The organism is Streptomyces phytophilus (assembly GCF_013870535.1).
GTDB lineage: Bacteria > Actinomycetota > Actinomycetes > Streptomycetales > Streptomycetaceae > Streptomyces > Streptomyces phytophilus.
The window spans coordinates 1-40,714 of record NZ_JACBXC010000002.1 but is presented as its reverse complement, the minus strand read 5'-3'; the positions used below and the strand labels follow the sequence as shown (position 1 = coordinate 40,714).

The following is a 40,714-nucleotide window of genomic DNA, read 5'->3' as shown; positions in this document are numbered from 1 at the left end:
CTGACGCTGGCGACCGGTACGAACCTGGCGGGCGAGCCCCGCGACGACCTCCGCGCGGACCTGTCCGGGGTCCGCGGCACGCCCGTACTCCCGGACGTGGCCGAGGAGTTCCTGCTCCGCGGCGCCCTGGCCCGCGCCCTGCAGATGACCGGCGCCATGGACGCCATCCTGGACCTGTGCCTCGACCACGTCCGGACCCGCACCCAGTTCGGCCGCCCCCTGGCCCGCTTCCAGGCGGTGCAGACCCTTGTCGCCGACCTGGCCGCGGAAGCCGCCCTGGCGAGAGCCGCCGCCACCGCCTGCACGCGGGGCACGCCCGGCCCGTTCGACATCGCCGTGGCCCGCTCCTGCACCGGCCACGCCGCCACGGTCGCGGTCCGCAACGCACACCAGATCCACGGCGCGATCGGCACCACGGCGGAACACACCCTGCACACCCTGACGCTGCCGCTCCTGGCCTGGCGCACCGAATACGGCACCCTCCACGACTGGGACAACCACCTCACCACCACAGCCACCACCACCCCCCTCTGGCCGACCCTCACCGGCGGCTGACGGCGCGATGTCACCTATCCGCCAGGAGGCGGAGGAGACTCAGGTGGTATTCCTCCACCTGGGGCTGAGGGGTGTGGCCAGGGCCGTGAGCATGTCGCGGTGCGTTGCGGGCAGTGCTCTGTGCAGCTCCGGCGGCAGGGCCGTCAGCGTGTGCGACGCCGGCAGCCGCGTGCCAGGGCGCCGGATCGCCAGGACCACCGCATCCGGGACGCGGTGCTCGAAGGGCGTGTTGAGACCGGCGCCGATCTCAGCCACCGTGCCGCCCGGATACGCGGTGAGGTAGTCCCGTACCCACACGGCGAACAGCGCCGTGTGCAGCACCGAGCCGGGTTCTGGCTCACCTTCCGGGAAGCCGGCACGGTGAGTGACGGCTGACGTTGGATCGGGCCTCGGAAGGTTGCCCGTCAGGCGCGCCGCCCTGACGTTACCTGCGTTGTTCCTGCCGGCCGGTTCGTCCCGAGGAGCCCCCAGAAATCCAGTTGGTCCTCGGTCATCGTGGCGCGGATCGCCGCCAGCGAAGACGCGAGCCAGCCGTGATCGGCGACGCAGATGAGCAGCAGCTCCCTTCACCCGGTGTGGACGAGGTACCGGCCCCCGCCTTCGAGTCACCGAGCACGGTTCGCCTGCTACTCGTCGTTGGCACAGTAGACAAGGACTCGCTGCCCTCCTCGACCAGGGTCCCCGGGGACGGGGACGTGGTATCGACGATGACTTTGCCTGCGGGGAGCGTGCACTGGATGCTCGGGTCGAGGCCCGCGTCCAGGAGCGTCTGTTCCGCGTCCTGGTACCAGGGCTTGCCGTCCACATTCGGCACCCGCACCTGCTCCGGCTCCCTGGTCTGCGAGACGAACACATCGATCTCCGTGCCGGGCGGCACCTGGTCGAGTCCCCCCCCGGCGACTGGTTGAAGACGTGGCCGTAGGGGGTGTCCTGGCTGGCGGCGTTGTCCGCGTTGAGGCGCCGGACCTCCAGGCCGGCGGCTTCCAGCCGCTGGCGGGCTTGGCTGAACGGCATGCTGACGACGTCCGGCACACTCACGCTGCCCGTCCCGTCCGACTCCCCCGCATCGGGGGTCCCGGCATCGCCCCGCCCCGCGGGCTCCGCAGCGACGGTCGCCGTGACGGTGTCACCCGGCCTGGCCTCCGTGCCGCCGGCCGGGTCGTGGCGCAGTACCGTGCCCGGCTCCTGCTCGGTGCTCTCCTCCGACTCCTGGGACACCTCCAGGCCCGCGTCCTGCAACTGCGCGAGGGCGTTCTCGAACGGGTCGCCGGTGACGTCGGGGACACGGACCGGCTCGGAGCCCGCGGACATGATCAGAGCGACGGTGTCGCCGCGGTCGATCTCCTCACCGGCCGGCGGGCTGGTCGCACAGACGGTGCCCTTCTCCTCGGCGCACGGGCGGCTGCCGCCCTCGGAGACCTCCAGACCGTCGCGGGCCGCCCGGTCCCGGGCGGCTGCCGTCGCCAGCCCGGCCATGTCGGGCACGGTCGTGACCTCGACAGCCGCGGTGCCGGCGAGCCGGGCCGAGCCCAGGCGGGCCAGGTTGGCGTCGTGCCGGTGTTCGTCGAGGATCACGGTGCCGTCGGCGCCGCGGCAGACGAGACGCGCGCCCGGCCGGCCGCTGACCGGATCGGTGAGGTCACTGCCCGCAAACGGTGCGATACCGCGCTGTGCGAGGGCTCCGAGGTGCCAGTCGACGCGGGTGTCCGGCAGTGCCGCGCGCAGGCCCGCAAGCGGCGAGGCGGCCCGGTCGGGCTCGACGGTGGCGCTGCCGCCGCCCTGGGTTCGGGGCTGGAAGGCGAGGTGTCCGATGACGGCCAGTGAGCGCAAACCGTCCGCGGACCAGGGCAGTTCGCCGCTGTCGCGTACGAGCACGGTGCCCGCGGCTGCCACCTCCCGGGCAAGCGCGGGCCCGTCCTCGGCGGCCGGCGGCTCGGGGACGGCCGGCGCGAAGTCCTCCAGTGCACCGACCCGGGCCGCGAGGCGCAGAATCCGCAGCACCTTGTCGTCGACGGTCTCCACGGGGCACCCGCCCCTCCCGCACCGCCGCGGTCAGCTTGTCGCCCCACGGGCCCTCGGGGCCGGGCATCACCAGGTCCTGGTGGGCCAGGGCCGCGGGCTCGGTGCTGCGGACGGCCCACCAGTCGGAGACCACGACGCCGTCGAAGCCCCACGCGCCGCACAGCGGCTCGGCGAGCAGCGGATGATCAGTCCACTTGGTGCCCTTGACGGAGTTGTAGGCGGACATCACCATCCAGGGGCGCTCGTCGACCACGGTGTCTTCGAAGGCGGCGAGTTACAGCTCGCGCAGGGCGCGTTCGCCGATGCGGATATCGACGGTGAGGCGGTCGGTCTCCGCGTCGTTGGCGACGAAGTGCTTGGGTGTGGCGCCGACACCCCCGTCCTGCACCCCGCGTACGAACGCGGCGGCGAGCCGTGAGGTGAGCAGCGCAACCAGCGTGGTGGCCAGGCAGTAGTTGGGCTCAAACCCAAGACAGCACAAAGCCGAACTGGTCATCGCATTCGTCGAGATCACCGGCGCCCCGCCGCGCGTTATCTGGCAGCTGCTACCGGAGTCGTCTGCACCACCCTCACATCCATTTGCTCCAGTGCTGTGCAGGTGGTGGTGTCCGACAGTGGATTTGTCACGACCACATCTAAGTCTTGGGGGCCGCAGACTTTCGCCATGCCGGTCCCGGGGAACTTGCTCGCATCGGCGACCAGTGCCACCTTGTCGCTGGCGGCGATCATGGCACGCTTGGCAGGTATCTCGACAACCGTGGTGTCCATCACCTGACCACCGGGGCGAACGCCGGCAGCGCTCATGAAGAGCCAGTCGGCGTGCACCTGCCGGAGGTTGTCCTCGGTCATGAAACCGTCCAGCGCGTGGCATTGTCGTATGACCATGCCGCCGAGCAGCATCAGTGCGATGTTCTCGTCATGGGCGAGTTCCTCGTACACCGCAAGACTGTTTGTGATCACGGTGAGTCGGCGCCCATGCAGGTGCCGCGCCAGATGGTGAACGGTGGTGCCGGCGTCGAGGATGATCGACTGACCGTCTTCGACCATCGCGGCAGCCTCAGCAGCGATGGTGTCCTTCTCGGACACCCGGACTTCGGCGGCCTCAGCGAAAGGTGGTCGCTGGTCCCCGGTGACTGCTCCTCCGTAGATACGCGTGAGTAACCCGTCGTCCTCGAGCTTGACGAGATCACGGCGGACGGTCGCCACGCTGGCACCCAGTTGACCCGCGAGGTCGCCTACGGTGGCGTACCCGTCGGACTGTAGTACCTGCAAGATGAGTTGATGTCGTTGCCCAGCCAACACGCAACGAGATTCTACATGTGACGAGCCACACAACCCATGCAGCACCTCAGGTCGAGTACCTGCCTGGGGGTGGCCAAGCCCTCTGTGCCGGCCCACCGCTCGGGGAGGTACCGCCAATCAAGACATCGTCAAGCTGCCCCCATGCTGCTGGAGGCGAGCCAGGTGGCACCGCTCAACATCCTGGGGCGAGGAGAGCGTGCTGCCCGCAGAGAACTTGGCAGACCCGGCCGTCTCACCGCGCCCACAACGGCGCGATCATTGCACCCCCCGTTATGTTCTTCGCGGTCCTGCATGAGGGCCGCTGGCCTCCGGGTCCGGTATGACTGGTCCCCCCCTGGGGGGTGGTGTCACCGGGCCCGGCAGGCGTCGTTGGAGACGCTGATGAGTGCCTCTGTGTGTCAAGCGGCGGCTGCACGACCTGTGTGGTGGTCGCGTTTGAGGGTGCGGTAGACCACGTTCGACAGGCGTCGTTTGAGGGCCCGGCGGGCTTCTGCTGGCGTCTTGCCCTCGTCGATCTTCCGCAGGTAGTACTCCCGCCCGCGGCCGCCGTCGCGGATCTGGCAGACGGCGATGATGTGCAGCGCCGAGTTCAGTGCCCGGTTGCCTCCGGTGTTGAGGCGGTGACGGGTGTTGTTGCCGCTGGAGGCGTCCAGGGGCGCCGTGCCGGTGTAGCTGGCGAAGTGGTGCTCGCTGGGGAAGCGCGTAACGTCGCCGACGTGTCCGAGCAGCTTGGCGGCGAGCACGGTGCCCAGCCCGGGCAGCGTGGTCAGCGCGGTGCGTGCGGCGGCCAGAGCGTCACGCATCTGGGCCTCGTTCTCCCGGATCTGGCGGTCGATGCGCCGCAGGTCGGCGAGGAGATCGCGAGCAAGGTCGCGACGGCAGTTGTCGGTGGCGGTGACCGGGCGGAGGCCCTTCATCAGGGCGGCGGCCTTCTCTGCGGACAGACGGGTGGGGGCACCGCCGGGCAGCAGGTCCCGCAGGAGTGCGTGGAGACGGTTGATGATGCGTGTGCGCTCGTGGACCAGGTCGTCGTGCCGCTCGGTCAGCAGCCGCAGGATCGTGGACTGGCCTTCGGGCTCGACCTCGCGCAGGTCGTGCCGGAAGAGAGCGACCTGGGCAACGTGCAGGGCATCGGCCTCGTCGGTCTTGCGGTCCCCACCGGTTGCCAGCAACCGGGCTCGGGCGGCGAGTGTGGAGGGCACGTCCACCACCTGCTCGCCGGCAGCGGCCACTTGCTGGGCGAGGCTGCGGCCCAGGCCGCGGGCGCCTTCGACGGCGAAGCGCCGCTCGGGCCACCTCTCGCACCAGCGCATCAGCTGCCGGACGGTGCCGGCGTTGACGACGAAGCGCCGCTGGGCCAGCTGGTGGCCGGCGGCGACGGCGACGGCGGCGTGGGAGGACTTATGGGGATCGATACCGATGGTGATCACGTGCACCCTGACCAGCTCGAACGGGAAGGTTATGGGTGCGGTGGGCACTCTGACTTGAAGTCTCAGCGTCTATTGGTCACGCCTCTGTCGAGCCACACCGCGCAGGTGCCGACCGGCGGCGGCAAACTCATCATGAGCCAGCCCGAGTGAGGCAGCATGAGGTCACGCGAGCCCGTGCCGGTCGGCACCCTGGACGCTACGGCTGCAGACCGCGCGTCTGGGTCCGATTCAACAAGTCAGAGGTCCGACTACTGTCGGCCGACCCACGAGACGACCGAGGCAGCCGACCAGTCGGACTTCCCGTGAGTGACGACCGCACCCAGTTAAGGCAGCCCGTCGCTCAGTTCGGTGCGGGCCTTGGTCCATGTCTCGTCGTCTATTCGGATCGGTAGCCCAACCTGATCAACTGTGCATCGAGTTGGCTGACGAAGGTGACCTCCGTGCCGGAGATACACGAGGGCGGCCTGGTGTCGATCGACGAAGACCAGCCGGTGCTTCGCACCATCGCTCACGGCACGCTTCTGTGGCCTGGACGTGAGCTTGGCGTCGTGTCGTTCGTGCCACAACGGGCCCAACTCGGCGCCACCGCTTCAGCGATCACGTCACCCGACATGCCCGTGATCCTTCGGTCGCTGATGATCACTGCACAAGATGCGTTCCCCACCACACGACGGTTGGCAGCACCTGGCTGCTTCCCGCCCGTGATCGGCCTACGCGAGTTGCTCCAGCGTCTCAGCGCAGGCCTACGGGAGCCGCGGCGGTGGAGTTCGACACGGAGTGATCGGTGCGTCGTCGTCAGCTTGTGGCCGCCGTCCTGGCGTCCGCAGAGCCGTGCTCCGGGGCGAAGGGCTGATCCGTCGCCGCAGCCTGGGGGTGAGAGTCGGCGCCCGGCACGTCGTCCGCCGAGACCCGGCCTCCGGGGAGGACCAGGGCGACCAGTGCGGCGAGTACGTAGAGTCCGATCACGGTGAGGACGCCGCCGATGGCCGCGTCGGTCGGTGGTTCGCCTCCCTCGAGCATGGCGAAGTAGACGGTGGCGACGATCGCGATGCCGGTGGCGACGCCGACCTGGATGGAGGTGTTGATCATCGAAGAGGCCGCGCCCGAGGCCGACTTCGGGACCTTGGCAAGCACGATGGTCATGAGCGTGCCGGCGACCATCGCCAGGCCCAGCCCTGCGACGACCATGCCGGGTGCCAGGTGCCACCACTCCAGCGAACCGGCGTAGCGGTCCACGGCCGCTGCGGTGAGTGCCATGCCTACGGTGATCACCGTGCAGCCGAGCAGCACGACCAGGCGGCCGAGGACCATCAGCTTCGGCGCCACGGCCGAACCGATGCCGACGCCGACGGTGAACGTCGCCAGGGCGACCGCGGTGCGCAGAGGTGAGTACCCCTCGCTCTGCTGCAGGTGGACGGTGAGGACGAGTTGGTAGGCCATGCCGGAGAAGAACAGTACGGCCACGAGGAGTCCGCCGACCGCGCCACGGTGCCGGAACAGCTCGGGGTCGATGACCGGCGAGCCACCACGCCGCTTAACCCGGCTCTCGTAACGGACGAACAGCCACAGAACCGGCGGCGAGGCGGCCATCAGGACGAAGACCCACCACGGCCAGTCCAGCTCGCGCCCCTGCACCAGGGGGAACAGCAGCAAGAGCAGGCCAAGGGTGGCGATCAGGCTGCCGGGTACGTCGAAGCTCTCACGCTGCGCGCCGCGCGACTCACGGGTCAGGAACGCCGCCGCCACGAAGGCGGCGATTCCCAGCGGCACGTTGATGAAGAAGATGGGCCGCCAGTCCAGCCCGAGCAGGTCGGCCTCCAGCAGCACCCCGCCGAGTACCGGGCCGCCGATGCCGCCGACGGCGAAGGTCATCCCGTAGACCGACATGGCCTTCGGCTGCTCCGCTCGCGGAAAGTCGACCTGCAGCATGGCCAGGACCTGGGGCACCATCATGGCGGCCGCGGCACCCTGGAAGACGCGTGACGCGATCAGCATCTCGGAATTGACGGACAGTCCCGCGAAGGTGGAGGTGACCACGAAGCCGGCCAGTCCGGTCAGGTAAAGCCGCCGCCTGCCGAACCGGTCCCCCAGCCGGGCTCCGGTGATCATGGCCGCCGCGAACGCGAGGGTGTAGCCAGCGACCGCCCACTCCAACTCGGTCGACGTCGCGTCGAGATCTGCCTGCACCGAGGGCAGAGCCACGTTGAGCACGGTGCTGTCGACCATGTCGATGAGCACGGCGACCAACGTCACCAGGAGGGCGGCCCAGCGCCGTCTGCTGTAGCCGTCCAGGTCACCATCGTCTGCTTCGCTGCCAACCGTCACGAGGACACCCCTTTCCACACCGCCTTTGAAACCAAAATAGCTTTGACTGCAAAGCTATTTTGGGTTCGCGGGTATGTCAATGTCCGTCTGGGGCGAGGTCGTTGCGGTCGTCGTAGCAGGGTGGTTCACGGCACGGGCCGCCAGTGGAGCAAGGCCGGAACCGGCCCGCCCGCGAGTGCTTCAGATCGGATGCCGAGGACGGCCTTGGTCAGTCCCGGACGGCACGCACCGACACCTGCGGTGGATCACCACAGGCGCTCCGGTCCACCCTGGGACCGTCGGCCCGGTGCCGCCGTGCATCCGGCGGGAGCGAACGAGCGCTGCTCACCGCTCGGCCGGGTGGACGTCGACACCGTCCCCCGCGGCGATCAGCCCCGCGTAGCCGTTGACTTGCTGCGGAGCGATACCTGGCGCGTTGCCGAGGACCCGACCGGTGCGGGCGTCCCGCACCACCAGCCCCTCCCCCGCCTTGAGGTACAGGCGGTCCTCGTACGAGGCCGAGACCCTGCCCTCCCATCCCCCTGGCGGGAGCCGCCACAGAACCTTTCCGCTGGTGGCGTCCAGGCCGATCGCCCCGCCTCGCGCCTTGTCTCCTTCGTCCCCCTCGCCGTTGGAAGCGAGAGCCACCGTCGTACCGCCTTCGCCCTCCCAGCAGGACATGCCGCTGACCAGGCCGTCGTCACGGGTGTGGGTGACGTCGCCGCTGTCCATGTCGATCAGGAGCGGACCCCGGTCGTCGTCGAAGTCCTCGACGGCCAGCCACGGGCCGCAGGGGGCGATCGAGGCGTACTTCGAGATGTCCTCGCCCCACGTGTGCCCGCCGTCAAACAGCACCGCCCCCAGCAGGCGTATCCCGCCGCCGTCCGGAAAGGACATGCCTGCCAGGTCGTCGCCGGAGCCCGCCATGGCTAGGAGTTCCTCCTCCTCCCAGACGAGTTCCGGCCGGTCGAGGTCGATGCCCAGCGAGCCCAGCATGCGATCCGCCTTCGCCACCTGGACGACCGCCATGCCGTCATGGGCATGGAGCACCGGAGCAGAGAGGCCCTCGGCGTTCTCTCCCGCCAGGACGCCTGGCTCGACGAGAAGGCCCCACAACCGCTCGCCCGTCTCGGCGTTCGCCGCCAGGATCTCCACCGCAAGGTCCTGCCGCTTCCCCTTGACCGGGACCGCGGCCACGACCGCCGGAGTACCGCCTATGCGGGTGAGCAGCGGTCGCGGGAGCCTGCGCTGGGCACCCTGCTTCTCCAGTTCTGCGGCCCGGTCCTCATCCCGCCGCCCGGCCGACTCCTGCCACGCCTCGTGCAGCGGCTGGCGCCGAGGCTCCAGGTGCGTGGTTTCCTCCCCGGTGGCCAGGTCGACCATGGTCAGGCCCGTCTCGCCCGCGACCCAGGCGTTCTGCCGGTGCAGCGCGACGGGCGGGTGCCGCACCGGTCCGGTTTCAAGGGAGAAGGCGGCCTCGGTCGCGAAGGCCGTGGCGGGGGGCGGCTCCTCGGCTTCGCCGGGGGTACCGGACGACTGCGGGGGGTTGCGGCGCTCGTGGCCGTCCCCGTCGCCACCACCGCATCCGGCAGCTATCAGGGACAACAGCGCGACAGCGGCCAGGGCACGGAAGGAGATTGCCGTACGTGTGCTCATGGGGGTTCGTCTCTCCCTCATACGTGCTCGTGCCACGGCGCCGAGACGGCTGGTCGGCCACGGCCAAGGCCGGCAAGCGTAGTAAGCATCGCCGGACAGAACCTTGATGAAATCTGACACCGCCGATGAGCGGCCCATCGGCGGTGGTGGCCTTCTCGTTTCCGGTTGCCGGATAGCCGCCCCCGTACGGAACCTGGGGGCACGCAGAGCGAACGAGGAGGTCAGGATCGGACTCGTACTCTTCCCCGGGGACGGCGACATGACCGGCCCGGACGTCTCCTGGTCCTACACGGGCTTCAACATGTTCCGGAGATGACTGGCCCAGGTGGAGGGATTCGCCCTCGCCGGGATGGACGGCTTCGGTGGCGATCGGCCGTGGAACAGCGTCACCACCACGCTGGCACCGCTGCTCCACCATCCGGACGACGCCGACCCCGACCTCGCCCCCGCCGATTGCGACGCCATGCCCCGCGGCTGGAGGAGATCATCGCGCAGCAGCACGAGGGCGGCGATCCCGTTCTCCAACGCCACCTGACGACCTCCGACGCTTGGCCGGCGTCATGAGGTACTGCGTGAGCGCGCAAGTCGGTCTCGTCTTCGGCTGAACGCTCCGCCCGTGCTACAGCTCACCGTGAACGACCGGACCGACAGAAGTTGGTGTTGCCGCCGAATGCCGAGCAACGTTCATTACTTCTGGATCAATGATCTCGCCTACGTCATGAGGTCTCTCATGCCTGCTGGGCTCTGATTGAGCCGGTCTTCGCTGCCTGGAGGACACAGCGGACCACTCCCGGTCCACGGAATCATGAGCGTCCACTCGGAGACACGAACTGACCCTGCTCCGGCGGGGACGGCATGCTCGCCGTCCCGGATGCCGAAGCGCCGACGACGGACTGGTCCCGACGTAATTTACCTGTACTTGATCCGCTGAGAGTGGCGCCCCGGAGCAGCACTACCTGAGCGTCGGACCCAATGCCGCGCCCCGTTGAGCGGCGCCGGGTCCGAGAAGCTGACGGTGTTGGATCGGTGAGGGGTAAGTCGGCTGGTTGAGGCAGGACTCCGAGGTCCCGTCGTTGGACAGCTTGTCGTTGCGGATCCACCCGTACGAGCTCTTCAGATCCAGCTCGGCGGCGGTGAACCGCACGTGGGAAGGGTGGGTCTACTGCGCGGCGATCCTGGATGCGTTCAGCCGCAGGATCGTGGGCTGGTCCTTCGACTCACGGCAGGACTCCACCCGCGTGGTCAACGCGCTGGACATGGCCATCGGCAACCGCCGCCCCGAGCCGGGCGGGATCGTTCACGCCGATCACGGCATCCAGCTCACCTCCTGGGTCTTCGGGGCACGGATCCGCTCCGCCGACCTCCTGCCGTCGTTCGGCACCATCGGGGATGACCTGGACAACGCGATGATGGAATCGTTCTGGTCCTCGATGCAGATCGAGCTGCTTCAACCGCAAGCGCTGGAAGACCCGGGTTGAACTGGCCAACGTGATCTTCGAGTTCATCGAGATCTTCTACAACCGCCAGAGACGACATTCAGCACTGGGCTACCGCACCCCCGTCGAGTACGAACTACTCTCCCCACAAGACACCCTCCACGCCACCAGTTAGCCACCGCAGCTGGAACCCAAACCGTGGGGCAGGTCAAGATGTCACCCGATCACGCAGCAGTCCCTTTGGACAGCCCACCTCATGAAAGCCCGAGGCTAGGTCAAGCGCAAGGTCCAGCGAGATGGACTCGCCGGCTTGGCCGGCGGCCGCTACCAGGTCGGGTTCGCCCTGGCGGGCCGCACCATCACGCTCCGCCTGACGGACACCTCATGCACGCCATCGCCGACAACGCTCTGATGGGGACATGGACCTGCCCCGTTCCGGCCGACCGTCTGGGACAGATCCACGCAAGCGGCCGTTTCAGCTCAACGGCCAGTTCATCAAACTCGGCCCGCGACATGCCGGAAAGATCGTCACCGTCGTCATCGAGGACACCCACTTCCGGATCCTGCACGACGAGGACGAACTCGTTGTCAGACCCCGCAAGAACCCCGGACCGATCACCAGGCTCTACGTCAAAGGCATGGGCAAACAGAGAGACCGTCAAGGAATCTCCTGACGACCAACCGTCAAGGAAGTCCTGAGACCTCACACCGACAGGGGCGATCACGCTGGGTGATCCCGACATGTGGATCAGAGCCCACTACTACAAGTCCGTTGACACTCGAAGCCCTGCCGTGGGCCCGACAAGTCGGAACAGACAGGAGGGCGTACTGGGTGCTTGTCCTTGAGGCCTCATCGTTCAGGGCGAGAAGAGAATCATCGCTGGCGCCCTGCGGACTGGCAGAACTATGCCGATGTGGTCAGGGGCAAGGTTTCCACAAGGTCGATGCAAGCAATACACCGGAGCCACCGGGGAGCCCTTTGTCGGAGGCAGGAGTAGCCGACGTTCGGGGGAAGTCATGGTACTGATCGATGGGCGTCTTGTCCCTGCGCGGGTTATGCGGGGGCCTCTGGAGGGCCGGTTTCCCGCACTGGCTTGCGTGAGTGGGGGCCGTTGATGGCAGGGGGCGTGTGGCTGAACGGGCCGGTGGGTTTGGGCGCGGACAGTCGGGTGCTGCATACGGGGTGCCGCACCGTGCTGGTCGTTGTTCCGTTCCTGGTCGCCGGTATCCGGTTGATGGACGTTCTGGCGCTGCTGGAGTCCGATCACCGTGTGGTGGTGATGTTCACCGTGGCTCCGGCAAGAAACGGTTCGGTGTGTCACGGTGCGGACGAGTTCGTTCGGTCTCAGGGCGGTCTACTGCTGCCGTGGGAGCAGGCCGTGCAGTGTGAGTTCGATCTGGTGCTGGCTGCCAGTGAGACGGCGGTGGAGCAGCTTCACGGGAAGGTGATGCTGTTGCCGCACGGAGCGGGGATGCTGGCGTCTCGGTCACGGGCCAGGAGCGCAGGTCCTGATGCGCATCCGGTACATGGTCTGGATCGGGGGGCGTTGGTTCATCGTGGGCGGTTGGTGCCGGCCGCGTTGGGGCTGACGCATGAGGATGAGCTCGGGGTGTTGCGGGAGTCGTGTCCGGAGGCGTTGTCGGTAGCGGTCGTGGCGGGTGATGTCTGCTTCGATCGGTTGGTGACAAGTGTGCCGCGGCGGGAGCATTACCGGCGGGCGTTGGGTGTGGCTGAGGGGCAGCCGTTGGTGGTGGTGACCTCGACGTGGCAGCCGGAGTCCGCTCTGGGAAGTCATCCGGATCTGCTGGAGCGAATGTTGGATGAGCTGCCGTCGGAGGAGTACCGGGTGGCTGCGGTCTTGCACCCGAACATCTGGGGTGTTCTTGGTGCCTGGCAGGTGCAGGCGTGGCTGGCGGATTGTCTGCGTGCGGGTTTGCTGCTGCTTCCGCCCGAGGAGGGGTGGCGGGCTGCACTGGTGGCTGCTGATGCGGTGGTGGGTGATCACGGGTCAGTCACCAGTTACGCGGCCGCGATCGGAACGCCGGTGCTGTTAGCGCCTTCTCCTCCGGAGCGTTTTCTGCGTCCGGGAAGTCTGGCGGAGGTGGTGTCCCAGGGGGCTGGTCGTCTCCGGTTGGACGGGTCGCTGCCGGGGCAGTTGCGGGGGATCATGGGGCGGCACAGTCCGCGTTGGCAAGCTCGGGTAGCTGGGGCGATCACCTCCCGGCCAGGGCAGGCTGCCGGGGCTTTGCGGCGTGCGATGTACCGCTTGCTGGATCTGTCCGAACCGTGCAGGGCCGTGCCCAATGCTCCGGTGCCGCTGCCTGCTCCATGGGGCGCCTGGCCTCGCCCTGTGTGCGGAGAGGAGGCGGAGTGAGTTCCTCACCTTGTCAGCACTCGCCGCTGGGCAGTTCAGCGAGGCGGCGGGAGGTGTCGAAGGTCAGTCGCTGTCCTCGCCACAGTCGGGATGCGGAGGGCGTGCGGGTGTGGGTCTGGGGCGACGTCGGGTCACACGTCGGGTGTCCGTGTGCGGTTGCTGACCGATTCCTCGTGGTGGATGAAGCGGCTCCCGTGCGGTGGAGGCAGAGTGCCGATGTGATGGTGGGCCGTCCTCGGCCGACGGTCAGTGACGCGCTGAGGGCTGCCGATGCCTGGTGGGCGAGCGCCCCGGGGTGCGGTCTGGTAACGGTGCCTGTGGGCGAGACGGGGACGGTGTTTCGGACTCGCGCTGAACAGGTGTTCGTGCGCCGCGGGCCGCAGCAGGTGTGCGGGGTGTGTGCCTATCCGTGGCTTGTCGCCGGGTATCGGTTCACCGACCTTGTGGAGCAGTCGTCGGTAGCCGGGGTGTTGTCACAGGGAGGAGGGGTGAGAAGGGTCGTTCAGCTGTGCTTGCACTCTCTCGATTGCGCGGTTGACCCGTTCCAGGTTGGAGGCGCCGACGTCCAGGTAAGAGGCGCGTGATCGGATCAGAAGGTTGTGGGCGGTCGCCGGTTCCTTGAGCGCTTCGGCGGCTTCACCCCACACCATCAGTGCTTGGGCCTGGTATTGGCTGGAGCCCGATTCAGCGAGGAGCGACCAGGCATCCCGGGCAACGGCGGCTGCCTTGTCGGCGCGGCCACTGCGCGTGAGCGCGTCGGCGAGCCAGACCATGGTCATCGCTTTGACCTTGTGGTCGGACAGTGACTCCGCCAGGTCGCGGCCTCGGGTGAGCTGATCGACCGCTTCATCCAGCCGACCTGCGGTACTGAGCGCTTGGCCGAGCCGCCGCCGGGCGAGCGCTTCTCCTCGTGCTCGTCCGGCCCGGTGCTCCAGTGCCACTGCTTGTTGCTGCATGTCGATGGCGTCGTCGAGGTGGCCGAGCGAGCGGTGTGCCATGCCGAGGAGCCCCACTGCTTCTGCCTCGGTCTCGTCGTGGCCGGCTTCGCGTGCCGCGGCCAGGGAGCGTTTTCCTTGCACGAGGGCTTCTTTGGCGCGGTTGAGGTTGTGGAAGGCGAAGCCGAGGTGGTGGTGCATGCGTGCGCGGGCGGCGGAGTCGTTGCAGCGGGTCGTGGCGTCGATACCGAGCTGGTAGGTGGCCATCCAGTCGGGGAAGTGCTTGTGGTGAAGGAACAGCGGCCACAGCGCCTCGGCCAGTTGCCATACGAGGGTGTCGAGTCTGTGTTCGTAGCCGGTCCGCATTGCTGCCATAAGGTTGGGTAGTTCGGTCTCCAGTGCCTTGAGTGCTTCCTGGCTGGTGGCGAAGACCGGTGAGGTCTGGGTGGGTTGGCGGTCAGGACCGAGGTGCCGCTCTTGGGGTGTCACCGTCTGGGCGGCGGCCGCGGCGAAAGCGAGGTAGTGCTCCAGGAGACGTCGGATGACGGCGTTGCGGGTGTGGGGGCTGTCTTCCTTTTGGGCGCGGTGGCGGGCGTGGAGGCGGACAAGGTCGTGGAAGTGGTAGCGGTCGGGGCCGGTGGCTTCCAGGATGCTGGCGTCTATCAGGTTCTCCAGTAGTGCCGTGGTGTCCTCGAGGGAGTGCTGCAGTGCTGCTGCGGCGGCGTTGAGGGAGAGATCCGGTCCGGGGTGGAGGCCTAGCCACCGGTAGGCGCGGGCTGTTTGCGGTGGCAGTCCGTCGTAGGAGAGGTCGAAGACGCTCAGAACGGTGATCTCCTCCATGGCCAGGGCTTTGAGCCGTCGTTGTTCGTCGGCCAGTTCCTGCACGATCCGGGCGATGGGCCACTGAGGGCGTGTCACCAGCCGTGCTGCTGCGATGGACAGGGCGATGGGGAGTCCGGCGCATAAGCCCACCAGGCCAGCCACGGCGTCGGTTTCTGCTGCTGTGCGGCGTTCGCCCACGGTCCGGGTCAGCAGTTCTGTGCCGGCTTGCTGCTGCAACGGGGTGACGGGGATGAAGTCGGCACCGTCCATGCTCAGACCGCCCAGGCGCCACCGTGTGGTCACCACGACGGTGCTTGATGATGAGGAGGGCAGCAGTGCGCGCACCTGGCCGGCGGTGGCAGCGTTGTCCAGCAGGATGGCGATGCGGCTGTTGACGGTGAGGGAACGGAAGAGGGCGGCGGTCTCTTCCGCTTCGGCAGGGATGTGTTCTCCTGCTACTCCCAGGGCTCGGAGGAACCCTCCCAGGACCGAGTTGGGTGCTGCCGGTTCTCCCGCGGGGGCTGGGGTGAGGTCGGCGTAGAGCTGGCCGTCGGGATAGTGATCGGCCGTCTCGTGCAGCCACCGCAGTGCCAGTGCGGTCTTGCCCACTCCGCCGGGGCCGAAGACGACTGCCAGCGCGGGGCCTTCCTGGACTTTTCGGGAGTCGGCGATGCGGTGCAGGTCATGCAGCTCTTTGGTGCGGTTGGTGAAGTGGGCGGGTGAGGGTCTGAGTTGACGGGGCACCAACTGTTGCGTGGGGATGGGGGTTGGGTCTGTGTGGTGGAAGTGCACGTTGCCGTGGATGGACCCGGCTTGGATGGTGGGACCGTGCAGGTGAGCTGAGCCGTCGATGCGGTTGGCTGTTGCCTGAGGCTCGGGTGGGTGGTGATGCAGCCAGTTCTCGAGCCCGGTTCTCCATGCGGCATCGGTGGTGGCGTGGCGTGCCAGGGAGTTCGACAGCTGCAGGAGCGCGGGATGGGGTGCCTCGGTCCGGCAGGCTTCTTCCCACTGCCGGAGAAGTTGCCCGTGGGGTTCGGAGTGGGTGTGGACCAGCCGGTGCAGGACCTGTCCGGCCGGTGATCTCTCCAGCGGAGTGCTGGAAATCATGGCCGATAACAGTGCCGCTGCCATCTCTGTTTCGCGCACGGTGCTCCTCCCAGGGGTCAGCCTTACCCATCACCTCACGCGTGGGCACATGCAGCGGCGTTTCGACGGCCGCCTGCTTTCCTGATGCCCTCTACCCGAGGCGCCTGTACATGGAACGAAGGGGCGTCCGCTGGGAGGGTTTCGGACCTCCTGTGAGCGGGACGTGGCCAGGGTGTATGGCTCGTGTCATCCTCGACCCACGGACGTGCCGTACCGGCGGGAGGGTCGCTGGTGGAACTCCGCATACTGCTGCTTGGCGCAGTCGAGTTACGGGCCGGAGAAGAACGCGCCGTGCTCAAGGCACCGAAGGAACGGCTCACCTTGGCCGCCTTGGCGTGGGATGCCGGCCGGACGGTGAGCGTGGACACTCTCGTCCACCGGGTCTGGGACGATCACCCACCTGCGAAGCCACGCGAGGCGCTATATGTGCACCTCCACCACATTCGCAAAATGCTGTCGGCCCTGGCCGGCCCACACGGGCCCACCATCACCAACAACTCGCACACCTACACGCTGCAGGCCGATCCGGATACAGTCGATCTGCGCAGGTACCTGACTCTTCTCGACCAGGCTCGCTGGCTGGCTGATGGCGGCAGCGACAGGGAAGCTCTCGCTGCGGTGCAGGAGGCCTCCCGATTATGGGGCGGTGAACCTCTGGCGGGGCTGCCCGGAACCTGGGCCGCACAGCTGCGCAGCTTCGTCGAGGAGAGAAACCTGACCACCGCCCGGCTTCAGGCGGATGTCGCCGTGCGCCTGGGGCACTACGCAGAAGCCGTCACCGGCCTACAGCCTCTTGCGGAGCGTGAGCCAGCGGATGAATCTGTTGCCAGTCAACTCGCCCTCGCCCTCCACGGATGCGGACGGACTGAGGCAGCCAGCCGCTTACTGCAGCGCACGCGGCAACACATCCTGCGGGAATCGGGCGCCGAGCCCGGCGCCGAGTTCCAGCACATTCACCGCGGCATTCTGGCCCGGACACCGGTCGCTGCGCTGCTGCCCTCAGCCTCCTCCCCCGCCTGTCCCGCACTCGTGCCTGAGACTCTGCCCCCTGATGTGCCGTGGGTGGGCCGCCAGGCTGAACTGGAGCGGCTGACTGGGATGCTGGCCAGCACAGTGGAGGAGCCCGGCAGCACAGGTGTCACTGCGGCCGCAGTGACCGGCATGCCCGGTTCGGGGAAGACCGCGCTAGCCGTCCACGCAGCCCACCAACTGCGCGAGCACTTCCCCGACGGGCGGCTCTTCCTCGAGTTGCGCGGTCACGCTCCCCACCAGGCCCCCATGAGCTCAGCCGAGGCCCTCGGTGAACTGCTGCGTCTCCTCGGCATTCCGCCGGCAGCCCTCCCCCAGGACCTCAACGGCCTCATCGCTCTGTGGCGAACCACGGTACGAGGGCGCCGGTTCGTCGCCGTCCTCGACGATGCCGCCAGCGCAGAGCAGGTCACCCCACTACTGCCCGGGGACTCCTCCCCTTTCATCCTCATCACAAGCCGTCATCGGCTGACAGGTCTCCCCGGCGTTCAGCACCTCGCGTTGGATATCCTGCCCCGCACGGATGCCGTCGCTCTTCTTCAACGCCTACTCGATAACGAAGAACGGAACCCCGGCACAGAGGAAGCGGCGACCTTGGCCCGACTGTGCGGCGACCTCCCTCTCGCATTGACTCTCATCGCCAGACGTCTGCTCTCCCGACCAGCGTGGCGGGTCTCCGACCTGATGGACAGCTTCAACCGGGCACGTCGGCGTCTACCCGAAATCCGTGACCACAACGATGCGATGGCGTCCGCGCTTGAGGTCTCCTACCGGGCACTCACCCCCACGCAGCAGAAGGTCTTCCGCCGACTCGGCCTGCACATAGGTTCTGAGTTCAGTCCCGAAGCCGCAGCCGCACTGACCGGCCTCCCTTGGGAAGAGGCCGAGCATGTGCTGGAGGAACTGCTGGCCTGCTGCCTGATCTTCGAACCCGCTCCCCACCGATACCGCCTGCACGACCTGCTACGCGAGTACGCCTCGACCCTCGCCGAAGAGGATGCAGCATCCGAGAACCAGCACGCGCTTGCCCGGCTGATTCACCACTATCTGCACACCGCTGACCGGGCCGACCGGCGTGCCTATCCCCACCGCCTGCGCATCGCCCTGCCCGCCCACGCCACAACGCCGCCGGTCCGGCACAACCCTCAGCAGTGGTTCACCGCCGAAGGGCCCAGCCTGCTGGCCGCACTCGAATACGCCCGCGCTCACGGCTCCCCGCGGCAGTCGGCTCTGCTCACCCACACGCTGGCCGGCTTCATGAGCGGCGAGGGCTACCTCAGCACCGCAACTCCCCTTCTCCGAGCGGCCGTTGCCTACTGGCAGACCACAAGGGAGAGCGCAGCTCACGGTCGCGCTCTGATCGATCTCGCGGGTGTCTGTGCTGGCGCCGGCCACTACGACGAAGCGCTCGATAGCGCCAGGAAAGCCCTGGAACTTGCCCAGGCGGCCGGTGACGAAGAACTGGAAGCCGAAGCCCTTCACCAGCAGTCCATCACCTGCTGGCATACCGCCCGGCACACCGATGCCCTGAACCTCCAACAACGCGCACTGCGGCTGCGGCTGGCCGGAACGGATCGCCTCCAACAAGGCAGGAGTTACAATCTCCTGGGAATGATCTGCCTTCGTCTCGAGCGCCACAAAGATGCCTTGAAATACTTCCTCGAAGGCCGCGCGCGCTTCCGCGATATCGGTGACCAACGCGGACAGTTCATCGCCGTCCACAACCTGGCGGAACTGCACAAGGAAGCAGGCAATCTGGACAGCGCCATCGGTTCCTACCGGCAGGCGATCAGCCTTTCTCAGGCCCCGGTCGGCACCGGGCAGTACGCCATCCTCCAGATGAACCTCGCCGACACACTGTGCAGGCATGGAAGACCGGAGGAGGCGCTGGGACTGTACGACAAGGTGCTTCCGGCGTTACGCAGCGCCGGCGACCGCCGCAGTGAGGCCATCGCACACATCGGGATCGGCCAAGCACTCCATGCTGCGGGCCGCAGCGAGCAGGCGCTCCCTCACCACACCGCTGCGCTGACCATCGCCCGCACCATCCGTGCCGCGCTGGAGGAGTGCCAGGCCCTTCGCGCCTTGAGTGAGGCGGAAGCGGCCACCGGACGTCTCGCCCAGGCCCGGGGGCACCTCAGGGCCGGCCTTGCTCTGAGTCGCAAGATCAACTCTGGGGCAGAAGAGACCGAGATGCTGCAGGCGCTAAGTCTCCTCCAGCGAAACGGAACCCTCCCCCTCTCCAGTACGCAGGGCGATGACATGAACGCCTAGCGCGGGTGCTACTGCGTGATGATCTACAGAACCCGCAGGTCAGCCCAGGGCTCCGTCGTTCTCGCGTGATGTCCGGCTTGCCGATGGTTGGGGTGGTGGGGGGCTGAACGAGTGCAGGCAAGACCATCCGTGATCATGTGAGTGTCTACGTCCCGTGATCGCTACGGAAGTCCATGCCTGCAGACGCATCCTCTCAAGTAGGCACTGCCCTTGGCCAGTTACGTGACCAGCCGCCGGTCACGCCCGATGAGCGGGCCGGACTCCTTCAGCGGCTGGCTCAGGTACCCGACCCGCGCGCGGCGCGCGGACTGCGGCATGCCGCCGTGTACGTGCTCGCCCTGAGTGCGGCGGCCGTGCTGGCCGGTGCGCGATCACTGCTGGCCATCGCGGAGTGGGCGGCCGACACCCCCGCCCCCGTGCGGACCGCGCTGGGCGGTGTGCGTGATCCGTTCACCGGCGAATGCCCGTCCCCTCGGAAGCGTCGATCCGCCGCCTGCTGGCGCGCATCGACGCCGACGCCCTCGACCGCGCGGTGGGTGCCTGGCTCGCCGACCACTGTCCCGCTGCGGGCACCGGGCTGCAGGCCGCGGCGGTGGACGGCAAGAGCCTGCGTGGTGCAGCCAAGCCGCACGACCGCCGGATCCACCTGCTGGCCGCCGTCGAACATGCCGCCTCAGTGGTTCTGGCCCAGCTTGATGTCGGTGAGAAGCAAAGCGAAGTGGCCCTGTTCCAACCGCTGTTGGACGACATCGATCTGACCGGGACGGTCGTCACCTCCGACGCCCTGCACACCCAACGCGAGCACGCCGAATACCTGGTCAGCCGCCACAGAGCCCACTACATCGTGATCGTGAAGGGCAACCAGAAGAAGCTCCACGCGCAATTGGGCGCGCTGCCCTGGGCCGAGATCCCGCTCCAGGACCGCACCCGCGACACCGGACACGGACGCCGCGAGATCCGCCGGCTCAAGGTCGTCACGGTGAACGGCCTGCTCTTTCCACACGCCGCCCAGGCCCTGCAGCTCAAACGCCGCCGCACCCACCCCAAGACCGGGAAGACCACGGTGAAAACCGTCTACGCGGTCACCAACCTCGCCGCCCACCAGGCCGCTCCTGCCCAGCTCGCGGCCCTGATCCGCGGCCACTGGAAGATCGAAGCTCTCCACCACATGCGAGACACGACTTCGCCGAGGACGCCTCCCAACTCCGCACCGGCAACGCACGTCGCGTGATGGCGACCTGGCGCAACCTCGCCATCGGCGCCCTGAAGCTCAACGGCGTCACCAACATCGCCGCCGCCCTACGCCACAACAGCCGAGACGCCACACGCGCCGTGACCACATTCGGCCTCACCTAAACACAGACCTGCCTCGTACCGCCCGCTATTGCCGGATACCGGGCGGCCGGACACAGTGCCTCCATCCGGCGGTCAGGGACACTCCTCGCCGAGCACCTACGACATCGACAAACCAGCGACGGCCTCCGCTGCCCGGAGCGTGTCCCTGCCGAGAGGCTGAAGATGAATCTGCGTGCAGAGCAGTCCCGTCGACACCCGCTCGATCACGCCCCATTCCCAGGTGGCCACGGGATCAAGACCCGTCCGGGCGGCCAGCCAACGGGCCCGCTCGAAGGGGTCACCAGCGAGCAGCTCGACCGGGTCTCCACGCATCAGGACACCCAGGTCGTACTCGGCCTCCGCAAGGAGACCGTCCGGATCGACCAGCTTAAAGCCGCCATCGCTCTGAAGCGCGTTCAGTTGGTGCACATCGCCGTGGACCAATACGGCTCTCTCGTCGCGGTGCGCTCGCTCCCGCCGTCGGGCCGAGACGAGGGCCTGCTCGACCGCCTTCTCGGAACAGGGGTGATCGAGTTCCTCCCACAACCTCGCAATGAAGTCGGCGAGCCACCGGGCCTTCTCGGCACCGGTGGGCAGCCCACAGTCCAGCGCCGGACGCCAGATGCGCGCTGCGGTATCACAGAGAATCTCAAGACGACGCGAGAGCGGTAGGCCGAGCTCGAACATCGGCCGCCCCAGTCGTTCCATGAGCAGGGCACCCCGGTCGGCGTCATATCGGTAAAGCGCCGGGCATCCTTCTCCTCCAACAATGCGGAGCACCATCGCCTCGTTGGAGGAGCCGTTCCCCACGCCTGGCACCAGCACCTTGAGAATCGCTGAGGCTCCGTCCGCCCGGGTCGCTTCGGCCACGAATGCCTCGGACCCGCCCGTGTACGGGCGCCCCACGATGATCGACCAGTCAGCCTCAAGGCTCGTGACAAGCGCGGGCAGGCGCTCAAGCCAGTCTTCGACACCGGCAGCGCGAACCTTGTTCCGCACGGCGTCCGGTACTTCGATCACTCCCGCAGTCTCACATCAAACACCAGTCATGACACGTGATTTAGCTCACAGCATGATCACGAACCGGACATCACGCGAGAACGACGAAGCCCTGCAGGTCAGCCCACCACTCATACGGGCTGCTGATCACTACTGAACTTGATTGGGTGATGTCGGTTCGTCGGCCTGGCAGTTGAGGGGTGGATCCGGTAGGTCTGTGCGGGTGAGATACGCGCAGGGCGGCGGACTGTCCGACGCTGGGAGGGCCGCGCGGGAGCGGGTACGGCTGCAGGCCGTGGAGCGCTTCGAACGCGGAGAGAAGAACAAGGGCATCGCTGCCGCGTTACGCGTGTCGGAGCGGTCGGTGGAGCGCTGGCGGAAGTCGTGGCGGGAGAGGGGTGAGGCCGGGGTCCTGTCGAAGGGGTCGCCGGGCCGCCCACGGCTGGGGCCGGGCCAGATGGAACGTCTGGAGCGGGAGCTTGAGCGTGGACCGCTGGCCCATGGCTGGCCGGATCAGCGGTGGACACTGGCGAGGATCAAGACGGTGATCGGGCGGCTGTTCCACGTCTCGTACACGGTCGAGGGCACGTGGCTGCTGCTGAAGAGGCATGGCTGGTCCTGGCAGCAGCCCGCTCGGCGGGCGATCGAGCGGGACGATGAGGCGGTCGAGCTGTGGAAGAAGGAGGTCTGGCCCCGGGTAAAAGAGAGGCCGCGGCCCGGGGCGCGTGGATCGCCTTCGAGGACGAGGCGGGTCAGTCGATGACACCGCCGAGGGTCAGGACCTGGGGCAGGGTCGGCCGCACGCCGGTGGTCAGGGTCCGCAGCCGGGGCAGCGGCCGTCTGTCCATGATGGGCATGTGCTGTTTTAGGCCCGGATCCAGGTCGCGGCTGATCTACGGGTTGCGCGAGTACCGGGGCCGCAAGGACGAACCCAAGGGCTTCGGCTGGAAAGACGTCTGCCGCCTGCTCGTGAGGGCCAGGATCCAGCTCGGCGGCCCGATCGTCCTGGTCTGGGACAACGTCCGCCTCCACCTCACCCGTGGCATGCGGGACTTCATCGAGGCAAATGCCGACTGGCTCACCGTCTTCCACCTGCCCACCTACACACCCGACCTCAACCCCCAGGAAGGCATCTGGTCGTTGGTCAAGCGCGAGATAGGCAACCTCGCGGCTGCCGACCTCTCCCAAGTAACCCGCGCAGTCAGGCGCAAGCTGAAGCAGATTCAGTACCGCCCCGACGTAGTCGACGGCTGCCTCGCCGGCACCGGCCTGACCATCAACGGCTAACCGACATCACAGATTCAAGTTCAGTAGCAACCGAGACGGAACATGATCAGGACGTAGGCGGCAAGCTGGCCTCATACGAAAGGCCCATAAGTGCATCATCTCGTTGGGTCCCGGTTCAGGTATGAACGCAAAGTCGGCAGGCAGTGACCGATGGCTGTCCCCAGGTTGGAAATTGCCTCCTCCATTATTTCGATCTCACGCTGTCTTCCTTCAGAAATCGGACGCATTGAATTTTCCAACGCATACCTAAGTCGCCCATTAATCGCATCCAGCTCCTCAATCGCCGCGTTGAGCTCGTCGGGGCCTTCGAGTCTGACCTCGTCAATTGCAAGCCCGAAGGACACACAAGCTTCCTGCATTGCAGTGGCCTTGCGTACCAGGTCCTCCACCGCAGAATCGTGGTGACGCTCAGGGGCGTCTTCAGGGGGCCATCTCTCCATGCGAAGTAAGCAGCTCGCTGCTACTGACTTCAGGTCTCGGCCGCTGCTGAAGACGTCACGCCACGCGTTCCGTTGGTGTTCTTGGCGTACGCGCACGTGCTCAGCTCTCGCCGAAGTCCTGGCAGCAAGATGGGCTGCTCGCGCCTGTAGGTAGATTGCGGGTACACCTACGAAGGTGACGGCCGCACTAGCAAATTGAGCTATGGACTCTGCTTCCACGCCGTGATTGTACTGAGTCGTTCGTCTCGGGGGGCGTGCCCCCGGCACCATCTTGACGCCGCCCGGGACGCAACCATCAGCACCCACCCCATCCGGTCTCACAGGGGCGGAGTGGCCAGTAGAGCAGTACCGACATACCTGAGTCGGCTGGGTGCGGTCCAGCGCCTGGATCTGTCCCTCTCGCCACCGACCAGCGCAAGCCCTGGGAGAAGACCGCCCGCCGCATCCAATCCGTCACAGAGGAGGCTCAGACTCTCCGTGACTTTGGGCGCGCCGAGCGTGACGTGGGGCAATTGTCGGAAGCTGCCGAACACCTTGAGGCGAGCCTGAACCTCACCCGCCACCTCCAAGACCCCGCGGAACAATCGGCGAGCCTTCTCGCATTCGCCGATATACAACACCACCGCGGTCTCCTCGAATGGGCAGCGCAACTCAGTCGGGAAGCGCAGGCTATCGTGAGACATCCCGAAGAAGGGGAAAACGGGTCGGGAACTCAATTATTGGTCTGCGTGCGCGCTCGACCGCGAGATCCGCACGCGAGTTCCGTACACACGAGAGTGTCGCACATATGCGCGACACAACGTTGGCCATCGCTCCTTGATCCAACCTGACTTGCCCTGGTCAAGATGATGCGCTTAGATGGTCGGGCCGCCCAGGGCGTCACCCGTCCGCTGTGGCGCCGCCTCATGCTTGTCGGAATCTTTGGGCAACCCGTACGACGTTAGGAACTGCACGCATGCCAAAAATCGGTAGGAATACTGCACGATTTTCTGCTATCTTGGCGACCGCATCCACATTCCTATTGCTGGCAAGTGTATCCGCTCAGGCGGTGTGCATACCCTACGTAATGAAGTAATCGACACATCTGCGGGCCGTAGAAGTATTCTACGGCCCGCAAATCATTTAGCGGCAAGAATGAGCCTGCTGATGTTTCTGTGTGCCGTGCCGCGCGGGTTGCGGCCTTTTGACCGCCGTTCCGATTGAATCTTCAATTCCGGGATGACCTCTGGCGTCGGCTGCCGGACTGGAATGTCGCCAGAGTGTACGAGCGGGCCGGGTAGCCCAACGGCGGGGAGCTGCCGCGCGGCCGTCCTGCACGCTTCCGCCAACCCGAGTCCGCCAGCTCACGTGCAGTGTGCACATGAAGACGCCGTGCGTATACGAATGTCATGGCAGATGTCGAGAATGCTTACCTTGCCGCCAAGCTGACAAGATGGATCGGCGTTTGAGCGCGTTCGGAACGTTGCTCAGATGTTCCGAACACACTGGCCCAGGCGTCGTGGAGCGCCAACTCGGCGCCTCGGGCGGCGACACCTCACCTCCATGGGCGGAGGCCGAGTCTGGCTGGCGGCCTCGCCGTAGGATGTCAATCCCGGGTAGCCGACAACCCCGCCAACCGCGAAGAGCAGCGCGGCGAGGTCCACCAGAACTCCCCGGCGGCCCCGCCGCTTCCGGAACGGCGGAGCACGTTTTCTGGCCTGCGGCTCGTCACTCCCTTTGTGTTTCCTTTGCCGTTTCTGAGGCTTGTGCGGCGCGCATGCGGATGAGGGTGAGGCCGTCGAAGTCGGTGGGTTCGCGGCGGCGGGTGCCGGCCGTTTGGAGTCTGAAGCCTTGTTCGTTGTCGGCGGGGTGGATGAGGACGGCGGCGCCGTCGCCGACGGTGGCGCTGGTGGCGTCCCAGAGTTCGTCGCGGACGCGGGCGGAGACGGTGCCGACGAAGATGCCCGGGACGACTTCGATGGTCCAGCGGCTGAGGGCGCCGCGGAGGTGGTCGGGGACGGCTGTGGTGGCCAGGACGATCATGGAGGGCATCGCAGTGTCACCGGCCCTGGGCGTAGTTGGTTCCGGCGGGCAGGGTGCCGGACTTGGGGTCCCACAGGTGGACTATGTCGACGGCGTGTCGTTCCTGGTCGGGTTCTTCGTCGGCTGCTGGGTTCAGGAGGGCCTGGATGTCGGTGACGATCCGTGGCAGGAGCTTGAAGAGGCGGAGGCCGTCGCGGAGCCGGAGGCGAGCGTCGCGTTCGGGGTTGGTGGAGGCGTGGAGGGAGAAGGCGAGCGGGATGGTGGTCTCGGCCTTGTAGAGGTCGGCGATGTCGTAGAGGAAGGCGTGGTGTTTTCCGCTGTGGACGAAGCCGAGGGCGGGAGAGCAGCCCATGGCGAGGATCGCGGCGTGGGCGATGCCGTAGAGGCAGGTGTTGGCGGCGGAGAGGGCGAGGTTGACGGGGTCCTGGTCCTCCCACTGGTCGGGGCGGTAGTTGCGGCGGAAGCGTCCGATGCCGTGCTGTTGGGCGAGGAGGCGGTAGAGGGACTTCATGCGCTGGCCTTCCATCCCGCGCAGGGTGTCCAGGGTGGTGCCGTCGGGGACGTCCTCGTGGAAGCGGTGTTCGTACATCCGGACGGCGACGTCCAGGCGGCTGGTCTCGTTGGCCCAGGCGCGGGCTTGGTGTTCGAGCCAGTGGGTGGAGAGGGATTCGGGTTGGATTCCGGCGTAGGTGCGCACGCCGCCGGAGCCGGTGACGACCACGGTGGTGCCGTGCCGGGCGAGGGTTGCCAGGGCGCGGGCGGTGACGGAAGTTCCGGGGCCCAGTAGCAGGCAGGACAGCGAGGCTGTGGGGATGTAGACGGTGTCGGTGCCGCGCGGGGTCTGGATCTGTGCGCAGACGCCGGTGTCGTCCTGGACGACGCGGACGATGTCCAGATACAGGAAGGACAGCGAGTCGGCGACACGCGGGAGCATCGCGAGGGTGGGGGCGGCGAGGCGGGCGCGGGCCTGGTGGGTGGAGGGGCCGGGGTTCATCGCGGCGCGGTCCTGTCGTCAGGTGGGTGCGGGGGCGAGGCTGAGGAGGCCGGCGCCGTAGGGTTTGCCGCGGCCGATGCCGGTGAGGACGGCGTGGGTGAGGGCTTCGGTGTCTGTGACGGTGGCGGTGCCGTCGAACCGGATGAGGCTGTGCCGCATCTGGGGGCGGTTGTCCTTGCCCCGGGGGCGGCGGGCCGGCGGCAGCGGGGTGGGCAGCAAGGTGTGGAGGTGGAGGCCGGCTTTGGTGGCCTGGCGTAGCCACCACTGGTCGGCTTCGGCGCCGGTGAGGGGGGTGACGGGGCCGCGTTTGCCCTTCTCCGCGGGAGGGAGGGATGTGCGTTTGGTGGGGTTGGCGGCGATGCGGTAGCGCACGCCGATGCCGTCGCGCAGCGCCCGGAACATGGGGGTGAGGTCCTTGGTCTGGGCGTGGCCGTAGTGGGGCGGAAGCCGGTCGGGGTGGAGTGTGCTGGTGGCCTGGAGGTGGATGTGCGTGGCGTGCGGTTCGGTTTCCAGGCGGAAGAGGAGGCCGTGGGCCTGGCGGGCGTCTGCGTCGGTGCTCGGGGGCAGCAACCGCATCATGGTGCGGTGGAGTTCGCGGGCGTCGCGCAGGTCGCGTTGGACGTCCTTGCTGTGCGGGTTCAGCCGGATCCGGGCGAGCATCGCCGTGGGGACGGTGGTGGTGGCCGGTGTGGTCATGCGAGGGCTCCAAGGCAGTAGTCCAGGAGGCGGGAACGCAATTCGCCGCGGGGCGCGGTGAGGGTGGCGGGCAGCGGTTCCTCGGTGCGGTAGAGGCGCCGCAGGCCGTAGCGCCGGTTGTGCGGATGGAAGCTGAGGGGCTGGTCGGCGACGTCGAGGGCGGTGGCCGTCTCGGGGCGGTGCGGGGGTGTGCGGTCCCACAGGAAGGTGACGTGCACGGTGTCGCCGGTGGCGCGGCGGGCTTCGTCGGGGCTGAGGGGGACGCTGGTGAGCAGTTCCTGCTCCGGGTCGGTGAGGCCGGCGGCCAGCAGCAGGGGTTCGTCCGGGACGCAGGCGCGGCGCCCGAGGAACGGCGCCCAGATGGGGTGTTCCAGGGCTTCGGCGATGCGCATCACGCTGGCGTCGGGGCCGGTGACCGCGACGGTGAAGACGGCGTCGGCGAGGTACTGGCGGTGCGAGACGACGGCGGCGCCCTTGTGCTTGCCCTCGCTGGTGATGAGCGTCTCGCGGGGCGGGAGTCCGCCGCCGACGGTGTGGTAGTCCGTCAGCGGAAGGCCGGGGCGGTCGACGCGCACGGTGAAGCGCAGATCCGCGTAGTAGGCGGGATCCTGGGTACGGTCCCGTCCCTCGGCGGCGGCGAACATGCCGGTGAGCGCGGAGCGGGTGGGGAAGGCCGTGGTGTCGCGGTGGGTGAACACCGAGCGCTCGCCCCAGGACTGCAGCGGCCCGGCCAGACGCAGGAGCAGGCCGCTCACGCGCGGGCCGCCTCACTGCCGGAACTGTCCCCGCTGTCGGTGTCGGTAGTGTCGAAGAGGGCGTTGACGGCCGTGTCGATGAGGCTTTCGAAGGAATCGTGCCGCTGCCCGAGGTGAGCGGGGTCGTCCTGGCCCGCGCCCGCGCGTGCGCTGACGGTGCTGTGCCCGTGCGTGCGCAGCCGGCGGGTGCCGATGAGGCGGGTGATGTCGTGGGCGTATGCATCCATGGCCGTACGGGAGGGGCCGGAGAAGCCGCCGTCCTGGTCAGCGCGGACCGGGGTCTCGAAGGCGGCGGCGAAGGAAACCGGGCGCCGTTCGCGGACCGCGAGATAGGCGAGGTCGGGCAGGGTGTGGGGGGCGCTGCTGGTCCTCTTGGCCTGCGGGAGGGACATGAGAAAGTGGTCGGCGAAGGCAGCGACCACCTCTCGGGCGGCCTTGGTGTCCCCGGCGAGATTGTTGTTCAGGTCGTCGATGTTGATCGTGGCGTAGCGGTAGAAGACCCCGGCGCTGAACTCGGCGGTGCTGAGGTGGCCGCTGCCGGTCTCGGAGTCGCCGAGCCAGTCGTCGACGGCGGTGAAGTAGTCCCGCTGCGGTTCGCTCGCATGGGTGGTGAGGGCGTGGGCGACCTGAGCGGCACCGTCGACCTTGGAGTCCGGCAGCTCGGCGAGCATCCGGCCGAAGAGGCTGATGGAAGCGGTCCGCCGGTTGAGGATCTCCTCCACCATCTCTGAGGGGAGGACGAGCGGGGGCTTCTTCGCCTTGCTCGCCGCTGCCTTCTCCAACTCCGCCCGGTGCTCGGTGCATACGGCGGCCAGTTCGCCGATCGCGGCTTCGGGCACGTACAGCAGGACGTTCGTCCGCCCGGCGTCGTCGAGACCGAGTCCCTTCTTCCCGACGGCGGCGACGACCTGACGTCCGGCGAAGTCCGCGAGGTCGGCGGGCCAGCCCTCGCCGGTCAGAGCTTCGGCGACCTTCCGGGGCACGAGACGGGAACGGCGGGCCCGCTCACCCAGGTCCTCCTCGACGCCGTGGCGGATCACGCGCTTCCAGGACTGGCTGGAGACCCGGATCCGGTTGGCGTTGCCGTAGCGGACGGACTTGGGCGAGCCCAGGTCGTCACGGTTGAGGTTGGCTACGGGCACACTCTGCACGGCGTGCAGGTCCAGGAAGAGGGGCATCACGGCTCCTTGGGGGTCTCGCGCTTGTCGACGGCAGTTTCGGAGGACTCGGAAGGCTCGGAGAAGTCGAGGGTGCGGAAGTAGCTGTCGAACCACCGGGTGGCGATCACGTCCCGCCGGCTGTCCCAGTACCGCAGGTCATCCAGGAGAACGGGCCAGTGGATAGCGACGCCCTGGCTGGTCAGGTTACGGATGAGGCAGGGAAGCCGGTGGATGATGGTGGCCGCACTCTGCCGGGCATACAGATGCAGTTCCGCCTCGGCACTACCGGGAGCGAGAGCGCCCTCGTTCACCCCAGCGGCCAAGTGCGCGCCGAGGTTGTCGCTGCGGTACCGGCGCGCGGCCTCAGTCCCGGACAACCCCCCTGCCTCGGATACCTCGGGCGGGGTGGCGGCATCGCCCGGGCCGGCCGCCTCGGCACCTGCTTCGGAGGCGCCGGGGTCGGCGGTCTCGGTTTCCGTAGTCTCGGTGGTGTCGCTGTCCTCACGGTCCTGTCTTCGGACGGGCCTGGCGGCGATCAGTGCGGCGACGGCGTAGGCGGCCTGCCGCAGTGCGGGGTGCGGGTCATCGTCCAGCAACCGGACCAGGTGGCGGTGGGCCTGGTGGGACTGCTCGACCGGGCGGCCGAGCCCGCGCCGCAGATCCGCGCGCGTCCTGGTGTCATTCATGCACAAGATCGACACCTGGCGTACGAAGCGGGGAGCCGACCACGGGGCAGGAGGAGTCGCCATGTCGGGTGAGGCGTTGGCATGATCGGGGGGCATCAATCGGTCTCGCTTCCTCGGTCAGGGAAATCGCCAGGCAGTTGCACGGTCCTTCCGGTTCTTCCGGCCTTGCGGATGCTGCGGCGGGCCAGGTGCAGGCCGCGAGCGACGTGGAGGTCGGCGTGGGCCGTTCCCGCAGCGGCCCGCAGCGCCTCCTCGGCAGCCCGCGTGAAGTCACCGCGCACGCAGGCCGCGTCCTGCCCGGTTTCGATGCCGGTCCAGAAGAGCCGCTCGGCCTCGGACCAGTACCGTGTCAGGGCCGTTGCCTGCCAGGGCCCGGGGCGCCGCCTGTCGATCTTGTACTTGCCCTTGTCGTCGGGCATTTGCGTGGCTGTCGCCCAGGCGAGCACAGCCGCGTACGACAGCGCGCGCCCAAGGTCCTCGGCCGCCTCCCGGAACTGGGTGATCCGCACGGCCTGCCGAGCGTCCACCTCCTCCAGCCACCCGAGGACCGGCGGGGTGGTCGCCACGTACCAGGAGGTGTCCTTCTGCTGGGCCTTGTCCTGGTCGAACCCGTACACCCGCACACGCACCTGGTCGCGCAACTGCGGTGACACCTCGACGAGATCCGCGAAGATCAAGGGCTGCCGGAAATCGGGCCGGCCCCGGCCCCTGCGCAGCAGCGCATCCAGATCACGCCACACGGCGCGGGTGACATCGGCCTGCCTCGCAACGAACTCACCCTCGCGGTTCGGCCGCCCGTCGTAGACGAGATACGGGTCCTCCTCACCCGAGGCTGGCTGATCACTGGACCAGGTCACGTACGCGTCCGTCACCGACGAACCGTCGGACGAGGGCACCAGAAGCACCGCGTGCCGGGCCCGTCCGGTCAGCAGCCGCCCCGGCCAGGACATGCTCGGCAGCGGGCCGGCCGGAGGCAGCAACTCCTCCTCCCACGCGGCGGCATCATCCTCCCCGAGCAGCTCCGGATCCGGGCACGAAGGGATACCCAGGACCAGACTGGTGAACAGCTCAAACCCCCACGGATGGAAAGACACCGCCGCCCGCAACGGGCCCGCCTTGCTCACCGCCGCTTCCATGCCCACCAGGCGACGTGTCGTGCAGCGCCCCGGCGCACCGAAGTACAACTGCCCGATCAGATAGTGCACCGCCTCGACCGCAGGGATCGGGACCGGTTCCAGGTCGCTGAAGTGCCCGAACAGCACTGCCCCGTTGGCACCGGTGGGGCGACCAAAAGCCAGCTTGTTCACCCCGGACGGCTTCGGCTCCCCCTTCACGTCCGTGCACTCCTGCCGCAGCCGCGGGTCCTGGAGGAACGGCCGCTCGGGGTGGAAGAGATCGAAGCAATCCGCCCGCGAGGGCTCATCGAAGTAGGCATGCACGCTGTCCGGGTCGAAACTCCCTCGCGCCAGGACCCGGTTGCGTGCCTGCAGCCACGCCGACGGGAACTCCGCCAACTCCTCATCAGCCAGGGGTGTCTGTCCGTCGCGCGCGATGTGCGCCGCCATGGCGTACAGCATCCGCAACAGCCCCGCCGCGGCCGGCGGCACCGGCAGCTCGATGTCCTCGATCTCATGCGCCCGCAGGAAGAGATCCCGCAAACCGACAGCAGACGGCAAGACCGGAGCCATATCGGCTTGTCCGGCACGGAACCGCACCGGGATCCACGGCTCGTCTCGCAGGTCAAAGCGCGGCATCGACACCGGTATCCTCCTCGAAATTCAGCGGCCCAGTTCCGGAACATCCCCTGGAGCCGGTCATCGCCGCACCAGCCCCAACTCCTTGTCCAAGGTCAGGAAACGGCCCTTCACTGTGATGTCGCCGACGGCGCCGGCGGCCACGGGGAGGCGGAGCAACACGAGATCCTTGAGCGCCGCATAGTCCGACCAGCCGCACGGAGTGGCCTGATCGCGGGTATCGGCGTCGAACCAGTCGGCGGCGACGGGGATGGTGCGACGCATCACGGACCGGACGTCGCCGATCCGCATCCGTGCACCGGCAGCGGCCTCCGGCAGAGGCAGCCGGCCGTCGACATCGAGGGTGAGCGCCCCGGAGGGCTGTTCGTACACGCACAGCACGCGCACTGAATCGGCCCCCAGCCGGGTGGAGATGACACGCTCGTCGTCGGGGACGTCGTACTGGTGCAGTTCCTCAAGCGCTCGAACGTACCAGGGGCGCGGTACCGCGGCCATCCGTCCCGCCTGCTCCATCGCCAGCGTCTTGCCCTTGTGGTCCAGCCATGCACCCGAGTGGTGCGGAGAATCCCAGTCATAGCGGCCATCGCGGTCGCCATGGACGTCTTCGACCAACCCGGGAACATCCTGCGGGACCTGGAACGTCACCTGCCCCGGCGCCAGCAGCGCCGACGTCTGTGCCAGCAGCGCCTCCGGGTAGACCTCGCCCCAGTGCGCCGGCACCTTGCCGCCGTCCAGCAGCGGATCCAGCACCACCAGCCGCGGACCTGCAGCCCAGCCCGGCCGGGCACGACCGCCGGGCCGGCCCTTCTCCCGCCACCACTTCTCGTGCCGCCAGCACCGCCCCGCCCGCTGGAGCAACTGCGCAATGGGCGCCAGGTCGCTGACGACGAGGTCCGCATCAAGATCAAGGGACTGCTCGATCACCTGTGTCGCTACCACGATCTGCCGGTGCGGCCGTTCCCCGGCGCGCCCGAGACGGGCGGTGAGCAAGCCGGAGCGTTCCTCGCGTATCTCGGCGGGCAGACGCGCATGCAGCAGCGTGATCTCAGCCGGATCGAGACCCCGCTCGATCATCCGGCGCCGCAGACGGCCGTAGGTGGCCTGTGCGTCGTCGACCGTCGTGCACACCACCAGCGCCACCCCGCCCGCCTCGGACAGCACGGGGTCCAGCACCTCCTGAAGGACGCGAACGCGCAGACTCGGCTCCGGCGGCTGTTCGCCTTCCCTGGGGATGACGGGCGCGGAATGCCGCACCCTGCGCTGTTCCACCTGGAGTTCGCAGTTGCGCTCGGCGGCCTGCGCACGGTGCTGCGCCTCGGAGATAACCGTGACGGCGCCGCCGTCGGCCGGGGCGAAGAGCCAGCCCGGATAGGGAACGGGGAAGGCGGCCTTGTTCTTCTTCATCTCGCGCAGGCTGCGCCCGGCTCCGTTGAGGTACTCCTTGACCAGACGGTCACCGACGGAGCGCGGCAGCGTCGCCGACAGCAGGATCACCGAGCAGCCGTACGCCGCAAGCCAGTTCACCAGCCGACCGAGCAGCACCTGCATATACGGGTCGTAGGCGTGCGCCTCGTCGACAATGACCGTCTTGCCGGACAGGGCCAGCATCCGTAACGCGTTATGCCGCACCGGCAGGACCGCCATCAGCGCCTGGTCGACCGTGCCGACTGCGAACTGCGCCAGCAGCGCCCGCTTCGCACCGTGCAGCCACCGCTTCGGCGCCTGCGAGCCCCCGCCCTGCGTCAGGACCGGACACTCCCGCGGCGCCGCCGCCTCGTCGTCCCCCGTGTACGCGGCGTTCAGCCACGCCATGCTGTGCGTCAGCGTGACCGACGCCCGGCTGCCCGGAGTCTGCCGGCGCACGTAGGGAGCCGTGCGCGTGTAGAGGTGATCACTCGTTGCCGTCGTCGGCAGCAGATGCACGAACCCATGCGCCCCGCCGACGGCCGACAGGACACGTTCCGCCTCCCAACCCGTCTCCGTCTTCCCGTCCCCCGTGGCCGCCGTGACCACAAGAATCCCCGGACCGGAGAATGCCGCTCGCGGCAGTTCTTCGATCACAGACTGCTGAAGCGGATTCGGACCCGGCAGATCCAGCGCCTGGGCGAAGCTCAACTCGGCGCGCAGCGCGGGAAGAAGCCCAGCCTCCTCCACGAGGTGCGGGACATGGCGCCGCGCGTAAGCCAGGTGCTCCCCCAGGGTCAGGTCGCCACCGGTGCGCTGGACACCCTGCCGCCGGCGCAGGTAATGCTCCTGGCTGACGAGCCAGTCGGCAAGGATCACCAGGCCCGTGATCAGCACCGCGCAAGGCACGGAGCACTCCGGCGGCATCGCGGGAGCACCGAGGAGCGCATGTGCCTTCCCCGCGTGACGCCTCCGCTCCTGCGACCACGCCGACCCGCCGAATACCTCCAGAAAATGCCGATTACCCAGGCGCCCCGACTCCAGGCTCGCGTACCGGCCATGATGCCCACCCACGATCTGCGCGAGACGCCCCACCGGCAAAGACGCCGTGACACCGTTGGGGCGGATGTCGCCCAGCCCAGCCAGCGCGTCAACAACCGACTCCATCCCAGCCCCGGCATGCCCGGCCCGGTGCCCGTTCGACTCCCCACGATCTCCCCGCAACGAGGCCGGGAGCTGCTGCCATGCGCGTTCCGCCTGGCTCTGAAACTGCACCGAGATCTTCCCGATGTCATGGAGCGCCGCCCAGAAGGCAACCACGCTCCCCGCCCCATCCTCGTCGGATCCCAGCCCCAGTCCCCGAGTGATCGCGCCACGCTGCCCAGGCGACAGGAACGTGCTCCACAGAACCTCCACCGCGGCGGCGGTGTCCAGCATGTGCCAGATCAGGGGGTAGGGCTCATCGAGCCCCTTGAACTTCCCCCAGAGCCGCTCCTCCAGCTCCAAGATCGTGCCACGCGACATCACAAGCGCTTCTCCCGCGGATCCGACATGCCGACTTCCCGTTCCTCATATCGGACCACGAGCCACTGACAACGAGGCCGGAAGCACAGATCTTGACCGAGATGCGTACCATCGGGCCATGGCCACGATCAAGTTGGTAAAGGAAGTGCAAAGCGCTGATTGAGCCCCAGGTCAGGAAGGGTGCTCCCCGCAGGCGCGGGGCTGTTCCGGTATGGCACCCCTCACATTGACATCCTATGGTGTGCTCCCCGCAGGCGCGGGGCTGTTCCGAGGCCCGTCGACAGCAGCCCGGGATCCATCGCGTGCTCCCCGCAGGCGCGGGGCTGTTCCGTCCCTCCCTCCCGACGGGTGCACGCACGCCTCGTGCTCCCCGCAGGCGCGGGGCTGTTCCAGGACGAGCAGGGCTACCAGGGCCCGGATCTGCGTGCTCCCCGCAGGCGCGGGGCTGTTCCCCGCGCACGAGCTGCACTTCCGCCGGCTGGAGGGTGCTCCCCGCAGGCGCGGGGCTGTTCCGCGCGCGGTGATAGTGGCGGGGGCGGGCACCGGGTGCTCCCCGCAGGCGCGGGGCTGTTCCGTTGATGGGGGAGATCACGGTGGCGGACATGTTGTGCTCCCCGCAGGCGCGGGGCTGTTCCGTCGTAGGGCACGCGCTGGTCGAAGTGGAGCCCGTGCTCCCCGCAGGCGCGGGGCTGTTCCGACGCTCAGAGGATGGGTGATCTTCACCTGCGCGTGCTCCCCGCAGGCGCGGGGCTGTTCCGGCGGTGTGCTGTCCTCCGGGGATGGCGGTGCGGTGCTCCCCGCAGGCGCGGGGCTGTTCCGGCTTGTTGCTTCTCGACCACTCCGGGGTATCTGTGCTCCCCGCAGGCGCGGGGCTGTTCCGCCGGGGAGCTTGCGGATCACGGCCGGGATCAGGTGCTCCCCGCAGGCGCGGGGCTGTTCCGCTGAGATCCAGGCTGAGGGCGCGGTCTCGGCCGTGCTCCCCGCAGGCGCGGGGCTGTTCCGCGGACCCGCGCATGCAGTTCGAGGACGGGACGGTGCTCCCCGCAGGCGCGGGGCTGTTCCGCCCTCGCGAAGGGCAGATGAGGAGGAACATGCGTGCTCCCCGCAGGCGCGGGGCTGTTCCGTCGGCTCACCTGCTGCCGTCGCATCTCGGGGGGTGCTCCCCGCAGGCGCGGGGCTGTTCCGCCCTCCATGACGGTGGCACTCGTCGCCTGCCAGTGCTCCCCGCAGGCGCGGGGCTGTTCCGCGCACCGCAGCCGGCCATCGAGCCGCAGGACCGTGCTCCCCGCAGGCGCGGGGCTGTTCCGCCCGTGTTCGAGGCCATCGGCACGATCGTCGTGTGCTCCCCGCAGGCGCGGGGCTGTTCCGCCCGCGACGCGCTCGCTGCGCAGGTGCAGCGCGTGCTCCCCGCAGGCGCGGGGCTGTTCCGGAGACCCCTGTGGGAAGTTCGATCGTGTTCGAGTGCTCCCCGCAGGCGCGGGGCTGTTCCGCGGCAGGCGTCTGCCCGCAAGGCCGCGCCGCGGTGCTCCCCGCAGGCGCGGGGCTGTTCCGGCGGAGCAGGACCTGCGCGCCGCCAAGAACGGGTGCTCCCCGCAGGCGCGGGGCTGTTCCGGACAAGATCCTGGAGCAGCTGGGCGACGGAGAGTGCTCCCCGCAGGCGCGGGGCTGTTCCGAGGTCGTTCGTGCCTCCGTCGAGCGCGAATTGGTGCTCCCCGCAGGCGCGGGGCTGTTCCGGTCAAGGAGCTGGAGAAGGATCTCCCCTCCGAGTGCTCCCCGCAGGCGCGGGGCTGTTCCGCGGACGGAGAGCATGGCCAACCCCCTTGATAGGTGCTCCCCGCAGGCGCGGGGCTGTTCCGCCGCCGACCGTCCGCCGCGAGGAGTGGGACGAGTGCTCCCCGCAGGCGCGGGGCTGTTCCGAACTCCGCCCCCACCTCAATGCCCATCAGCCGGTGCTCCCCGCAGGCGCGGGGCTGTTCCCCCGTTCGTGCCGCGCGGTAGGAGGCCGCGGACGTGCTCCCCGCAGGCGCGGGGCTGATCCGCCCATCGGGTCGTCCTCTTTGCTCCAGCGGATCGTGCTCCCCGCAGGTGCGGGGCTGATCCGTCGAACGCTCAGCCACAATCGGCACGTCGATCGTGCTCCCTGCAGGTGCGGGGCTGATCCACTGTAGCTTGCGTAGCCGTTCGCGGCCCGTGGGTGCTCCCCGCAGGCGCGGGCTGATCCGATCCGGCTGGCGCTGTGGGTGCTGGTCGTCGGGTGCTCCCCGCAGGGGCGGGGCTGTTCCGGTCGCGATGGGGATCATCGGCATCGGGATGGTGTGCTCCCCGCGGGCGCGGGGTTGATCCGACGCCCCGGTTGCAGAGCGCACGGCGGTAGCGGTGCTCCCCGCAGGCGCGGGGCTGTTCCGGCGAACAGGCCGTGCTCGACCACTACGACACGGTGCTCCCCGCGGGCGCGGGGCTGTTCCGCCGTTCGGCATCACCGCGGACGCTGCCCGCAAGTGCTCCCCGCAGGCGCGGGGCTGATCCGCCGAACACGTAGAGCGTCAACGGTCCTCCCCAGTGCCCCCGCAGGCGCGGGGCTGTTCCGGGCATTGGGGCGCTCGCCGGGGCGGCGACCAGGTGCTCCCCGCGGCTGCGGGGCTGTTCCGGCAGTGGCCACATCAAGGCCGACCAGTGCACGGTGCTCTCCGCAGGCGCGGGGCTGTTCCGCTGATCGCCGCCGCCCGGCAGGACCCGCCACGGTGCTCCCCGCAGGCGCGGATGGCCAACGTGCTGCGCAGCATCGGCTCAGCGGCACGGCAAGCTCTCCCGGAGTCGGAGGCCTATCCCACGAGGGTCAGATCCAGGTAATCCAGGCAGTTAGTGCGATGGCCGCCATGACGGCGGCCACGCTGGTCCACACGATCGGCAATCGCCGGAGCACCGGACGCCGCGTCGTTTCGGCGATGCTAGCTTGCGCTGAGCCGCGTCCGTGGGTAACCGCGACGGGGGCGGTGACGGTCACGGAGGAGTTGTCGCCGGCGACGATGCTGATGCTCTGGAGGGCTTGGGCTACCTGCTCCGGTGTCGGGTCCTGCTGGCCCTTCAGCATCGCGGCCCGTAGTTCCCCGACCAGTTGGACCAGCCGGGTACGGACCTGATCGAGGACCCCTTCCAGTGCTGATGGGTGGACGGCCCAGTACAGCCTGTGCACCTGCCTAGTGGAGCTCTGGCTCATGAACACGGCCAGCTCGGCGGCCAGGGGCGGACCGAGCTTCACGGCCTCATCAGGGTGCCGGGCGAGTAGGGATTCGATCTGTCCTACGCCCTGGCCGAGTCGGAGTTCGGCGCCAAGGTCGTCGCGGGCGAAGTCCGGTAGATCGAACATGCTGACCTGCAGTCCGCGGAACTGGTACATCCCGGCGGTGCCGTCCATCAGCAGGGGTGCCGAGAGCCTGCGGTAGTCGGGGATCGGCGTGTCTGTGCCCTCGTATCCCTGGAGCTCTCTCAACGCCCAGGTTCGCAGCGGCTCGGAGTGAGCATGCCCGCCCAGGGCGATCACCTGGCGGAGAACCGGGGCGAGCGAGCGGCTCTCGTTGAGGACATCTCGCTCCAGCCGGTCAAGGCGGCTTCGGCGACGTCTCATCTGATAGCCACGGTGGTGATGACACCGGCGATTGTTCCCAGCGCTGCGATCGCGCCCCAGATGACCGAGGTGCGATGCCACCAGGGCTGAGGCGCCGGGGGCGTGGGTTCGTTGGTGCTAGCGCTCGCAGTGCCGCCGTGGTCGGCTTTGGCGTTCGCTGCGGTGATGCTCACCGTGGAGCCGTCGCCCGTGGTGATGTTGAGGGCCTGCTGCGCGGCCGATTCGATCTGGTCGGAGTTCGGGTCTTGCTGGCCGGATGGCATAGAGGTTCTCACTTCCGCGACGAACTGGGTCAGACGGGTTCTGATGTGATCGAGGACGCCCTCGATGCTTGGGACGGAGAGGTCCCAGTGCAGGGATGTGCAGTCAATAGCCCATTGACCTTGCTGGTGCTGATGCCGAGTCATCAACGTGGCGTACTCAGCTGCGCCTGGAGGGCTCAACCGCACGCCCTTCTCGCTGGAAGCGACTATCGCTGCCAGCTCTCGAACTCCCTGCCGGATCGGTGCGCTCTCCCCGATGCCGCGATCACGCGCGGGCTGGGGCAGATCGCTAGGGCTGATCCGGCGGGTCTGGCCCGTGATGATCCGGCCGGGGAGGTTCAGATCCCACGCAACTTCGAGAGCGGCCGGCACCTGTCGGTACGGGGGCAGCTCATCGGTCGACGCGTACCCCTCAAGCTCTTTGAGGGCCCACGAGCGGAGTTCGTCGTGGTGGGCATAGCCAGCCAGCATGATGAAGCGCCGCAGAGCGGAAGCCAGCGAAGTGGAATCGTCCAGGACTGCGCGCTCAAGCTGCTCCAGCCCTCGAACGTCGGGCGTTGTCACGGCGTCCATTCTGCCGTGCGCCACCGACAACCCCCATATTTATCCGATAGTTGTGCCCATAGTTCGCGGTCGACGGTGGCCAGCCGGGGACGTCCAAGACAGCAGGAGGGCCGGGCTCGGCTGGCGCCGGGTTCATACTCGTGCCGTCGTCAGACGCTCTTCCACGCCTCGCGGAACGCGCCGCACTCTTCCGGGCCGGCCTACCCGCGACGTGCGGCGTACAGCACGCGCCGACCTCGCCACCGTGGATCTTGTTGGCATCAACCTCGCGTGGATCCGCTGGGACAGCGACACACAGTGGCCCACCCCTGAGTGGGCAGCCCAGATCCTCAGAACATCCGCGGAGCACCCTCCTGGCTCCGAGGTCTTCGGCATCCCGAAGAGGGCAACGACCTCGCCGATCGTGATTCCCTGGCACGTCATGAGAAGGCGCATCTAGGTCACGAGCGAGACCAGTAACAACGGCTACATAACGAACGGAATCCGGAGCAGCAGAGCATGAAGGACTGCTGTGGGTGAGGTAGCCGCCTGTGCTCCGTGCGACCGACGGGGTCCGGCCATGAAGGCGACGAAGAGCCTATGAAGGATCCGCACCCCGGCGGCCATTCTGGTCGGCTCGTACGAGGGAGACTAGCTCCCGGGATCGCGTTGCACCGATCCCTAGCTGCACACGCAGCGTCTCGGCCGAGATCGGACGCTGATAACGCTCCCGATGCCGTGCATCGGCCTCACGAGCGCGCTGCAACAGTGAGGTCTCCTCGCTACCGCTTGGTCGATCCTCCCCCCGTACAGGACGTGCCGCCCTCCGTACGGATGGTGCGTCATCCGGCCCGGGCTGGCGGCCATGGCGCGTCTTCGACCACGCACCATCGCCAGGCCTATGCACAGCAACCGGCCTTGCTGGGCGGTGGACGAGCAGTTCGACCGCCAGCAACAGCGCGACCGGTGGCCAGCCAGCCACGAGCACCGGCCGCCACGCCAGGGACGGCGCCGCGGCGACATTGGCGGCCAGGGAGACCGCAATGCCCAGCCCGAAAGCCAGCGAAGCTACCACCCGCCCACGACGACCACTCCCACTGTCAGACGGATTCAATAGACCTGCCGTGGCCAGCAACAGCAGACCGTCCACGGACAGCGGCCACAGCGCAGCACCGGTCGCATCGGCTCCGCCCTGCAGCGCGAACTCATGCTGATGTACGTACGAGGCGTACGCCGCCACCCCAGCCACCACCAGCGCACAAGCCCGACGAGCCCAACCCTCCAGCCCCACCCCGCCTCGACGAGGACCCTGAGGAGCAGAGGTCCCCCCACTAGGCAGACCAAAACCCTCCACAGGGGTATCAGGTTCGCCACCTCCACGGCTGCGCGTCCGCTCAGCCAACTTCTTGTCACGCTGCACAGTCAGACCAACTCCATCCGGAATCTAATGGAACCCGGAGAAACCGGCGCGGGGACGGCCATGGTCGGGCGGCCGAGGCGCTGTGCCCAGCGGGCGGTGACGAGGGAGCCGCTGCGGCGCTCGGCTTCGACGACGACGGTGCCGCGGGTGAGTGCGGCCATGACGCGGTTGCGCAGGAGGAACCGCGACCTGGTGGGGTGGTCGCCGGGGGCGAGTTCGGCGACGATCAGGCCCTGCTCGGCGACGCGGCCGAGGAGCTCGGTGTGGCCGGGCGGGTAGACCCGGTCGACGCCGCAGGCCAGCACGCCGACGGTGGCTCCGGTGGCGGCGAGCGCGCCGCGGTGTGCGGCGGCGTCGATGCCGTAGGCGGCGCCGGAGACGACGGCCCATCCGGCGTGGGCGAGGCCGGCGGCGAGGGTCCCCGCGACGTGCGCGCCGTATTCGGTGCAGGCGCGGGCGCCGACTACGGCGACGGACCGCAGCGCCCACAGCCGCAGGTCGACGCGGCCGCGGACCCAGAG

30 protein-coding genes, 3 pseudogenes and 2 CRISPR repeat arrays are annotated in these 40,714 nt (G+C 68.2%); of the genes and pseudogenes, 11 read left to right on the top strand and 22 right to left on the bottom strand.

Annotation, left to right across the window (positions count from 1 at the left end; translation table 11 throughout):
• The coding region (locus H5J30_RS00565) for an acyl-CoA dehydrogenase family protein (RefSeq protein WP_181785145.1) at positions 1 to 555 on the top strand (555 nt) is incomplete at its 5' end.
• Positions 556 to 1,045: 490 nt separating this feature from the next.
• Here H5J30_RS00565 and H5J30_RS37595 read toward each other — a convergent pair.
• The 7 genes and pseudogenes from H5J30_RS37595 to H5J30_RS00520 form a co-directional block, all read right to left on the bottom strand.
• Complete coding sequence (locus tag H5J30_RS37595) at positions 1,046 to 1,360, bottom strand: PASTA domain-containing protein (protein ID WP_374100931.1); 315 nt, start codon at positions 1,358 to 1,360, stop codon at positions 1,046 to 1,048.
• Between the two features lie 89 nt (positions 1,361 to 1,449).
• Positions 1,450 to 2,031: pseudogene (locus H5J30_RS37590) on the bottom strand (PASTA domain-containing protein); the annotation flags it as partial.
• A gap of 820 nt (positions 2,032 to 2,851) precedes the next feature.
• Complete coding sequence (locus H5J30_RS36205) at positions 2,852 to 3,073, bottom strand: hypothetical protein (protein ID WP_258562973.1); 222 nt, start codon at positions 3,071 to 3,073, stop codon at positions 2,852 to 2,854.
• Between the two features lie 35 nt (positions 3,074 to 3,108).
• Positions 3,109 to 3,879 carry a DeoR/GlpR family DNA-binding transcription regulator gene (locus H5J30_RS00535; RefSeq protein WP_181785144.1) on the bottom strand — a complete coding sequence of 257 codons (771 nt, stop codon included), beginning with the start codon at positions 3,877 to 3,879 and terminating at the stop codon, positions 3,109 to 3,111.
• A gap of 398 nt (positions 3,880 to 4,277) precedes the next feature.
• Complete coding sequence (locus H5J30_RS00530; RefSeq protein ID WP_309505379.1) at positions 4,278 to 5,357, bottom strand: IS110 family RNA-guided transposase; 1,080 nt, start codon at positions 5,355 to 5,357, stop codon at positions 4,278 to 4,280.
• A gap of 747 nt (positions 5,358 to 6,104) precedes the next feature.
• Positions 6,105 to 7,634 carry an MFS transporter gene (locus H5J30_RS00525; protein ID WP_181785143.1) on the bottom strand — a complete coding sequence of 510 codons (1,530 nt, stop codon included), beginning with the start codon at positions 7,632 to 7,634 and terminating at the stop codon, positions 6,105 to 6,107.
• A 324-nt stretch (positions 7,635 to 7,958) separates the two neighbouring features.
• Positions 7,959 to 9,269 carry a PQQ-binding-like beta-propeller repeat protein gene (locus H5J30_RS00520; RefSeq protein WP_181785142.1) on the bottom strand — a complete coding sequence of 437 codons (1,311 nt, stop codon included), beginning with the start codon at positions 9,267 to 9,269 and terminating at the stop codon, positions 7,959 to 7,961.
• Between the two features lie 106 nt (positions 9,270 to 9,375).
• On the opposite strand from H5J30_RS00520, the gene H5J30_RS37320 reads away from it, so the two are divergent.
• The 5 genes and pseudogenes from H5J30_RS37320 to H5J30_RS00500 all read left to right on the top strand — a co-directional run bounded on the left by H5J30_RS37320 (position 9,376) and on the right by H5J30_RS00500 (position 13,080).
• On the top strand, positions 9,376 to 9,585 hold the full coding sequence (locus H5J30_RS37320) for a hypothetical protein (RefSeq protein ID WP_309505378.1): 210 nt from the start codon (positions 9,376 to 9,378) through the stop codon (positions 9,583 to 9,585).
• Between the two features lie 9 nt (positions 9,586 to 9,594).
• A complete protein-coding gene (locus H5J30_RS37315) occupies positions 9,595 to 9,804 on the top strand; it encodes a hypothetical protein (RefSeq protein ID WP_309505377.1) in 210 nt (69 codons plus the stop codon).
• A 607-nt stretch (positions 9,805 to 10,411) separates the two neighbouring features.
• A pseudogene (locus H5J30_RS35850) lies at positions 10,412 to 10,880 on the top strand (IS3 family transposase); the annotation flags it as partial.
• 244 nt (positions 10,881 to 11,124) lie between these two features.
• Positions 11,125 to 11,379, top strand: a complete 255-nt coding sequence (locus tag H5J30_RS36200; protein ID WP_258562971.1) for a hypothetical protein — start codon at positions 11,125 to 11,127, stop codon at positions 11,377 to 11,379.
• 519 nt (positions 11,380 to 11,898) lie between these two features.
• Positions 11,899 to 13,080 (top strand): hypothetical protein, encoded by a 1,182-nt coding sequence (locus tag H5J30_RS00500; protein ID WP_220188376.1) that lies wholly within the window; start codon positions 11,899 to 11,901, stop codon positions 13,078 to 13,080.
• Positions 13,081 to 13,553: 473 nt separating this feature from the next.
• Here H5J30_RS00500 and H5J30_RS00495 read toward each other — a convergent pair whose 3' ends face one another.
• Positions 13,554 to 15,983, bottom strand: coding sequence for an NB-ARC domain-containing protein (locus H5J30_RS00495; protein ID WP_181785140.1), 2,430 nt, complete (start codon positions 15,981 to 15,983; stop codon positions 13,554 to 13,556).
• A gap of 231 nt (positions 15,984 to 16,214) precedes the next feature.
• Here H5J30_RS00495 and H5J30_RS00490 point away from each other — a divergent pair, with 231 nt between their 5' ends.
• The 4 genes and pseudogenes from H5J30_RS00490 to H5J30_RS37305 all read left to right on the top strand — a co-directional run bounded on the left by H5J30_RS00490 (position 16,215) and on the right by H5J30_RS37305 (position 20,642).
• A complete protein-coding gene (locus H5J30_RS00490) occupies positions 16,215 to 19,286 on the top strand; it encodes an AfsR/SARP family transcriptional regulator (RefSeq protein ID WP_181785139.1) in 3,072 nt (1,023 codons plus the stop codon).
• A 173-nt stretch (positions 19,287 to 19,459) separates the two neighbouring features.
• Positions 19,460 to 19,675, top strand: a pseudogene (locus H5J30_RS37310) (transposase family protein); the annotation flags it as partial.
• Between the two features lie 71 nt (positions 19,676 to 19,746).
• A complete protein-coding gene (locus H5J30_RS00485) occupies positions 19,747 to 20,517 on the top strand; it encodes an ISAs1 family transposase (protein ID WP_309505376.1) in 771 nt (256 codons plus the stop codon).
• Positions 20,517 to 20,642, top strand: a complete 126-nt coding sequence (locus tag H5J30_RS37305) for a hypothetical protein (protein WP_309505375.1) — start codon at positions 20,517 to 20,519, stop codon at positions 20,640 to 20,642. Before H5J30_RS00485 ends, H5J30_RS37305 begins: the two co-directional genes overlap by 1 nt.
• A 96-nt stretch (positions 20,643 to 20,738) precedes the next feature.
• On the opposite strand, the gene H5J30_RS00480 is transcribed toward H5J30_RS37305, so the two are convergent.
• Positions 20,739 to 21,641: an aminoglycoside phosphotransferase family protein gene (locus tag H5J30_RS00480; RefSeq protein ID WP_181785138.1), complete on the bottom strand. Its 903-nt coding sequence runs from the start codon at positions 21,639 to 21,641 to the stop codon at positions 20,739 to 20,741.
• A gap of 202 nt (positions 21,642 to 21,843) precedes the next feature.
• Between H5J30_RS00480 and H5J30_RS37770 the strand changes: the two genes are divergently transcribed.
• Positions 21,844 to 22,907, top strand: a protein-coding gene (locus H5J30_RS37770; protein ID WP_445194930.1) for an IS630 family transposase whose coding sequence is annotated in 2 segments (ribosomal slippage) — positions 21,844 to 22,291 and positions 22,291 to 22,907 — 1,065 coding nt in all. Because the reading frame shifts where the segments join, the coding sequence is not laid out codon by codon here.
• A 95-nt stretch (positions 22,908 to 23,002) separates the two neighbouring features.
• Here the strand turns inward: H5J30_RS37770 and H5J30_RS00465 are convergent.
• From H5J30_RS00465 to H5J30_RS00405, 13 genes are all read right to left on the bottom strand, one after another.
• Positions 23,003 to 23,296 (bottom strand): hypothetical protein, encoded by a 294-nt coding sequence (locus tag H5J30_RS00465; protein WP_181785135.1) that lies wholly within the window; start codon positions 23,294 to 23,296, stop codon positions 23,003 to 23,005.
• A gap of 1,758 nt (positions 23,297 to 25,054) precedes the next feature.
• Positions 25,055 to 25,378, bottom strand: a complete 324-nt coding sequence (cas2e, locus tag H5J30_RS00460) for a type I-E CRISPR-associated endoribonuclease Cas2e (RefSeq protein WP_181785134.1) — start codon at positions 25,376 to 25,378, stop codon at positions 25,055 to 25,057.
• A gap of 7 nt (positions 25,379 to 25,385) precedes the next feature.
• A complete protein-coding gene (gene cas1e, locus H5J30_RS00455) occupies positions 25,386 to 26,363 on the bottom strand; it encodes a type I-E CRISPR-associated endonuclease Cas1e (RefSeq protein WP_258562968.1) in 978 nt (325 codons plus the stop codon).
• A gap of 18 nt (positions 26,364 to 26,381) precedes the next feature.
• Complete coding sequence (gene cas6e / locus H5J30_RS00450; protein WP_181785133.1) at positions 26,382 to 27,059, bottom strand: type I-E CRISPR-associated protein Cas6/Cse3/CasE; 678 nt, start codon at positions 27,057 to 27,059, stop codon at positions 26,382 to 26,384.
• On the bottom strand, positions 27,056 to 27,814 hold the full coding sequence (gene cas5e, locus H5J30_RS00445) for a type I-E CRISPR-associated protein Cas5/CasD (protein WP_181785132.1): 759 nt from the start codon (positions 27,812 to 27,814) through the stop codon (positions 27,056 to 27,058). Before cas5e ends, cas6e begins: the two co-directional genes overlap by 4 nt.
• Positions 27,811 to 28,992, bottom strand: a complete 1,182-nt coding sequence (cas7e, locus tag H5J30_RS00440; protein WP_181785131.1) for a type I-E CRISPR-associated protein Cas7/Cse4/CasC — start codon at positions 28,990 to 28,992, stop codon at positions 27,811 to 27,813. Before cas7e ends, cas5e begins: the two co-directional genes overlap by 4 nt.
• A complete protein-coding gene (gene casB / locus H5J30_RS00435; protein WP_181785130.1) occupies positions 28,992 to 29,660 on the bottom strand; it encodes a type I-E CRISPR-associated protein Cse2/CasB in 669 nt (222 codons plus the stop codon). Before casB ends, cas7e begins: the two co-directional genes overlap by 1 nt.
• A 95-nt stretch (positions 29,661 to 29,755) precedes the next feature.
• Positions 29,756 to 31,414: a type I-E CRISPR-associated protein Cse1/CasA gene (gene casA, locus H5J30_RS00430; protein WP_181785146.1), complete on the bottom strand. Its 1,659-nt coding sequence runs from the start codon at positions 31,412 to 31,414 to the stop codon at positions 29,756 to 29,758.
• Positions 31,415 to 31,474: 60 nt separating this feature from the next.
• Complete coding sequence (cas3, locus tag H5J30_RS00425; RefSeq protein ID WP_181785129.1) at positions 31,475 to 34,342, bottom strand: CRISPR-associated helicase Cas3'; 2,868 nt, start codon at positions 34,340 to 34,342, stop codon at positions 31,475 to 31,477.
• Between the two features lie 180 nt (positions 34,343 to 34,522).
• Positions 34,523 to 36,504: direct repeats of the CRISPR family, unit length 29 nt; unit sequence GTGCTCCCCGCAGGCGCGGGGCTGTTCCG.
• A 91-nt stretch (positions 36,505 to 36,595) separates the two neighbouring features.
• A CRISPR array of direct repeats spans positions 36,596 to 36,869; the repeat unit is 29 nt; unit sequence GTGCTCCCCGCAGGCGCGGGGCTGTTCCG.
• Positions 36,870 to 37,178: 309 nt separating this feature from the next.
• Complete coding sequence (locus tag H5J30_RS00420) at positions 37,179 to 37,967, bottom strand: AbiTii domain-containing protein (RefSeq protein WP_181785128.1); 789 nt, start codon at positions 37,965 to 37,967, stop codon at positions 37,179 to 37,181.
• Positions 37,964 to 38,794, bottom strand: a complete 831-nt coding sequence (locus H5J30_RS00415) for an AbiTii domain-containing protein (protein ID WP_181785127.1) — start codon at positions 38,792 to 38,794, stop codon at positions 37,964 to 37,966. Before H5J30_RS00415 ends, H5J30_RS00420 begins: the two co-directional genes overlap by 4 nt.
• 577 nt (positions 38,795 to 39,371) lie before the next feature.
• Complete coding sequence (locus H5J30_RS00410) at positions 39,372 to 40,025, bottom strand: DUF2637 domain-containing protein (RefSeq protein WP_309505374.1); 654 nt, start codon at positions 40,023 to 40,025, stop codon at positions 39,372 to 39,374.
• Between the two features lie 170 nt (positions 40,026 to 40,195).
• Positions 40,196 to 40,714 (bottom strand): DNA-processing protein DprA (locus H5J30_RS00405; protein WP_181785125.1); only part of this gene is annotated, 519 nt, incomplete at its 5' end.

Coding starts and splice junctions, on each gene's coding strand:
- H5J30_RS36205 (WP_258562973.1), bottom strand. CDS start 3,073: ATGACCAGTTCGGCTTTGTGCTGTCTTGGGTTTGAGCCCAACTACTGC.
- H5J30_RS00520 (WP_181785142.1), bottom strand. CDS start 9,269: ATGAGCACACGTACGGCAATCTCCTTCCGTGCCCTGGCCGCTGTCGCG.
- H5J30_RS37320 (WP_309505378.1), top strand. CDS start 9,376: ATGAAATCTGACACCGCCGATGAGCGGCCCATCGGCGGTGGTGGCCTT.
- H5J30_RS36200 (WP_258562971.1), top strand. CDS start 11,125: ATGGACCTGCCCCGTTCCGGCCGACCGTCTGGGACAGATCCACGCAAG.
- H5J30_RS00485 (WP_309505376.1), top strand. CDS start 19,747: ATGCCCGTCCCCTCGGAAGCGTCGATCCGCCGCCTGCTGGCGCGCATC.
- H5J30_RS37305 (WP_309505375.1), top strand. CDS start 20,517: ATGGCGACCTGGCGCAACCTCGCCATCGGCGCCCTGAAGCTCAACGGC.
- cas2e (WP_181785134.1), bottom strand. CDS start 25,378: ATGCCCTCCATGATCGTCCTGGCCACCACAGCCGTCCCCGACCACCTC.
- cas1e (WP_258562968.1), bottom strand. CDS start 26,363: ATGAACCCCGGCCCCTCCACCCACCAGGCCCGCGCCCGCCTCGCCGCC.
- cas6e (WP_181785133.1), bottom strand. CDS start 27,059: ATGACCACACCGGCCACCACCACCGTCCCCACGGCGATGCTCGCCCGG.
- cas7e (WP_181785131.1), bottom strand. CDS start 28,992: ATGCCCCTCTTCCTGGACCTGCACGCCGTGCAGAGTGTGCCCGTAGCC.
- casB (WP_181785130.1), bottom strand. CDS start 29,660: ATGAATGACACCAGGACGCGCGCGGATCTGCGGCGCGGGCTCGGCCGC.
- casA (WP_181785146.1), bottom strand. CDS start 31,414: ATGCCGCGCTTTGACCTGCGAGACGAGCCGTGGATCCCGGTGCGGTTC.
- cas3 (WP_181785129.1), bottom strand. CDS start 34,342: ATGTCGCGTGGCACGATCTTGGAGCTGGAGGAGCGGCTCTGGGGGAAG.
- H5J30_RS00420 (WP_181785128.1), bottom strand. CDS start 37,967: ATGAGACGTCGCCGAAGCCGCCTTGACCGGCTGGAGCGAGATGTCCTC.